At 45.9% G+C, this 57671-nt stretch carries 54 protein-coding genes (1 of these 54 running past the window's edge); 25 read left to right on the plus strand and 29 right to left on the minus strand.

The features are described from left to right. The coding region (locus LZZ85_RS21450; protein ID WP_237875414.1) for an LTA synthase family protein at positions 1-2061 on the plus strand (2061 nt) is incomplete at its 5' end. 106 nt (positions 2062-2167) lie between these two features. Here the strand turns inward: LZZ85_RS21450 and LZZ85_RS21455 are convergent. Further along, the gene (locus LZZ85_RS21455) at positions 2168-2911 is read right to left on the minus strand and encodes a class I SAM-dependent methyltransferase (protein ID WP_237875415.1); all 744 of its coding nucleotides are present in this window, start codon (positions 2909-2911) and stop codon (positions 2168-2170) included. A gap of 331 nt (positions 2912-3242) precedes the next feature. Here LZZ85_RS21455 and glmM point away from each other — a divergent pair, with 331 nt between their 5' ends. The 8 genes from glmM (at position 3243) to cls (ending at position 14184) form a co-directional block, all read left to right on the plus strand. Then, positions 3243-4619, plus strand: a complete 1377-nt coding sequence (gene glmM, locus LZZ85_RS21460) for a phosphoglucosamine mutase (RefSeq protein WP_237875416.1) — start codon at positions 3243-3245, stop codon at positions 4617-4619. 227 nt (positions 4620-4846) lie between these two features. Further along, positions 4847-5896, plus strand: a complete 1050-nt coding sequence (locus tag LZZ85_RS21465; RefSeq protein WP_237875417.1) for an NAD(P)-dependent alcohol dehydrogenase — start codon at positions 4847-4849, stop codon at positions 5894-5896. A 140-nt stretch (positions 5897-6036) separates the two neighbouring features. Continuing rightward, a complete protein-coding gene (locus LZZ85_RS21470; RefSeq protein ID WP_237875418.1) occupies positions 6037-6489 on the plus strand; it encodes a hypothetical protein in 453 nt (150 codons plus the stop codon). Positions 6490-6590: 101 nt separating this feature from the next. Beyond that, positions 6591-7721, plus strand: coding sequence for a cysteine desulfurase family protein (locus tag LZZ85_RS21475; protein ID WP_237875419.1), 1131 nt, complete (start codon positions 6591-6593; stop codon positions 7719-7721). 68 nt (positions 7722-7789) lie between these two features. After that, on the plus strand, positions 7790-9514 hold the full coding sequence (locus LZZ85_RS21480) for a S41 family peptidase (protein WP_237875420.1): 1725 nt from the start codon (positions 7790-7792) through the stop codon (positions 9512-9514). A gap of 107 nt (positions 9515-9621) precedes the next feature. Further along, entirely contained in the window at positions 9622-10671 is a 1050-nt protein-coding gene (locus tag LZZ85_RS21485) for a S41 family peptidase (RefSeq protein ID WP_237875421.1), read from the plus strand. A 278-nt stretch (positions 10672-10949) separates the two neighbouring features. Next, complete coding sequence (locus LZZ85_RS21490; protein WP_237875422.1) at positions 10950-12491, plus strand: hypothetical protein; 1542 nt, start codon at positions 10950-10952, stop codon at positions 12489-12491. Between the two features lie 244 nt (positions 12492-12735). Beyond that, on the plus strand, positions 12736-14184 hold the full coding sequence (cls, locus tag LZZ85_RS21495) for a cardiolipin synthase (RefSeq protein WP_237875423.1): 1449 nt from the start codon (positions 12736-12738) through the stop codon (positions 14182-14184). A 119-nt stretch (positions 14185-14303) separates the two neighbouring features. Here cls and LZZ85_RS21500 read toward each other — a convergent pair whose 3' ends face one another. Next, the gene (locus LZZ85_RS21500) at positions 14304-14501 is read right to left on the minus strand and encodes a KTSC domain-containing protein (protein WP_237875424.1); all 198 of its coding nucleotides are present in this window, start codon (positions 14499-14501) and stop codon (positions 14304-14306) included. A 23-nt stretch (positions 14502-14524) separates the two neighbouring features. After that, complete coding sequence (locus tag LZZ85_RS21505; protein ID WP_237875425.1) at positions 14525-15055, minus strand: hypothetical protein; 531 nt, start codon at positions 15053-15055, stop codon at positions 14525-14527. Between the two features lie 212 nt (positions 15056-15267). Between LZZ85_RS21505 and LZZ85_RS21510 the strand changes: the two genes are divergently transcribed. The 4 genes from LZZ85_RS21510 to LZZ85_RS21525 all read left to right on the plus strand — a co-directional run bounded on the left by LZZ85_RS21510 (position 15268) and on the right by LZZ85_RS21525 (position 19369). Beyond that, complete coding sequence (locus LZZ85_RS21510; protein ID WP_237875426.1) at positions 15268-15474, plus strand: hypothetical protein; 207 nt, start codon at positions 15268-15270, stop codon at positions 15472-15474. Positions 15475-15499: 25 nt separating this feature from the next. Further along, positions 15500-15949, plus strand: coding sequence for a hypothetical protein (locus tag LZZ85_RS21515; protein WP_237875427.1), 450 nt, complete (start codon positions 15500-15502; stop codon positions 15947-15949). Between the two features lie 50 nt (positions 15950-15999). After that, entirely contained in the window at positions 16000-17733 is a 1734-nt protein-coding gene (locus LZZ85_RS21520; protein ID WP_237875428.1) for an N-acetylmuramoyl-L-alanine amidase, read from the plus strand. Positions 17734-18097: 364 nt separating this feature from the next. Beyond that, a complete protein-coding gene (locus tag LZZ85_RS21525; protein WP_237875429.1) occupies positions 18098-19369 on the plus strand; it encodes a peptidoglycan DD-metalloendopeptidase family protein in 1272 nt (423 codons plus the stop codon). On the opposite strand, the gene ytxJ is transcribed toward LZZ85_RS21525, so the two are convergent. Beyond that, entirely contained in the window at positions 19356-19691 is a 336-nt protein-coding gene (gene ytxJ, locus LZZ85_RS21530) for a bacillithiol system redox-active protein YtxJ (RefSeq protein ID WP_237875430.1), read from the minus strand. The two genes, LZZ85_RS21525 and ytxJ, sit on opposite strands and share 14 nt — an antisense overlap. Positions 19692-19808: 117 nt before the next feature. Between ytxJ and LZZ85_RS21535 the strand changes: the two genes are divergently transcribed. Beyond that, positions 19809-20681: a hypothetical protein gene (locus tag LZZ85_RS21535; protein ID WP_237875431.1), complete on the plus strand. Its 873-nt coding sequence runs from the start codon at positions 19809-19811 to the stop codon at positions 20679-20681. A gap of 96 nt (positions 20682-20777) precedes the next feature. Continuing rightward, positions 20778-21479 carry a hypothetical protein gene (locus LZZ85_RS21540; protein ID WP_237875432.1) on the plus strand — a complete coding sequence of 234 codons (702 nt, stop codon included), beginning with the start codon at positions 20778-20780 and terminating at the stop codon, positions 21477-21479. Here LZZ85_RS21540 and LZZ85_RS21545 read toward each other — a convergent pair. The 4 genes from LZZ85_RS21545 to LZZ85_RS21560 all read right to left on the minus strand — a co-directional run bounded on the left by LZZ85_RS21545 (position 21469) and on the right by LZZ85_RS21560 (position 23996). Beyond that, the gene (locus LZZ85_RS21545; protein WP_237875433.1) at positions 21469-22113 is read right to left on the minus strand and encodes a class I SAM-dependent methyltransferase; all 645 of its coding nucleotides are present in this window, start codon (positions 22111-22113) and stop codon (positions 21469-21471) included. The genes LZZ85_RS21540 and LZZ85_RS21545 overlap by 11 nt on opposite strands. Before the next feature lie 100 nt (positions 22114-22213). Continuing rightward, entirely contained in the window at positions 22214-23020 is an 807-nt protein-coding gene (locus LZZ85_RS21550; RefSeq protein ID WP_237875434.1) for a hypothetical protein, read from the minus strand. Between the two features lie 168 nt (positions 23021-23188). Beyond that, on the minus strand, positions 23189-23377 hold the full coding sequence (locus tag LZZ85_RS21555; protein ID WP_237875435.1) for a hypothetical protein: 189 nt from the start codon (positions 23375-23377) through the stop codon (positions 23189-23191). A gap of 118 nt (positions 23378-23495) precedes the next feature. Next, positions 23496-23996 carry a pyridoxamine 5'-phosphate oxidase family protein gene (locus tag LZZ85_RS21560; protein WP_237875436.1) on the minus strand — a complete coding sequence of 167 codons (501 nt, stop codon included), beginning with the start codon at positions 23994-23996 and terminating at the stop codon, positions 23496-23498. Between the two features lie 161 nt (positions 23997-24157). Between LZZ85_RS21560 and LZZ85_RS21565 the strand changes: the two genes are divergently transcribed. Continuing rightward, on the plus strand, positions 24158-24421 hold the full coding sequence (locus LZZ85_RS21565; protein WP_237875437.1) for a hypothetical protein: 264 nt from the start codon (positions 24158-24160) through the stop codon (positions 24419-24421). Positions 24422-24514: 93 nt separating this feature from the next. Here LZZ85_RS21565 and LZZ85_RS21570 read toward each other — a convergent pair whose 3' ends face one another. After that, entirely contained in the window at positions 24515-24961 is a 447-nt protein-coding gene (locus LZZ85_RS21570) for a hypothetical protein (RefSeq protein ID WP_237875438.1), read from the minus strand. 183 nt (positions 24962-25144) lie between these two features. On the opposite strand from LZZ85_RS21570, the gene LZZ85_RS21575 reads away from it, so the two are divergent. Further along, entirely contained in the window at positions 25145-25579 is a 435-nt protein-coding gene (locus LZZ85_RS21575; protein WP_237875439.1) for a nuclear transport factor 2 family protein, read from the plus strand. Between the two features lie 3 nt (positions 25580-25582). On the opposite strand, the gene LZZ85_RS21580 is transcribed toward LZZ85_RS21575, so the two are convergent. After that, complete coding sequence (locus LZZ85_RS21580; protein ID WP_237875440.1) at positions 25583-26371, minus strand: M90 family metallopeptidase; 789 nt, start codon at positions 26369-26371, stop codon at positions 25583-25585. Between the two features lie 101 nt (positions 26372-26472). Between LZZ85_RS21580 and LZZ85_RS21585 the strand changes: the two genes are divergently transcribed. Both LZZ85_RS21585 and LZZ85_RS21590 read left to right on the plus strand, forming a co-directional pair. Then, entirely contained in the window at positions 26473-27426 is a 954-nt protein-coding gene (locus LZZ85_RS21585; RefSeq protein WP_237875441.1) for a glycoside hydrolase family 5 protein, read from the plus strand. Between the two features lie 191 nt (positions 27427-27617). Continuing rightward, positions 27618-28727, plus strand: a complete 1110-nt coding sequence (locus LZZ85_RS21590; RefSeq protein ID WP_237875442.1) for a glycoside hydrolase family 18 protein — start codon at positions 27618-27620, stop codon at positions 28725-28727. Here the strand turns inward: LZZ85_RS21590 and LZZ85_RS21595 are convergent. The 4 genes from LZZ85_RS21595 to queA all read right to left on the minus strand — a co-directional run bounded on the left by LZZ85_RS21595 (position 28721) and on the right by queA (position 33857). After that, entirely contained in the window at positions 28721-29284 is a 564-nt protein-coding gene (locus LZZ85_RS21595) for a UbiX family flavin prenyltransferase (protein WP_237875443.1), read from the minus strand. The two genes, LZZ85_RS21590 and LZZ85_RS21595, sit on opposite strands and share 7 nt — an antisense overlap. A 348-nt stretch (positions 29285-29632) precedes the next feature. Further along, positions 29633-31150, minus strand: coding sequence for an alpha,alpha-trehalase TreF (gene treF, locus LZZ85_RS21600; protein WP_237875444.1), 1518 nt, complete (start codon positions 31148-31150; stop codon positions 29633-29635). A 150-nt stretch (positions 31151-31300) separates the two neighbouring features. Further along, positions 31301-32602 carry an aminotransferase class I/II-fold pyridoxal phosphate-dependent enzyme gene (locus LZZ85_RS21605; RefSeq protein ID WP_237875445.1) on the minus strand — a complete coding sequence of 434 codons (1302 nt, stop codon included), beginning with the start codon at positions 32600-32602 and terminating at the stop codon, positions 31301-31303. Between the two features lie 205 nt (positions 32603-32807). After that, a complete protein-coding gene (queA, locus tag LZZ85_RS21610) occupies positions 32808-33857 on the minus strand; it encodes a tRNA preQ1(34) S-adenosylmethionine ribosyltransferase-isomerase QueA (RefSeq protein ID WP_237875446.1) in 1050 nt (349 codons plus the stop codon). 499 nt (positions 33858-34356) lie between these two features. On the opposite strand from queA, the gene LZZ85_RS21615 reads away from it, so the two are divergent. Beyond that, on the plus strand, positions 34357-38154 hold the full coding sequence (locus tag LZZ85_RS21615; protein ID WP_237875447.1) for a TraB/GumN family protein: 3798 nt from the start codon (positions 34357-34359) through the stop codon (positions 38152-38154). A 144-nt stretch (positions 38155-38298) separates the two neighbouring features. Here the strand turns inward: LZZ85_RS21615 and LZZ85_RS21620 are convergent, their stop codons facing one another. The 3 genes from LZZ85_RS21620 to LZZ85_RS21630 are packed head-to-tail and all read right to left on the minus strand — an operon-like array spanning position 38299 to position 41195. Continuing rightward, positions 38299-40017, minus strand: a complete 1719-nt coding sequence (locus tag LZZ85_RS21620; RefSeq protein WP_237875448.1) for an ABC transporter ATP-binding protein — start codon at positions 40015-40017, stop codon at positions 38299-38301. Then, positions 40018-40395 (minus strand): hypothetical protein, encoded by a 378-nt coding sequence (locus LZZ85_RS21625; protein WP_237875449.1) that lies wholly within the window; start codon positions 40393-40395, stop codon positions 40018-40020. A gap of 29 nt (positions 40396-40424) precedes the next feature. Continuing rightward, positions 40425-41195: an AMP nucleosidase gene (locus LZZ85_RS21630; protein ID WP_237875450.1), complete on the minus strand. Its 771-nt coding sequence runs from the start codon at positions 41193-41195 to the stop codon at positions 40425-40427. A gap of 194 nt (positions 41196-41389) precedes the next feature. On the opposite strand from LZZ85_RS21630, the gene LZZ85_RS21635 reads away from it, so the two are divergent. Beyond that, positions 41390-41827: a type I restriction enzyme HsdR N-terminal domain-containing protein gene (locus LZZ85_RS21635; RefSeq protein ID WP_237875451.1), complete on the plus strand. Its 438-nt coding sequence runs from the start codon at positions 41390-41392 to the stop codon at positions 41825-41827. A 132-nt stretch (positions 41828-41959) separates the two neighbouring features. Here LZZ85_RS21635 and LZZ85_RS21640 read toward each other — a convergent pair whose 3' ends face one another. Together LZZ85_RS21640 and LZZ85_RS21645 are read right to left on the minus strand one after the other, a co-directional pair. Next, positions 41960-43045 carry a Gfo/Idh/MocA family protein gene (locus tag LZZ85_RS21640; protein WP_237875452.1) on the minus strand — a complete coding sequence of 362 codons (1086 nt, stop codon included), beginning with the start codon at positions 43043-43045 and terminating at the stop codon, positions 41960-41962. A 104-nt stretch (positions 43046-43149) separates the two neighbouring features. Then, positions 43150-43866 (minus strand): pyridoxine 5'-phosphate synthase, encoded by a 717-nt coding sequence (locus LZZ85_RS21645; protein WP_237875453.1) that lies wholly within the window; start codon positions 43864-43866, stop codon positions 43150-43152. Between the two features lie 96 nt (positions 43867-43962). Between LZZ85_RS21645 and LZZ85_RS21650 the strand changes: the two genes are divergently transcribed. Beyond that, a complete protein-coding gene (locus LZZ85_RS21650; protein ID WP_237875454.1) occupies positions 43963-44382 on the plus strand; it encodes an SET domain-containing protein in 420 nt (139 codons plus the stop codon). A gap of 26 nt (positions 44383-44408) precedes the next feature. Here LZZ85_RS21650 and LZZ85_RS21655 read toward each other — a convergent pair whose 3' ends face one another. The 5 genes from LZZ85_RS21655 to LZZ85_RS21675 all read right to left on the minus strand — a co-directional run bounded on the left by LZZ85_RS21655 (position 44409) and on the right by LZZ85_RS21675 (position 47940). Next, the gene (locus LZZ85_RS21655) at positions 44409-45197 is read right to left on the minus strand and encodes a DUF2452 domain-containing protein (protein WP_237875455.1); all 789 of its coding nucleotides are present in this window, start codon (positions 45195-45197) and stop codon (positions 44409-44411) included. A 179-nt stretch (positions 45198-45376) separates the two neighbouring features. Then, positions 45377-46180 carry a 5'-nucleotidase, lipoprotein e(P4) family gene (locus LZZ85_RS21660; protein ID WP_237875456.1) on the minus strand — a complete coding sequence of 268 codons (804 nt, stop codon included), beginning with the start codon at positions 46178-46180 and terminating at the stop codon, positions 45377-45379. 48 nt (positions 46181-46228) lie between these two features. Then, complete coding sequence (locus LZZ85_RS21665) at positions 46229-46504, minus strand: hypothetical protein (RefSeq protein WP_237875457.1); 276 nt, start codon at positions 46502-46504, stop codon at positions 46229-46231. Positions 46505-46642: 138 nt separating this feature from the next. Then, positions 46643-47416, minus strand: a complete 774-nt coding sequence (locus LZZ85_RS21670; RefSeq protein WP_237875458.1) for a UbiA prenyltransferase family protein — start codon at positions 47414-47416, stop codon at positions 46643-46645. A 74-nt stretch (positions 47417-47490) separates the two neighbouring features. Beyond that, the gene (locus tag LZZ85_RS21675; RefSeq protein ID WP_237875459.1) at positions 47491-47940 is read right to left on the minus strand and encodes a hypothetical protein; all 450 of its coding nucleotides are present in this window, start codon (positions 47938-47940) and stop codon (positions 47491-47493) included. A 50-nt stretch (positions 47941-47990) separates the two neighbouring features. On the opposite strand from LZZ85_RS21675, the gene LZZ85_RS21680 reads away from it, so the two are divergent. Next, positions 47991-48989, plus strand: a complete 999-nt coding sequence (locus LZZ85_RS21680) for a LuxE/PaaK family acyltransferase (RefSeq protein ID WP_237875460.1) — start codon at positions 47991-47993, stop codon at positions 48987-48989. Positions 48990-49046: 57 nt separating this feature from the next. Here LZZ85_RS21680 and LZZ85_RS21685 read toward each other — a convergent pair whose 3' ends face one another. The 4 genes from LZZ85_RS21685 to LZZ85_RS21700 form a co-directional block, all read right to left on the minus strand. Then, positions 49047-49805 carry a LytR/AlgR family response regulator transcription factor gene (locus LZZ85_RS21685; RefSeq protein WP_237875461.1) on the minus strand — a complete coding sequence of 253 codons (759 nt, stop codon included), beginning with the start codon at positions 49803-49805 and terminating at the stop codon, positions 49047-49049. A 43-nt stretch (positions 49806-49848) separates the two neighbouring features. Then, the gene (locus LZZ85_RS21690; protein ID WP_237875462.1) at positions 49849-50856 is read right to left on the minus strand and encodes a sensor histidine kinase; all 1008 of its coding nucleotides are present in this window, start codon (positions 50854-50856) and stop codon (positions 49849-49851) included. 881 nt (positions 50857-51737) lie between these two features. After that, positions 51738-52847, minus strand: a complete 1110-nt coding sequence (locus LZZ85_RS21695) for a carboxylate-amine ligase (RefSeq protein WP_237875463.1) — start codon at positions 52845-52847, stop codon at positions 51738-51740. A 157-nt stretch (positions 52848-53004) separates the two neighbouring features. Further along, the gene (locus LZZ85_RS21700) at positions 53005-53958 is read right to left on the minus strand and encodes an ATP-grasp domain-containing protein (protein WP_237875464.1); all 954 of its coding nucleotides are present in this window, start codon (positions 53956-53958) and stop codon (positions 53005-53007) included. 249 nt (positions 53959-54207) lie between these two features. On the opposite strand from LZZ85_RS21700, the gene LZZ85_RS21705 reads away from it, so the two are divergent. Beyond that, positions 54208-55032, plus strand: a complete 825-nt coding sequence (locus LZZ85_RS21705) for an alpha/beta hydrolase (RefSeq protein ID WP_237875465.1) — start codon at positions 54208-54210, stop codon at positions 55030-55032. Positions 55033-55692: 660 nt separating this feature from the next. Here the strand turns inward: LZZ85_RS21705 and LZZ85_RS21710 are convergent. Further along, positions 55693-56562 carry a sigma-70 family RNA polymerase sigma factor gene (locus LZZ85_RS21710; RefSeq protein WP_237875466.1) on the minus strand — a complete coding sequence of 290 codons (870 nt, stop codon included), beginning with the start codon at positions 56560-56562 and terminating at the stop codon, positions 55693-55695. A gap of 546 nt (positions 56563-57108) precedes the next feature. Here LZZ85_RS21710 and LZZ85_RS21715 point away from each other — a divergent pair. Next, positions 57109-57671, plus strand: the start of a protein-coding gene (locus LZZ85_RS21715; RefSeq protein ID WP_237875467.1) for a TonB-dependent receptor. Its footprint extends 1864 nt past the window's final position; the window shows 563 of its 2427 coding nt (coding positions 1-563); the start codon lies at positions 57109-57111; its stop codon lies beyond the right edge, outside the window.

Consider the following 57671-nt stretch of genomic DNA (forward strand, 5'->3'; position numbering starts at 1 on the left):
AAAAACGACCAGCGGTCAACTGACAACGGTCAACGGTCAACGAACCCTTGCGCATTTCACCCAAATACTCTTGCTTTGCACTCTCCCATGCTTAAGCGTTATAAGGTACCCAAGACGATTCTTTGGGTTATTAATTTGTTTCTCATCTTCTTCCTGATATTCACCATTTTCAGGCTGGCGACCTATTTTGCATTCAAACCGGATGGATTGGTATTTCCTGATCTGGTGCCTTCTTTCCTGATGGGGGTGCAGTACGACCTGCGCTGGATCGCCATTATTCTTTTACCGGTTGTATTGCTGAGTCTGTGGCCGAAGTTCTCTCCGTTCTTTTCGGCGGTGAACAAGAAATGGTGGACATGGTACCTGGTTGTGGTGACCTTTATCGTGTTCTTTTTCTTCGCGGCTGATTTCGGCAGCTTCTCTTATAACATGACCCGGCTGGATGCGGGTGCAATGAACTTTGTAGAGGATCCAGGGATCTCATTGAAGATGATGTGGCAAACCTACCCGCTGTTCTGGATGGTGCTCGGGTTGCTGGTGGCAGTGTTGCTGTTCCGCTGGATGTATCATCAGAGTCATTGGAGAGTGATCGCGCAGACGGATGGATTGAAGATCCCGTATAACCGCAAGTTCTTTGTGGCAAGCCTGATTGTACTGACGATGTTCATCTATGGGCGGTTTGCCGCCACTCCATTGACCTGGAAGCAAAGCTTTGTGTTCCAGGATAACTTCAAATCCTACCTGGCACTTAACCCGCTGCAGAATTTTTTTACCACGCTCCGGTTGCGTCGCCCGGAATTCAACGAACAAAAAGCCAGGGAGGTGTACCCGCTTGTTGCGGAATGGATGCCGTTACCGGATAAGAACGGGTTCAGCTATCGACGGGTCGTATCACCCGGAAGCAATGCACTGGAAAGTCGTCCGAATGTAGTGCTGGTCATCTGCGAATCTTTCAGCATGTATAAAAGCACGATGAGTGGCAATCCCCTTAATACAACGCCGTTCTTCGATTCGATTAGCCGGAAAGGGATCTTCTTTGAGAAATGTTTTTCACCGCACTTTTCTACGGCGAGAGGTTTGTTTGCCGTCATTACCGGCACGCCGGATGCGCAGCTATTCAAATTCTCTACGCGCAATCCGCTGGCAATAAAACAGCATACGATCATTGATAATTTTGAAGGATATAATAAACATTACTTCCTGGGAGGCAGTCCGGGGTTCAACAACTTTGAAGGGCTTGTTCAGAATATTGATGGCATTAAAATGCATACGGAGGGAAGTTTCCAGGCACCAAAAGTAAATGTATGGGGGATCAGCGATAAAGACCTTTTCCTTGAAGCAAACGAGGTGTTCAAACAGGAGAAGGCTCCGTTCTTTTCGATCATACAGACATCGGATAATCACCGTCCGTATATGATCCCGCCGGGTGACACTGATTTTGTTCAGGTTCAGGTTCCCGATGAAGAGTTGGCAAAATATGGATTTGAGTCGGTGCAGGAGTTCAACACGTTCCGTTATTCCGATTACTGTTTCCGGAAATTTATGGAAGCGGCAGAGAAAGAGGCGTATTTCCACAACACGATCTTTGTCTTCATAGGAGATCATGGTGTGGCGGGCAATGCGGATGCGATCTATCCCGCCGCGTGGACGGATCAGCGGTTGACGGATGAACATGTGCCATTGTTATTTTATGCTCCGTATTTACTGAAGCCGCAGCGCAGGCCGGAAGTTGTGTCACAGGTGGATGTGCTGCCCACTGTTGCAGGTATGATACAACAGCCGTATGTCAATACAACGCTGGGACGCGACCTGCTGGATCCTGCCAAGAAAAACAACTTTGCGTTCATCACCAATACTGCGGGTAAGATCGGTGTTGTAACCGACGAATTCTATTTTATCAAGAACCTGAACTTCCAGGATGAACAGCTGGTGCCGGTTGTTTACAACGGGAAAGCTTATACAAAAGCGGAACGTGATTCCATCCAAAACAGGCTGTCCGCATTTACGTCGGCATTTTTCGAAACGGCCAGGTATATGATCATGAATAATCAACGGGATTGACAGGCAGATGAAGACCGATGACCGAAACAACTCCGTGATTTGAATTTGCCTCTCAGGCCGGGTCAGACTTCATGAAGAAGATCCTTCGGCCATCGCCTCTTATCCCTTACTGCTTTTCTGCCACCACTACCAGCCTCGGGGTTTCCGAAAGATGATATTCCCCCAGTGAGTAGTCACCGAAAACTTCCTTTACCTGTAATTTTTGAAATGCGAGCATTTCGGTAAAGTCGCCCACCGACAGTTTTGCTCTTTCGAATGCGAAGGCGACGGGCTCGTTTGTCCCGGGTGAGGTGATTGTGATCGTGTGCAGGAAATGAGTTTCATTCTGCGACAGATCGAACTGGTAGAGAATTTCGTTGTGTTTGTGGGTAAAGGATTGTTCTGCCAGCCGGTTTTCCAGGTGGTGCGTGTTGGGGTAGTCGATGACGAACTTTCCGCCCGGCTGCAGGCTTGAGGCGATGGTGCGGAAAGCGGCTTCGTGTTCACGGCGGGTGCGGTAAAACCCAAATCCTTCTGAGAGATTCAGAACCGTATGAAAATAATTTCCCCAGAAAGGCAGGCGAAGATCATGCTGATAAAACTCGGGATTGTTCTGTTCCCGGGTTAACGCCCAATCGATATTACTGGTAGACATGTCTACACCGGTAACGTCAAAACCCAGGGAGGTGAGGTGTATGCTGTTGATGCCCTGACCGCAGGCACTATCGAGTATCCGAGAGCCCCGCTTCGGGTGTATGTGTTTAATTAATTGATCTATAAAAGATTGTGATTCTTTTTCCTTGCTATCACTCCAGAAATTATGGAACAGCGGAGAGCTGAACCAATCCATATATGCCAGATTCTTTTCCATGCTATTGTTTAAACAAATGTAAGGAGGGAACAGTAAGCCGTGCGTTCGAAAACCTTATTTTTGCGGTGTTCTGACGTAATGCGTCGGTCAACACCATCCGCCGAAGCTTTAGCGCAGGCGGTCTGTCACACTAAAGCTTTGCAAAATTTCTGCAATAGCAAAGTAGGCAGAGGAAGTCTTTCGCTTGTCGAAGGCTGCCAGTACTAAAGCTTATGCTGTAGCTTCAGCGAAGGAATGTAAGACCTGGGCAGTCCGCTTGTGCGAAGCAAGGGCGGACGCAGACGGAAAGACCAAAGCATTAAACCTTAAAAAACAATCTCAACATTACACTGTGGCATTGATCAAAAGTATATCCGGGATAAGAGGAACGATCGGAGGAAGGCCCGGAGAGAATCTCACTCCTTTAGACATCGTGAAGTTTACAGCTGCTTTCGGTACTATTATTTCCGGTCAGAAGCCTGCAAAAGTGGTGATCGGGCGTGATGGCCGTATCAGCGGGGGCATGGTGCGTGACCTGGTGGTGAGCACACTCACCGGATTAGGAATAGATGTGATCGACCTCGGTCTTTCCACGACGCCGACAGTTGAGATTGCGGTTAAAATGGAAAAAGCTGACGGAGGGATCATCCTCACGGCAAGCCATAATCCCAAAGAATGGAATGCGCTTAAGCTGTTGAATAAGGACGGAGAATTTATCTCCGCCGAAACCGGTGCGAAAGTGCTGGAGCTGGCGGCTGCGGATGATTACAATTTTTCCGCAGTAGAAAAACTGGGTACCGTTTCGCAAAACGAAGAGTACCTCCAGAAACATATCGACGCTATTCTTGCATATCCACTGGTAAACGCGGAACTGGTGGCGAAAAAGAACCTGAAGGTCGTAGTGGATGCTGTCAATTCCACCGGCGCAATCTATGTGCCCGCCTTACTGAAAGCTCTTGGCGTGGAGAATGTCATCCTGTTGAATGGAGAAGTGACCGGACGATTCGCACATAATCCCGAACCCTTACCTGAACACCTGAGCCAGCTCAGCAATGAAGTGGTTAAGCAAAAGGCAGATCTCGGCATCGCTGTTGACCCTGATGTAGACCGTCTTGCATTTGTTTGTGAAGATGGCAGTATGTTCGGCGAAGAATATACGCTTGTGGCGGTGGCCGATTATATACTTACGCACCGCAAGGGAAATACTGTGAGCAATATGAGCAGCACAAAAGCGCTGAAGGAAATTACCCTGAAACATGGTGGCGAATATTTTCCTTCTGCCGTGGGAGAAGTGAACGTGGTGAATAAGATGAAAGAACAGGAAGCTGTGATAGGAGGGGAAGGCAATGGTGGAATTATTGTTCCTGACTTTCATTATGGCCGTGATGCACTGATCGGCATTGCATTGTTTTTGACGCATCTTGCCGGACATAAAAATGGTCTCCGTTCCCTTCGATCTCATTACCCTGACTATTTTATCTCAAAAAATAAGATCGAGCTTGAAAAAGGGATCGACGTTCAGTCCATTTTTGAAAAGATCCGTAAGAAGTATCAGCGTAATCCTGTCAATACAGATGACGGATTGAAGATCGAATTTGACAATGACTGGGTTCACCTGCGGACATCCAATACAGAGCCGATCATCCGCATTTATGCAGAAAGTGATTTTGAATCAAAGGCGAATAATATTGCGACTAGGTTGATGCAGGATATTAAGGAGTTCGCATAAATGACCGCGGACCGCAGACGACCGTTTAAAGAAACCGGATTTTCCTTGCAATCGGAAATTCCGGTTTCTTTTTTACCGTATTGCGATCTCAAGCAAGCACCAGGATTTAAAGTACAGTCATTCATAAACGACTGTCTGCGGTCCGTCGTCCACTTCTTACTTTATTAGTCCGCCTCACTCCAAACCTCTTTCCTACTTTTGCATTCTCACCTCTAAAAAATAGTTATATGATTGCAGCAAAAGGATATGCAGTGCATTCGCAAACGGATACGCTGGCTCCATGGGATTTTGAGCGCCGTGATGTTGGTCCGCATGATGTGTTGATCGAGATCCTGTACAGTGGTATCTGCCACTCGGATATTCACCAGGTAAGAAGCGAATGGGGCCCAGCTATCTATCCGATGGTGCCAGGTCATGAGATCGTTGGCCGTGTGATTGAAGTTGGCACACACGTTAAAAAAGTAAAGGCCGGAGATCTTGCGGGGATCGGCTGCATGGTTGATTCATGTAAAGAATGCGCAAGCTGTACCGGAGGTCAAGAACAATTTTGTGATAATGACAAAACCGTTTTTACCTACAACTCTCTCGAGCTGGACGGAAAAACGCCAACATATGGCGGTTATTCCAACAAGATCGTATGCCGCGAAGAATTCGTGTTGAGCGTTTCGGAGAAACTTCCGCTGGAAGGTGTTGCGCCTTTGCTTTGCGCAGGTATTACTACTTATTCACCGCTCCGTCACTGGAAAGTTGGAAAAGGTCATAAAGTAGGAGTGCTTGGTCTTGGTGGTTTAGGGCACATGGCAGTAAAATTTGCTGCATCCTTTGGCGCAGAAGTGACCATGCTCAGTACATCGCCCTCGAAAGAAGCAGATGCACGCAAACTTGGCGCGCATAATTTCTGCTTTACGAAAGATGAAGCGCAGGTCAAGAAATATGGCAAGTATTTCGACTTTATTATCGACACCGTTTCTGCTCCTCATAATTATGATATGTACCTCGGAATGCTGAAAACCGATGGCGTGCATATCTGTGTGGGTATTCCGCCAGAGCCCATCAAGTTCAACGGGTTTTCTATACTAGGGCGAAACAGGACTATCACTGGTTCCATGATCGGTGGAATTCCTGAAACCCAGGAGATGCTCGACTACTGCGCAGAACATGGCATCGTCTCAGAAGTAGAAGTTGTTCCGATCGATTACGTGAATGAAGCCTATGAGCGTGTGATCAAAAGTGATGTGAAATACCGGTTCGTGATTGATATGGCAACCTTGAAGTGATTGTGAAGTAAAAATTCAAAAGTAAAAAGTAAAACAACTTTCTCCGGGAAGGCGTGATCTGATATCATGGTAACATTTTTACTTTTTACTTTTGAATTTTTACTTATCCTGACTTTTGAGAAAAAATCGTAAATTGATGAATGCGCCTTATCCGGTCATTAAATGTCAATATTCTGTTGATTTTTTCCTGCAGCCTGCTCGCCCTGGCAACCAGCTGCAGCAGCTTAAATCAGAAACAGCTGATCTATACCACGCCTGAACGTCGTGAGTTACTAATAAATCTTCCATATGGTCAGGGAGAAGAGGATTACAAAACCAACCTTGACGGAGCTTCCGAGCAGCTATTTTCTTACAAAGACGGATCTGTTGTTTACGTGTCGCGAAACACTACCTGGCCAACGCCTAACGGGGAACGTGTCAAACAATCAGGAATAAGTGCTTCTTCCAACCAGGGCAGTAGTGGCACAGATGAAAAAGGGCTCTGCTGGAAAGAAATTCATATTGAAGGATTTATAGTGGGCTACACCGCTGTTCCTCCTTCCCGGTTACGCCGTTTTGACCGGTCCCTTAACTCCATCCGGCTCAAAGATTAGCCTTCAGGACTCTCTTTTTTCCCGTTTTTTCTACTCCCCCTCTTAGCTTATCTTTGCGGTTCCAAAAATAATCCCTTACAAGGGCTCTGAACTTTCTCTTTATGGACCGTATATATTTTGATAATGCTGCTACAACAGCGCTTGATAAAGAAGTGCTTGACGCAATGCTACCTTATATGACCACGCATTTTGGAAACCCTTCTTCCATTTATTCTTATGGTAGGGAGACCAGGCTGGCGATAGAAACCGCACGTAAATCAGTTGCGAAGCTCCTGAATGCACATCCGGGTGAGATCTTTTTCACCAGCGGAGGTACGGAAAGTAATAATACAGCGATCCTTTCTGCCGTGCGTGATCTCGGATGCACTCATCTGATCACCTCGCCGATAGAGCACCACGCGGTACTGCATACCGTAGAGCATTATGGATGCGGCGATGAAGTCTCCCATAGCTTTGTGAAACTCCTTGCTGACGGGCATGTTGACCTGGAAGACCTGGAAGCTCAGCTTGCCGAGCATAAAGATGTACGCTGCCTTGTATCGCTGATGCACGCGAATAATGAAGTCGGCAACCTGCTGGATATCGATGCGGTGGGCGAACTCTGCAAAAAATATAACGCGATATTCCATTCAGATTGTGTACAGACTGTAGGGCACTATCCACTGGATCTTCGCAAAACACCTGTTCATTTTATTTCAGGAGCGGGCCATAAATTTCACGGACCAAAAGGGGTAGGTCTTTTATATGTGAATGATAATGTTAAGATCAAACCATTCATTTTTGGCGGTGCGCAGGAAAGGAATATGCGTGCGGGCACGGAGAATCTCTACGGGATCGTTGGTTTTGCCAAAGCACTTGAACTGGCAATGAGCGGTTACGAAAAAGACAGCGCTTATATCCAATCGTTGAGAACCTATATGATGGAGCAATTGCAGCAGCATATCCCGGGCGTTCAATTCAATGGTGACCCGAAAGGCCGCAGCCTCTACACGGTGTTAAGCGCGGCATTCCCGAAAACGGAGAAATCGGAAATGATCCTCTTTAATCTTGATATCAACAATGTTTGTGTATCCGGCGGAAGTGCCTGTACAAGTGGCGCTGACGTGGGCAGTCACGTGATCCGCGCGATCAATAACAACCCTAATCTTGTTACGGTCCGTTTCTCTTTTTGCAAGCATAATACGAAAGAAGAAGTAGACAGGGTGATCAATAAAGTAAAAGAATTGATTTGATCTGTAAGCAAATATCTTTAAAAGGCCGGCACTGCCGGCTTTTGTGTATACATACCAATCTCCGTACGATGTTAAAACGAGTATTAACCTCTCTGGTCTGCTTTTGTTGTCTGACTGCGATCGCGCAGAACCGTTCCCATAAGTACACAGTTGATTTTGTAAAAGTCTGGGGCTTTCTGAAGTACTATCACCCGTCGTTGGGTAGCGGGAAAATAAACCCGGATGATCTGTTCCTTACCTGGATAGACCGCGTGGGAAATGCGGGTTCCGATAAGGAATATGCCGCGGTGCTGGAAGAAATTTATCAGTCTGTTGGAGGCGTAACTGCAGCAAAGATTGGAAAGGAGGGCAGCAAGCTGTTCACTCGCAATGATAAAACTGTATGGGTTGAGCAAGATAAATTGCTGTCGCCACTGGTAAGAAAATCGTTCGCGCGTTGGCGTAAACAAGGTTATACAGATTCTGTTCATCAGTACATGCCCTCACATTTTTATGCTACGGAAATACCGGCAGAACGCCTGTATGACAGTATTATTTATCCGAATGTGAAATTTCAGTTGCTTGCGCTTGCGCGATACTGGAATGCAATCGAATATCTGTTTGCCTACAAATACATGGCACCTGACTGGGATAAGATGCTGATAAGGCAGGTCCCTTTTTTCAGTAAACCTATGTCTGCAGCTGATTTTGAATTGCATCTGTTGCAACTGAATTCAGGAATTGAAGATACCCATGGTGGTATTGTCAGGATCAAGCAGTCGTCTCAGGTATATGGACAATTTTTTCCCCCGTTCACCTTCCAGTTTGTTGATGAGAAGAATATTGTCGTTATGGACTTTGTCGATAGTGTCAGTTGTGCAAAACAGGATATCCGTAAAGGCGATATTATTACCGGGATTGGAAACCGCAGGGTTGATCAGGCCGTTGCGGATCGCAAGCATCTTGTGTCCGCTTCCAATGCCCCGCAACTACGGCATTTGCTGGCCTCGATTCCATTAATGCTGCCCCTCAGGAGTAAAGACAGTATCATTCAGATCACTACACTTCGTAAAGGTGTTTCACTACTTTCGCTTCATCAGCTGACGGAAACTGTATTTGCGTCAAACCTGCAGAAGCTGTATGAGAAGCAAAGAGGGAATGGCACTACAACACAGAACAGATTTGTCCTTCGTTCGATCAACAAAGACGTGGCCCAGGTTGATGCGGCAAATCTGTCAATACTGTATAACAATTCAGCGGATGATCGGGAAGTAGATTCTGTTCTTGCCTTAATGAGAACACATCAGAAAGCAATCATACTGGATCTGCGTTGTTATGCGACCCAGGCGGTGTTTTACAATAAATTCATTGCAGCGATGGGTGGGAGATTACAGAAGTTTTCGACCTTGCTGGCTCATTCAAAACGTTATCCGGGTAAATATTACGAGGAGGATATCCTGTCTCCGGTGAAACCGGGAACACCACAATTTGAAAAATACACAAGCCCGCTTATCCTGCTGGTTAACGAACAAACAAAAAGTCAATCTGAGCTGATCACCATGATCATGCAGGCGACCGGTTTAAACACAATAGTTGTCGGAACCCAAACTGCAGGCTGCGACGGTGATCTGATCTATTATCCTGTACCGGGAGGGTATACGTTGACTTTTTCCGGAAGGCATGTCGAGTATCCTGATGGAACTGTCACGCAAAAAGCAGGGATCAGGATCGATAAGCGCGTAACAATCACAGCGGCAGCGCTTGCCGGTGGAAGGGATGAAATACTTGAAGCTGCATTGAAGCTGGTTGACTAAGACCTGGCAATAAAAATCGCAAGTCAATCTGCAGTTTAGCCAGTTCATCACCTACGTGAATGAAAGATAAAATAAGGATGCGGAAATTTGTCGTACAAACCACTTGTATGAGAATTCGCAACCTAATTCCTGCCCTTTTTTTTACAGGTCTTATATCAAATGCCAGTGCTCAACTGGCAGACCCTGCGGTGATGAATGATCAACTGGCAGACTCGACGAAGTCGTATGTTTGGGACTGCGTTAACCTCATGCAGAAGCAATCCCTGTATTCCAGCCGGGTCAACTGGGAGGAGGCCCGTGATTCTGTCGCGCGGATGCTTAATAGCTCATCAACACTAAGCGAAGCGGAGAATATCGTGATCTGGGTATTTAAAAAACTGGAAGATCATCATGGGATGTATGGTGGCATAGACACTTCTTATCGTTATCCCGCTCCCGGTGCCGCGCGTAAAATGAGTGCATCCATTCTTGCTGAATACAAAAAGCCCCGTGCTGTAAAGATCCAGATGCTCAGCGATAATATCGCGTATTACAAAATGCCTGCGGTGCTGGTAGGGAGCAATACGGAGAAAATGAAAGAGTGGGCTAACCTGATGATGGATTCGTTATGCAGTATCGCTTCCAATCATCCCCGCGGATTTATCATTGACCTGCGGATGAACAATGGCGGTAATTCGGAACCGATGTGGCAAACACTTCGCCACCTGATTGGCGAGAAGAACCGGGTGCGTTTGGCTGGTGCTGATGGAAAGCTCTTGAAAGACGAGATGGATGCAGCAATGATCCAGTACAGACAGGCCGGAATGCCGGACCGTCTTTGCACACTCAACGAGAAACTGCCGGTTGCCGTCCTGATAGGCGCGGGAACAGCCAGCTCCGGGGAGATCATGGCGCTTTCTTTTTCCACCCGCAAAAACACCCGCTTATTTGGCGAACCGACCTATGGCGTAGCCAATGCCACTAACGGGTTTGTTGTACAGAATAAAGGATATCTTTTGCTCACAGTATCCTATTTATCAGACGGAAAGAAAAAATTACTGAAACAAATGGCCATTCAGCCGGATGTATTGGTGCAAAATGATGGTGATAATTTCGCCGATCCAGCGCGGGATACTGCGGTGATCGAAGCAATGGGGTGGCTGAGAAAAAAGATGTGAGAGAGCCCATGATCGATGGTCGGTATTCAAAGGACAAGGCCACGAGGTAGGAAGCATTCATTCAGTCTAAAAGGTCTCGTGACCGGATTGGTGAATACTGTTGAAGTCGAGGTGGGTCATCGACATCTGCCATCAATTCCTCCAGCCCCTTTTTCATCTAAAAGAGGTAGATTTACGTGCCTGGCAGCGTTCTATCCCGCGATTTGGTGTATCCGTTACATTTTATGCGCAATATTCCGGTCGCCTGTGCTGTTTAAGGAACCTAGCGCTAACTTTTTATGAGCACCAAAACACCCAAACTGACTTATCAGCTATTTCCGTTTTTGGGAATGCTGCTGACAGCAATGCTGCTGGATCTATCCTCATCGGCACAATCCAGTACTGCCGACACGCGTGGCTTTGTGAATAATGTCGTGGAGGTAGGAGTTAGTGAATTTGGATTTGTTACAGCTGAAGACTCCGCCAGTATTTATTTCGTGATCATCCGTCATACAGGAAACGAGCGAAATTACCCCGCGGAATTTACTCCGCAGACCTTCCGGAATGCAAAGTTTTATAACGGGAGCTATCGTGCAAAAGCAACAAAGGTGCGTGAAGCTAAAATGGACGTGTTCTCCCTCGCACTATATTCAGCGCCAAAACCTGCTGAAACAAAATGGAAGGCCAACTATTATTATACACTCGATGATAAAAAGGGGAAGCTGTCTACATTCCGTGATAAATGGGTAAGTGATGAGATCTGGTTCATGCATAATGCTAAGATCGAAGTGCAGAAAAAAGCAAAGAGCGGGATCTATTCATTGAAGGTGACGAAGGACGCAGGCCTTGCACGTGGTATGCCGCTGATCAATGACCAGGGGTATATCGCCGGGATCATCGCTGAATCAAGTTTGGGAGCATCCAATGTCCGGGCGATCAGTATGGATGATGTCACTGAAATGCTTTACCTGCTGGGCAATAATGATTGCCGTTATATGCATATGGTACAGATGGGGCAGAATGCCACGCGTTGCGTTCTTGAGGAAATAGCAAGAAAAGAAGCAGAAGAAAAAGCAGCAGCAGAAGCCGCGGAGAAGGAGAGACTGGCAAAACTTAAAGAAGACAAAAATCAGCAGCCAAAGGCACCTGAAAAAAAACCTGCGAAAGATACTGCGATAGCTGTTGCCGTTGCAAAAGATACTATTAAACGACACCTGATTGATTTTGGCATCAGCGCCAGTCTGCTCGGTGGGCCAAAACAGGTGGATATGCCAGGAGAGATCAGTTACTTTAAGACAAAAACCTTCCATGCCGGTATTGATCTTTATCTGAATCTCGATCGTAAAAAAGGACGTTACCGTGTCACCCTGAAACCAGGCTTCGGAAGTTTCTCTGAAGAAAATACTCCTTCACTGTGGTCATCCGGTGGACAGGATGTGAAGATCTATAAGAGCGGATATAAATTCATCGAAATGCCGGTGTTGCTGGAGCGGCAGTTATTCGGCAACAAAAAATTCTCTACAGCATTGGGAGTGGGGTATGCTCCGGGCTACGTATTCGGAAAGCAGTATACGTGGACAGATAAAGATGCAGCGCAGGGATTTCAAACGAAGGTTTCCGGCTCAGCGATCCAGCACCGGTTACTGGCGGAGTTTTATTTCTACCAGTGCAAGATCGGCAGGTTAGGTTTGTTGTATGCAAAGGATATGACGGCATATCCGTTCAAAGAATACAGCCTGGAAGTGAATGGCGACAGCTATCAGCCTTTTGCGGACAGAAAAAAAGGTTGGTATCTCGGCCTGGAGTTAGCCATCCGGTTGCGGGGAATTTGGGGTAAGTAAACTTAAGCTTCATATAAATTGGATATTCCGAGGTGCGGTTTCTACCGCGCCTTTTTTTGTGCGGTTTGAGGGAAGAAGGTTTCGATGTTGTACAAATTTGATCGATCTCAAGGTTCTCTCAGTTTTAATCGAATGACTTACGTAGAACAATTCATTTCCCCTCGACCTTTGGGGCACGGGCTTCGTCCTGATCCATATTTGTATGCTCAAATCGCGTATCTTACCTGCATCCCAAATTGGAATCATGAATTGGCTTCTCATCGGCGAGATCGTATATGTCACTATCCTTGCGGCAACCTGTATCAGGATCATTTATGATACGCGCAGTACGACCAAAACTATGGCATACCTGTTATTCGCCATTTTTTTTCCTATCGCAGGTATTATCTTTTATTTTTCCTTCGGGATCAATTACCGCAAGCGGAAAATCTATGGGAGAAAGGAGATCACTGATACAGGAGTGCTTGAAGAGCTTAAACGTGCTACAACCGCTTATACGAATGATGCGTTGAAGCATGCGGGGACGATCGTGCAGGAATATAAAGAGCTTGCCCGTTTGCTTGTGAAAGACCAGCAAAGCCCTTTTACAAGGCACAATAAGGTAAAACTGTTGCTGAACGGAGAAGAAAAATTTCCTGAAGTGATCAACGCTATCCGTTCGGCAAAGGATCATATCCATATTGAATATTACATCGTCGAGGAAGGCGGGATCGCCAAACAGTTGGAAGAAGTATTGTTACAGAAAGTCGCGGAAGGAGTGGAAGTGCGTTTTATCTATGATGATTTCGGCAGCCGGTCCATCCGCCGCAAAACAATCAGCAGATTGCGGGAGGCGGGAATTAAGACCGCACCATTCTACAAGGTGCGTTTCCTGTTGCTGGCAAACCGGTTGAATTACCGGAACCACCGCAAGATCATTGTCATTGACGGCCATACGGCATTTACCGGAGGGATTAATATCAGCGACAAATACATCAATAATAAAAAAGGCCAGCTCTACTGGCGCGATACGCACTTGCGTATTGATGGCCCTGGTGTTTATTACCTGCAATATCTTTTTCTGAACGACTGGAATTTTTGCTCCGGAGAATCACTTCAGCCAGCTTCTTTTCTTTTCCCTTCGCCACAAGTACATAAAGAGGAGGATGTACTGGTACAGATCGCCGCGAGCGGCCCGGATTCAACACAGCCAACGATACTGTTTTCCCTGTTGCAGGCAGTCTATCTCGCCCAGGAAGAAATACTGATCACGACACCCTATTTTATTCCGGGAGAAAGTTTGCTGGAAGCACTATCGATCGCTGCGCTCAGCGGTTTGTCGGTAAAGCTGCTGGTTCCCGGCGTTTCCGATATAGGTCTTGTTAATGCTGCGGCGAGATCTTACTATGATGAATTGCTGAGTGCGGGCGTCGAGATTTACCAGTATCAGAAGGGATTTATTCACGCGAAGACATTGGTGGCCGACGGGAAACTCTCCGTTGTGGGTACTGCTAACATGGACTATCGTTCCTTCGACCTGAATTTTGAAGTGAACGCGCTTGTCTATGACTGCGATTTTTCCGCAAAACTCCGCGATGTTTTTTATGATGATCTGAAAGATGCGGAGCGGATCGATCCTGAGGTATGGGCAGACCGTCCGATATACAAACAGATGGCGGAGAAAGTGGCGAGATTGCTTTCACCTTTGTTATAGAAATAAATCCATGTCGTTTAGTTAAGGATTTTCCCGAAAGTTCATTCGATGGTCATCGGTCATCGAACTAGTGTAGGAACATCTCTTAACTAAAGGACATTGGAAATAAATAGTGCAGATCATCGCATTTTCCTGAAAGAATAAAATCCCTTGATCTTATTATTCAAAAACGTGCCTTTGGATTTTGCTGATATCATGGCGCGATAAAGATCTGCGGGAACTTTCAGATAATCATACACACTTCCTGAAACGAATACGATTCTCAGGATCTCTTTCGGCTCATTATATTTTATTGCGGCTATTACTGTAGAAGGCATAACCTGCTATTATACGATTATCATTATTCCACTCCGTGCTGATGTAAGGGAGCTGGATCCTTTTGATCTTTCTTCTGATTTCTTTTTGCGGCAAACGTTACGATGATCGCACTGAATGATCCAACGCTGAAATTTATAAATGTAGCGGCAAGAAAGATCTGAAAACTCAGGCCGTTTGTTTTGTCAATGTCCACCGGGGATGGTTCGCCGGTAAGAACCTTTCCAGGATTAGGACTGGTCAGATAACCCGGAACCATCGCATTCAAAAGAAGGAAGCTCCCGATACAGGCTGTAACTATACCAACCAATGTTGCCATATGTGATGCAAAAATGAGTGCAACAGTGCTTTCATTGTGCGCGCGTTTGCGACTGTCGATGAGGGTGTGCGTCCAGATTGTTATGAAGAATAGAAAACTGCCAAGATAGACCAGCCACGAATTCCGATACGTTGCATCGTAGATAAAGAAGAATACGGGAATGCAGAACAGTATTCCTGCAAGTAAGCCAGCGATCAATGTGGCCTTTTTGTTCACTTTTCTTAAAAGATTTGCCATGATAGAGAAAGTGTTAAAACAATGCCAGAATCGTAGTCCGTTGACCGCTGTCCATGATCCGGGATCCGCGCCGGTTATGTTTGGTTTCCAGCCTATAGCATTCTAATTATATTTTAATTAAGATGCTTCGCTGAACGCACAACGTTGAATGATCAATGAGCGTCTCAATGGTATGCTTTTTGTCTACATTTCAACGGTTTAAAACAAGCGACATGAAAAAAACGAACAAATTTATACTAGGGGTAGCCGCAGCAGCAGCCATTGGGTTAATATTCTACACATTGAGGAATCGCCGGCAGTCTGAACTTCGTCATGCAAGAGTGGCCGATGAGGGGTATGAAACCGCACATGATGTATTATTTCCCAATCAGAAAGGACGCGGGCGGAAGTTGCATTTCGGTCCTGTATTGCCGGAATAGCGAAGGCCGCTATTTTTGCTGCTTGATGACATTCAAAGAAAAAGTATACCTCCGTTTCCGGGAACTGCTGCAAAACAAGATCGATCTGTTGCAGCAGAACCTCGACAGTCTGTTTCAAAGTGCGCAAAATGAAACCAAGCGTACGGCAGGTGATAAGCATGAAACGGCACTTGCAATGCTTCAGATCGAGCAGGAAAATCTTCGCCGGCAGATGCATGAGGCGAAAATTCAACAAACATTATTGCAGAAAATAAATCCTGCAGCGGCTTTTAATAAAATTGCTCCTGGCGCTTTGGTGAAAACCAGCCAGGGGCATTTTTTTATTTCGCTGGCGCTGGGAAAAATCAGCGAAGAAGACATCGAGGTGGTTTCCCTGTCTGTACAATCCCCATTGGGCAGCAAATTGAACGGACTGCAAGCGGGGGATGAGTTGCTGCTAAATGGCAGAAAATACCTGGTTGAAACCATCTGCTGACCGGTAGATCTCCTCTTTCTCGGCCGTTCGGAAATCGGTAATTTTATCGGATGAATAGAATGATACTGGCGGCCCTTGTATTTGCTACATCCCTGGTTCAGGCGCAGCAGGCTGAGAAACCCGTTATCCGCCTGGTGGATCCGTTAAGAGAAAATAACAGTACGCGCTCATCAAAAGTATTTGTGTCCGGCAGCACCTGTAAAAGTTGCGCATTAACTATTAATGGCACCGATGTGAAAGTTTATTCAACAGGAGGTTTTGCCCATGAACTGAAGTTGATCCCGGGATATAATAATGTAGAACTTGTTGCAACACAGGGAAAGCAGCAGGCTGTAAAAAAGCTGAGCTTTCAGTACGTACTGCCGTCGCCTCCTGATACAGTGAAGACGCTTGATATTGTACAGATCCAAACATTTCCCGAAGGGAACCTTGTTTTGCAACCGGGAGATAAGATCCGGTTCAGGGTGAAAGGGCTGACGGGTTGCGTTGTGATGGTTAATAATAAATTGCAATTGTTTGAAATGCCGGCCAACCCAATGCCCGGCATTTACCAGGGTGAGTATACGGTGAGTGCTGCCGATAGCTTTGTCACCACAAAAATCCCGGTAACTATTAAAGACTCATCAGGGAAGGCCGTCACTAAATTGACCCAGGCGCAGGTTTCTCTTGCCGCGGAAGCGTCTCCCGATTTGCTGGTTACCAGGGGGAGGCTGGCTCATCTTCTTTTTGGATTGGGGGATGACAGGTTAGGTGGTGCAAAGATCGGTTATATCGATTCGCTGATCCCTTTGCAGATGACTGGTAAGATCGGATCATTGTACCGCATCAAACTTTCCAAATACAGAACAGCTTATATCCCGGACGATGTGGTTGATTTTCTGCCCAAAGGAACATTTCCTCCTTCATCATTGACTGGTAACTGGCGCGTGTACGGCGATTCCGTCTACGATTATGTGCAGGTGGCATTAACGGCAAGATTGCCTTATCAGTCATTCCAGGAAGTTGGACCGTCAAGAATAGTAGTTGATGTGTTTGGCGCCACCAGTAATACAAACTGGATCACACAGCTGGAGAATACAAAAGCGATAAAGAATGTCTGGTATGAGCAAAGGGAAGACGAGGTATTGAGGATCACTATCGAACTTCAGCATTCGCAACATTGGGGGCATACGATTTACTATAATGGAAGTATGCTTGTGATCCGGGTGAAGCAGCAGCCTCAGCAATTATCATTGAACAGATTGAAGATCGCTGTAGACGCTGGTCATGGGGGCGGCAATACCGGTGCCGGGGGACCGGCAAATTCTTCCGAGAAAATGCTTGCATTGGCGGTGTCACTGAAACTTCAACGCACATTGCAGCAGCAGGGTGCGTTTGTGACAATGACCAGGACAACTGAAAGATTTGTCGATAACAAAGAGCGGATCCTATTTTACCGGGATAGTTTGCCGGATCTGCTGATCAGTATTCACTTGAATTCTTCCGCAGATCCTGTCAATGTTGGTGGCACCGGGGTTTTTTACAGGTATGTAGGTTTTCGTCCGCTCAGCAGGTTTATCTATCAACGGATGCTGGAACTTGGTTTAAGGGAATATGGGAATACAGGCAGTTTTAATTTTATGTTGAACAGCCCTACGGAATATCCAAATGCACTGGTGGAAATGTTGTTTATCAGTAATCCCGCGGAGGAGGAATTGATAATGGACGAAAAATTTCAACAGCAGATCGCAGACAAGATCGTTGCGGGGATCAGGGATTTTCTGGAAAGTTGTAAGGAAGGATGATAGCGTGTTGATCGTTGGCCGTTTATCGTTGACCGTTGTCCGTTGACCGTTGTCCGGAGTTCAAGGGAGGTGGAATAGAATTGCATCTTCGTATACAAATTAAAAGCGTGGGGCTATCGTTGATAAACGATAGCCCCACGCTTTTAATTTGTGTCGGACAACGGACAACGGACAACGGACAACGGACAACGGACAACGGACAACGGACAACGGACAACGGACAACGGACAACGGACAACGGACAACGGACAACGGACAACGGACAACGGACAACGGACAACGATCAAGTCGGCGCGGCATTTGATTTCTTTTTTTAAAAGATATGTTCTATCGTGCAATATGGTTTGTCTGGATTTGTTCAACGATGCTTCTCTTCGCCTGCAGTACACCTCAGGGTGGATTCTCGGGCAGGCGTTTACATGAAAAATATGCGGAGGGTATTGAAAAAGCCGGGTTGCAGCAAACAGCAATGGGAGCGCAGTGGCTGGCCGCAGCGGCCCGGAGTTTACAACAGCCTGTAGCTGTTACGCTTCCCTATAAGGAGGAAGGGTATTTTGCCCCGGAGAAGCCGATGGCGGCCGCATACAGGTTTGCTGTTCAAAGGGGGGAGAAAGTGATCGTGAAACTTGCCACAGTCCCTGCCACCGGGTTTTCATTATTTGCTGACTTGTGGCAACCCCGGCCAGATCGGGAACCGGAATGGCTGGCAGCTATTGATACGATCAATAAAGCACTGGAGTTTGAAGCAAAGAATGACGGACATTTTATTCTGCGGGTGCAACCTGAATTGTTAAGGGGAATTGAATACACACTGACTGTTACCACCGCACCTTCCCTTGCGTTTCCTGTCAGGCCCGCTGATAATCCTAAAGTCAGCAGCTTCTGGGGTGCGGCAAGGGATGCAGGTGCAAGAAGTCACGAGGGCATTGACATCTTCGCCAAATTTCGTACGCCTGTGGTTGCTTCCGCCGATGGAACAGTTACACGTGTGAACGAAAACAATCTTGGCGGAAAAGTTGTCTTTCTGCGGCCAGCCGGGAAGGATCTTAGCCTGTATTACGCTCATCTTGATACGCAACTGGTAACACCGGGGCAATCAGTGAAAGCAGGCGAACCATTGGGACTGATGGGGAATACTGGCAATGCACGTACCACACCGCCGCATCTTCATTTTGGAATATACGCAAGCGGCGGAGCGATCGATCCTTATCCGTTTGTAAACGTAAACCGCCCTGCGGCAAAGCCCGTAAATGCGAATACTGACCGGCTTAATTCCTTCGTGCGAAGCAAGGCACCGGCAAATATATACGCCTCTCCTTCGGCTTCGTCCTCAATACTTGCAAAGCCGGCTTCAGGCACCATCATGAAGGTTGCAGGAGCATCTGAAAACTGGTATCGTGTGTTATTGCCGGATGGATTAGAGGGATATGTAAACAGCACACTTGTCACCACTGATGTAATGCGCAGGCAAAGTCTGAAAAGAGCAGAGCGCATGCTCGATCAGCCCGATAGTACAGCCGCAGCAAGACTTACCGTGGAATCAGGCATTACGGTTGATGTGCTCGGCCAGTTCAGTGGTTATTACCTGGTGGACTATAATAACACCCGCGGCTGGATTTCTGTCAGGCAGCTTTGACTTTGTCCAGGATATCGTCCATGTTGATCGCCATATGACTATCGTCATAAATACATTCACCTTTCCAGATCACCAGCACTTGTGGAGATTCATGCGTGATTTTAAACTGTTCAGCGATAGCGTTGGAAAGCGGCCGGTATGTGATCAGATCCAGGTAATGAAAATCAGCAGTATCAGGAGCCTGTTCTTTATCCAGCCTGTTTTTGATCACAGAGCTGATAGAACAACGGATGGAATGTTTGAAAATGACCTGCGGTTTTTCCGCTGATCGTATGACAAGTTCCTTTAATTGTTCCATAGTGGTAAGCGGATGCCAGTTCATGAGATTGAGTTTTATTTAATTCTATAACAAAAATAAAGCCTCCCGGTTGAAATGCCCGCAATCCGCCCGATGTTGTATATTTCCGGCAGCAATGTGTTAAGTCTCAAATCATTTGTTATGCCCGTATCAATCGTGAAAGCCATTTTTGTTTCGTTATCTTTCTTCACCGCGGTAAACCTGGCTCCGGCTGCGATTTTTGAAAGCACGCCTGTATCGCATGCCGTCAAACCGGGTAAGGTCGATGAAGCTTCCGGTATTGCGGATAGCAAAACACATCCGGGATATTTATGGGTGGAAGAGGATAGCGGAAATCCGGCAGAGATCTACCTGCTCTCACATACCGGGGAGTATCACAAAAAGATAAAGATCAAGGGCGCTACCAACCGTGATTGGGAAGACATAGTGCTTTCTGCTGGTCCGGATCCAGGTAAAAACTATCTCTATCTCGGAGATATCGGCAACAATAAACAAACCGCATCGAAATACTTTATTTACCGCTTCCCTGAGCCCGCATTGAATACGGATACGGTACACCGGTTTGATAAGATCACCTACGAGTATCCCGATGGAGGGCATGATGCGGAAGCTTTCCTTGTGGACCATCAGACAAAGGATATTTATATTATTACCAAGCGGGACAAGCCTTCGGCTATCTACAAACTTCCTTATCCGCAAAGTACAACTGCTGTTAATACGGCCCAGTTGGTCGGACGGTTGGGTTTCAATGGTGTGGTCAGCGCCGCTCTTTCTCCGGATGGAAAAGAACTATTGCTAAAAACGTACACCGGTGTATTCTATTGGAAAAGAAAAGCCGGCCAAACCATCGGGCAGGTGCTCGCAACAGAACCTGCACAGATCTCCTATCAACTCGAGCCTCAGGGTGAAGCGATCTGCTTCAAGAGCGATAACTCCGGCTTTTTTACGCTCAGCGAAAAACCGAAGTTCATGAAAAGGGTAAATTTGAATTTTTACAAGCGGGTGGGACGGTGAGAAAGGATCGCAGATGATGGACCCTGGACAGTCATCCGTGTTCCTTCCTCTGCGGCCAACACTCTTTAGCCTCGCATAAACTTCCTATATTAGCCCATGCATTTACAATTCAAGCCAGTTCCACTTATCGCATTTTTTATTCTTGTGCTGGTATTGCACGAAGCACATGAATCTGCACATTATTTTGCGGCGTGGCTTTTTTGTGGTTGCCCGGGCGACAGAGATTTCCTGGTATGGCGGGTTTGCCGGACCTGCACGGAGAAAAGCCCTTATCTGCTGGCGAGTTTTGCCGGACCGTTGGTTACGAATCTTTTTATGTGGATCGGGTTCTATCTGATGCGGCCCAGTGCTGCTCTGAAGCAAAAGACCATCGGATTTGCATTGGCTATTGCGGCATTGCCTCTGCCGCGTTGGTTGGCAGCAATAGATAAAGGAGGCGATGAGATATTTACGCTGCGGCAAGTATTTACCACCCATCAATATATCGCCGTGCTGGTGGGAGGGTTTCTTGTTCTGGCATTCACGATCCCGCCGGTTTGGCGCGCAATGAAACTGATCAGGAATAAATACTCCCTGTTAATACTCGCTGCGTTCCTTGCAATTCCCTGGGTTCTTGACAGGCTCCTGATCGAAAAATATTTTAATGGTAAGCTCGCAGCCTCCGGTTTATGGATGGAACCTGTTTACGCAGGAGTGCCAACTATCGTTGTAGGATGGCAGATCATTATTTTAGCAGCATTGATAATGAGCTGCAGATATCTGAAGGATTTATCCGTCAATACAGCATTTAATCGATAGAAATCTGGTCTGATGTTAACACAAGCAGAGTGATTGGAATAAGTTCATTATTGCTATGAACAATGATCTCCTCCTGTAATTTGCAATACACAAGCAGTCGTTCGATAAATGGTTTGGCCATAAGCCGCTGTGGCGTACTTAAAATGATTGTCGCGCCATCGCTGATGAACCGCCGGATCACCGTGAATACAGTTTCGAATACTTCCGGCTCGTAATTGATATCGCTTAACAATACTACTTCCGCCCCGATCGTTTCCGGCAGGTCATTCCAGTTCAGGATAGACGCTTTTGCATTGCTGAGCTGATTAAGAATGATGGAAGATCTCATCAGCTCAACAGGTTCCGGCAGATAATCGCTCATGGTGACAGACCTGCAATAACCAGCAGCGAGAAGTGACGGCAGTCCAAGACCCGCGGCCAGTTCGAGTACGGTCTTATTTTGCAATAATCCTGTATGCTTCTCAAGAAACGTACACAAACCAAGAGCTGCCGGCCAGATCTGTGACCAGTAAGGAAAAGTACGCTGATCTTGTTTGTAAAGGTTTTTCACAGAGACAGGATCCGGCACATAAAGGCGGATAGATCGGCTTTCCGTGATGGCGATGTTTTTTATGGAAGCGGTGGGTGTATGCATAGCAACGCAAAGATCAGTTATCCCGGCAAATTATTGCCTATAGAACGACAAACCCCGGATCTCTCCGGGGCGCGTAAACTAAACTTTATGTAATGATGGGTTACTTATAAGTGTATTTCACTTCTACTTCTGACTGCTCTCCACCTGGCAGGCCTTGCTTTACTTTAGCTTTTTCCGGTCTGCCTTTCCCATTGTAGGTATAGGTGTACTGAAATTTGTCTTCAGGTTGCTGGTCAGCGTCAAAATGGTCTTCCACAGTGGTATTCTCCTTTGAGATATTATACCAGAACAGGGTGAGGAGTTGTCTGTGCTCGTAAAGTGGATTGGTCTTGCCATCGTACTGATAAGTAATATAACCTGATGGCTCGAATTGTTCGTTCTCAATTGACATGGAGGTAGCCACTTTTGTCAGATGTCCCTGGCCGTTATAAGTCATATCATATTTGAGAAATGGCACAAGTTGATCTCCTTCTCCCGCATAGGAAAGAATGCTGCTCTTGAGATTGTCATTTACAAATTGATATTCTGTTTCGGCGAATATGGTTCCAAACTGTTTGATAGTTGATTTGCTCATCACATTATTCTCATACTCTACTTCCACTTGCTGCCACTGGTTTTCCAATGCAACTATTCTTTTTTGTGCATCATATTTTACAGTGAAATCGAGTTCTTCTCCACCAGTGTTCAGGTCAGTTTTTACAAGTATTTTTTTTACTGAGCCATCCGTATTGTATTCGAACTTCATGTACTCATCGCCCTGGCTGAACATTGCGATCTTTGTTCCGTTCGGATTGTCCGGTCCACCCGGGTTATCGTTTTTATCTTTTTTACAGGCTACCAGTGATGCTACCAGTCCAATGCCTAACAGGATACGGGAAACAGTTCTTTTGATAAATGTTGCTTGCATAATGAATCTTTATTTCAGGATTAAGTTTGTAGCACAAAACAAACGAATATTTATGCGACAGCTGAGCCAACTGTGAATGAACTGTATTTTATATTGATGAAATGCGGGAAAGGAGGGTTGATGGTTTGAATGTCAGATGGCCGATGGCCGGATCCCGGATCCGGCATCTTATCTTTTCCTGTCAAGCTGATCCTCCCACAGCAGCTTTCCTGTCGAATCAAAATATTGAATACCCGCAAAATGGCCTTTGCTTTCAAACAGATCTCCGTTCGCTTTACCTAAACCAATTCTTATCGATTCTTTTCCTCTCGCGATAATGATCCCTTTGCTTCCATCCTCCAGACAGATCAAATGCATTGCTTCGCTTACTCCTGAAAATAAAAGATCGTCGTCTGATGAACCCGTCTTTAATGCCGCACAAAAAAAACAGCATCCGGCTACGAATGCTGTTCAATTATAGTCTCGAGCGGAATCTTTATACCGTAATATCGCCTTCCACGCCTCCATCCATCTGTTTTCCTGAAACGGCAGCAACGGCGATCTTTAACATCGATACAAGTTTTCCATTTTTTGTATCCCAGTAATGGCCTTCTTCCGGCGCTACGGAGATCAGGCTGATCTCGGGGTCATCCTTCCCTTTTTCAAACCATGCTTTTGCAATAGGGTTCCAAAGCTCCTCAACTTTCGACTGGTCAATAACGATCCTCGCATGGCCTGTCAGAGAAAGGTAGTGGTGTTTGCTGGTGTCACTGTACATAAGATGGACACTGCTGTTTTCATCGATCTGTTCATTTTTTGAACTGTCTTTCCGGCTCAGGAACCAAAGGGTGCCATCCTCATCCACCTGTTGTGTACTCATTGGCCGGGAAACGATCTGTCCGTTTTCGTATGTACAGAAAAGGCAGATCTTTTCTTCAGCCATTTCTCTGATCTTTTCTATTGCGGCATCGTTCCGCAGGTCTTTATGTTGTCCCATATTATTGTTTTCTTAATATAGATCACAAAACATACCAGTTCGGTCGGTCCAGGATTGCTATGTATCAGCCGGAACAAATGTTTAAGAAAATGATTCCATAAACCTGTGAGGGTTAAGCGGAAACTGGTGGCATAATATTTATTCTATAGAAATAAAAGAATATGGCAACGAAAAGGAAAGCGGTTAAAAAAGCACCGGCAAAAAAATCAGCAAAAAAAGGATCTACCGCAAAAAAGGCGATAAAGAAAGCTTCGCCTAAGAAAGCAGCGAAAAAAGCAAAAAAGAATAAGTTAGGAGTTAAGAATTCATTGGTGAATAATATAAATGCACGAAAGAAGAAAGGTGTATCCCGATCAAAGAAGAAATCAACGGTTGATAAGGAACAGTATACTGACATGCAGGATAACTGGGGTAAGAAAAAGTAACATGTGAGAACATGCTTTTATGCTGTGTTTCCTGATCTTCACCTCTTGAGAAAAAAGTGATCCCGGTAGCCCAGTAATATTCCTGTAAGACGGTCAGCTTTTGAACTGAAGTGTGATCAGGAGTCGCTCTTTTGGGATTTCCGTGGATGTATAGAAGACGTTTACTTTGTGGTCTTTCGTCCCGTTTTTAATTATTTCTGCAGGAGGAAAGGTCATGCCTTTATCTCCTGTAGAGATATTGGCAAACTGCCAGTTCTTTAATTCGGTATTGCCTGTACTCCGGATGATGATATGCCTGTTCTTTCCAACCTGGCCACAATGAGAGTACTTAATGGTCAGCATGTCTGTTGACCGTATATCGTCAAGCTGAAGTGTTTTTACATTTTTCATATCGCTCCCGAACTGTTGAAGTACAAGCTTATTGTTTTTATATACTTCAAATCCTTCACCACCGGGAGCGGGAGTAAATGAATAAGACATAATTGAAATAGCTGCCACGGATATCACCAGCAGCAGGCGTAATTGAACGGAACGTTTCATGATGTTTGTTTTTAAGGATCAATAATAGAATGTCATAACAAAGAAACGATCATGCTGCAGCAGGGAACCACTATACTTGATCAAGTGCGGATCCTGCTTGACAAAGTGCCGGAATCGATGCCGGTGATTAAAATGGAAAAAAGGCCGGATTGATCTATCTTCAGTGGAAGAATGTTTGTATATATGAGAAATGTATTTCCTCTTATTGTCTTTTTTATACTGATCAATACGTTGACTGTATCTGCTCAGCGGGATAGCCTTGATCTGGTTGAACTAAATCAACGGATAGATGATCTGGTAGTTAAACAGGACGTTAAGAGTCTTGAAGATCTGTACGCTGATGATTTTGTATTCAGTCATGGAAGTGGAAAGGTAGAGGGTAAAGAGTCCTGGTTGAAAACGGTGGGACGCGCGGTCTATCCGTCGCGTCAGCACGATTCCGTGAAAGTAGAATTGCATCCCGGTGTTGCTGTGGTAAAAGGCAAGATGGATATCAGGCGGAATGATAAGGATAAAGTTGCGATCTATCATCTTCGTTATATACGTGTCTATGCATTGCGGGGTAAGCAATGGCAAATGATCTCGCACAGTACGACGGAGGAGAAGCATGATAATTGAGCCTTAGGTCCGGGGCTCCTGCCGGAAGATCAATGCCAGCAGTTCATAAAGTTTTGGATGTTTTTCTTTGAGCAGTTCCGGCCGCTCGAAAAAATATTCAGACACCACGGCAAAGAATTCTCCCTGATCGGTTGCACCATATGGGTTGATGTCTGATTTATCAGCCTGGATGCGTTTGATCTCTTTATGCATCAGTTCAAGCCAGGGGAGCACATATTTCCTGTTCAGTATGATCTCCGGTATGCCATCGACACTGCCATCAGTTTTGTCTACGAGGTGAACAAATTCGTGAATGGCCGTGTTGCCTTTGCCGGATTTATTCAGAAAATCCTGGCGCAGCTGATGCTGGGAAAGGATCATTACATTCTGATAGGGACCTGAACCTACCATGCCAAGTGTATCGCGGTCGTGTCCTTCCTGGGCAAATTCCTTGTTGAATGAGTCCGGGTAAAGCAGCACCTCATTCAGCTGCATGTATTCCCATTCCGCAAATCCGAAAATAGGAATGATAGCACTGGCAGCGATCAATACGCGATCGATCTCCCCGACTGTTGTATTTACGCCGGTGATCCTTACACGGGCAAGAAATCCCTGCATCCGTTGTTCGAACGTGCTTCTTTTTTCCAAAGACAATTCTTCATAGAACGGAACATTCTGCAGCAGGATCTGCCGGGATGATTCCGGAAGCGGTATTACGGAGAGTACAGGTACCGTTTTTTTCTTACGAAAGAAAACTGCCGCAGCGATCATGATCAGGGCCAGCACCGAGAGGCAGGCGAGAAAAATATCCATCCTGCAAATGTAGGAAGTGTACTTTTTTATCCATCTATATTAAAAAATTAACCGGCTGTTTTTATTTTGGCTAAATGAACGAGCTTTAACCAAAGATCCATATGAAAAGATTTCTATTGCTGGTTTGCATAGCTCAACTGACTCTCAGCTCTTTTGCACAGACGGTCACCGCACACGGAAGACTGAAAGTGTCGGGTACACAACTGGTGGATGAGAAAGGGGCGCCTCTTATATTGCGGGGAATGAGCTATGGATGGCACTGCCTGTGGCCAAGATTCTACAATGCGGGGTCTGTGAAGTGGCTGAAGAAAGACTGGAAAGTAAATGTGATCAGGGCGGCGCTTGGCGTGGAGTTGGGCGACAGCAGTTATTTAAAACGACCAGATTGGTCAAAGCAAAAGATCAAAGCTGTTGTTGATGCGGCTATCAAAGAAGATCTGTATGTGATCATCGACTGGCACAGTCATAATATAAACCTGGGGGAAGCGAAGGCCTTCTTTGCAGAAATGGCAGAGACTTACGGGCAGAATCCTCATGTGATCTACGAGATCTTTAACGAGCCAGATGAAGAGAGCTGGGAAGAAGTTAAGAAATACTCTACAGAGATCATTAATGTCATACGCGAGAAGGATCCGGATAATATCATCCTGGTCGGCTCTCCTCACTGGGATCAGGATGTTCATATTGTTGCAGATGATCCTTTAAAAGGGTTTTCCAATATCATGTACACCCTGCATTTTTATGCGGCAACGCATAAGCAGGGATTGCGTGATCGTGGCAGCTATGCATTAAAAAAAGGTATTCCACTCTTTATTTCAGAATCTGCGGGCATGACGGCGTCGGGGGATGGAGCGCTTGATCTGGCGGAATGGCAACGATGGATCGACTGGGCGGAGGAGAACGGGATCAGCTGGATCACCTGGTCTGTTTCCGATAAGAATGAAACCTGCTCCGTATTGCTTCCTTCTGCGCCTTCAGGCGGGAAGTGGAAAGACCGTGATCTTAAAGAGTCGGGCAAACGAACGCGCGAGCTACTGAAAAAATACAATAAGTAATATCGGATAAAAGATTGCTCGTTGCTATTGCAATTTGCATGTCGTCTATGGCGTAGCTTTTTGCAAGGTTGATGGAGGGGTTAAGAATAAGTAATTTTACTGTAAGAAAAAGCAGCGCAGGATTTCGGGCAGTGCCATCATTTTCCATTACATTCATAGATCATCAGACACTCCCGTAGAAAATGATCTCTATGCAACGAATATTTTATTGTACGCTATTCGTCCTGGCTTCCCTGTTGATAAATGCGCAAACTTCGGACAGATCAAAAAATAGCCAGTTACAGGTCATTGCCTATTACTCGGGCAATGCTTCTCAGCTTGCTCAATATCCTGTTGAAAAGCTGACGCATATCATATACAGTTTTTGCCACCTGAAGGGCAGCAGGCTGAATGTAGACAACGCCAATGATACGCTAACTATCAGGACACTGATCAAGGCCCGGCAACGAAATCCTTCATTGAAAGTAATGTTGTCTTTGGGTGGATGGGGTGGCTGTGAACAATGCTCACCCGTATTCGCATCGGAGCTGAACCGGAAAGAATTTGCGTCATCCGTGAAGGAGCTTTGTGATTATTTCGGGGCAGATGGAATTGATCTGGACTGGGAGTATCCTGCGATCAAAGGACATCCCGGGCATCCTTACAGCAAAGATGACAGGCAAAATTTTACGTCATTGATCCAGTCATTGCGTGACTCCCTTGGGTCAAAGCGTGAGATCAGCTTTGCCGCTGGCGGACTGGATAATTTCCTGCAGGAATCTGTAGAGTGGTTGAAAGTAACTCCATTGGTGGACCGGATCAACCTGATGAGTTATGACCTGGTGGGAGGGTTTGATACCGTTACCGGGCATCATACACCACTGTATTCGAATAAGAGCCAAATTTCTTCAGCTGATCATGCCATCAGGTACCTGATCAAAACAGGTGTGCCGGCTGATAAGATCGTGATCGGTGCGGCATTCTATGCGCGAACCTGGATCAATGTAGCTTCTACTAACAATGGTTTGTATCAGGCAGGACGGTTTAAAAGTTTTATACCTTATCATTCATTTGAAGAACAATTGTCAAAGAAAAAGGGGTTTGTTTTTTATTACGATAATGCTGCAAAGGCTTCTTATGCATATAATGCAAAAGATAAAGTGTTTGCAACGTTTGATGACGAGCGTTCTATTGGTTTGAAAACGTCGTATGCTATTAAGAATAAATTGAATGGTATTATGTTTTGGGAGCTTACATTAGATAAGCCATCTAAAGGATATGTTGATTTAATAGATTCTATCAAATCAACTTCATCTTACTGATCACCGCCCCAGCGATAGGTAGAAATATCAAAACCTGCGAGATCCAGCACGCGGTCTACCACAGTGGCAGCTACTTCCTCAAGGGTTTTAGGTTTGCTGTAAAAGGATGGCGTAGCCGGACAAATAATACCTCCCGCAAGCGTGAGTGTTTCCATATTCCTGATATGAACGAGGTTATATGGAGTGTCGCGTACAACACAAATGAGTTTTCTTCTTTCCTTCAGGATCACATCTGCCGCACGGGTGATCAGATCATTTGAAATGCCTGATGCGATCCGGCCAAGTACTCCCATAGAGCAGGGCACTATGATCATATTCTCGTATTTCCCCGAGCCTGACGCAAAAGGAGCCATGAAGTCTGTAGTGCTGAAGAACTTCGCGGGCAACTGTTCATAAGAGTTGTCTTCCAACTCTGTTTGCCAAACCTGTTTAGCGTTCTCCGTCATTACGACTGCAAGATTTGAACACTGTTCGGGTATCGCTGCAAGTTTCTGCAACAATTGGCGGGCATAGATTGATCCGCTGGCTCCTGTTATGGCGACGACTGTTTTTTTCATATTATATGTCATGCAAATGTCCGCATTCGAATGTAGATAACAGCATTTTTGCGCAAACGTTTGCATTTTTTCAAAAGTTAATATACGGTCAAAATTCAACGTTTCGACATTGAGATGAATCAATAAAACATGTATTTACTACCGTGAGGTAAAAAAAATGATCAAAAAGTTTTTGTGTTAATTTATTAATAACGATATTGCCCATGAATTTTCATAGGATAAGGTTTAATGGTTAATGGTTTTTGATTAGGGCCCTCCCGGATTTATTCGGGAGGTCTTTTTTTTTGAGGTACGTTACCGGAATTTAACGAAATGTAGGCATATTTTAACCCTAACGCTCCGCTGCCTCTATCGGCTGACAGTCATCCCCACCAATTTTTTCAGCTTTACATATACGCCATTGGTCCACCCGAAACCGTCCTGGTTTTTATATTCTCCGCCACCCGCCAGCAATTCAGTATCCACTACGTTATATTTTTCCATCAGTTTTCCCGTGCGTTTGAACACATTCTCGACATTGACTGTCCAGTTAAGTGCGATCTTATTGCTCAGAGTAGTACGATCATACCTGATGGCAGCTTTATATCCGATCCATTGCAAAGGTGCCCATCCGTTTGGCGCATCCCATTGCTGGCCTGTTTGATTCGGTGTGGTGATGAGGCCGCCATCCTTCAGGAAATCCTGTTCAAGTTTATCCAGCACTTTTGCGGCTTGCTCTTTTGACGCTATTCCGCAGAAAAGAGGATAGGCCATTGCCATCGTAAGTTTGCCTGATGATCTTTGTTCAATGAAATTATAATCGCAATAGGTTTGAAGGTCATCGTTCCAGCAAAAGGATTCGATTGCTTTCTGACGGGTCAACGCTTTCATTTGATACTCGGCGGCGGTTTCAGGCTTTCCATCAAGTATATAAGCTTCCGCCATCATCTTTTCAAGATGCCATAACAGGCAATTCAGATCTACAGGGATGTATTCGCAGGTATTAATCGTGGTGATCTTTTTTCCATCGCGAAACCATCTTCCTGAAAAATCCCAGCCGGATTCACAGGCACCGCGAACATGGCGGTAATGATCGGAAGGGTCTGCTATGGCATGTTCATGTGTTTTAAGATCGGCGGCATAACCTTCAAGCCTTGGCGTATTCATCTCATCCCAATAGCGATTGAGTATGGTTCCGTCAGGCATAAGCACTGTTCGGGCTGCTGCATTATTTTCCGGTGTTAAAAGGTGTGCGTCATGCATCCAGAAATTATATTCAGCGGTGAGCTGTGGCAAATATTTCAATGCAACATGATCACCCCGTTCTTCCTGCAACAGATCGATCATGTGTGAAAAGAAAGGCGGTTGCGAGCGCGTGAGAAAGTAAGTGCGATTGCCGTTTGGGATCAATCCGAATGTATCGATCAGCCAGGCAAAGTTGTCCACCATGTCTTCGATCTTCTGCGTTAGGCCGGCCACCTGTAATCCCAGCATGGTAAAATAGGTATCCCAGTAAAAGATCTCGCGGAATCTTCCTCCGGGAACGATCGATGACTTAGGTAAGGGGATCAGTGTGCCGCCGCCTTCCTGCGGGTGGCGGGAAAGAATTTCCCACAGGCGGCTGATATGTTCATCGATGGGGAAATTCCACTGTTCTTCAGGTTGTGGAATGGGCTGCGGCAAACGGAAATGAGTAACGATGAATGACATCAGCTCTCCGTCTCCTGCGCGTTTGAATGCCTTATATCGCTCCAGTATTTCTGCCACGGGAAATAGTGGCGTGCAATCAGCGAAGGTCTTCTGGTCGGGGAAAATGCGCTGTAATTGCACATCCGTGAAGAGCTCCTGGAGGTCATCGAGATAAAAGAGTTCGGGATGCTTGAGCATTGTTGCGTTTTCAGAAGCGCTGCAACAAATGAGCCACGCCAATGGCAGATTGGCGGCCAGTGGTAATATCGAAGTAGAAAAGTAAAAAGTCAAAAGTTAAACCTCGTGTTTGACTTTTGACTTTCTACTTTTCTACTTACGTATATGTGACTATTTATTCTTAGGTCGCTGCGTAAGGTAGTCAAAACGTTTTCCCGTTACTTCAGCCATATCAGGAATCGCTTCCACTTTATATGCTCCCGCATCCAGTTTTTTCTTTGTTTCAGAGAACGCATTCAGTGTAGCTTCGATATCTGCGTCAGTGTGAACGGCAGTAGGGATCAGGCGATAGATGATATGTCCTTTCGGGATCACAGGATATACGACAATAGAGCAGAAGATGTGGTAGTTTTCCCTGATATCCATTACCATAGCAGTAGCTTCTTCCACACCGCCTTTCATGTATACGGGTGTGACAACAGAGTCTGTTTTACCGATATCGAATCCTCTTTCTTTTAATCCTTTCTGCAGTTTGAGTGCATTTTCCCACAGCTTGTCTTTCAGCTCAGGTTGAGTGCGCAGGAGTTCAAGGCGTTTCAGGTTGCCGATCACCAATGGCATCGGTAAGCTTTTTGCGAAGATCTGGCTGCGGATATTATAGCGGATGAAATCGATGATCTTACGATCGCCGGCAATGAATGCACCGATAGATGCCATTGATTTGGCGAAGGTAGAGAAGTAAAGATCGATCTGGTCCTGTACGCCCTGTTCTTCGCCCGCGCCTGCGCCGGTTTTGCCAAGCGTGCCGAATCCGTGTGCGTCGTCCACCAGGAGGCGGAACTCGTATTTTTCTTTCAGTGCCGCAATTTCTTTCAGTTTGCCCTGGTCCCCGGCCATGCCGAATACGCCTTCTGTGATCACGAGGATCCCGCCGGCTTTTTGCTTCTCGATCAGTGCTGTAGCGCGCTGCAGTTGTTTTTCGAAATCTTCGAGGTCATTATGCTTGAATACATAACGATGTCCCGGATGAAGGCGGAGGCCATCGATAATGCAGGCGTGGCTTTCGGCATCATAGATGATGATATCATGGCGGTTGCACAGCGCATCGATCAGGCTGACCATACCCTGGTATCCGAAGTTAACAAGGATGGCGTCTTCCTTGCTTTCAAATGCAGCAAGTTCCGCTTCGAGTTGTTCGTGATAATCACTGTTTCCGCTCATCATCCTTGCACCCATTGGAAGAGCCAGTCCAAAATCACGACCCGCATCACCATCGGCTTTTCTTACTTCCGGATGGTTCGCCAGACCGAGATAGTTATTCAGGCTCCATACGATCATTTCTTTTCCACGGAATTTCATCCGGCTGCTGATCTCTCCTTCCAGTTTGGGAAATGCGAAGTATCCATGCGCTCTCTCACGATGCTGGCCGATCGGCCCGTAATTCTTTAATAAACGCTCGAAAATATCTGCCATATTAAGAAATTGTTACAGGTTTTTTAACTGCGCAAAGGTAAGGGATTCGGGGGTTTGGTGAGGCAGGTCGTTTGAGGGAGACCGTTGTCCGTTGTCCGTTGCCCGTTGTCCGGCTTTCAGAACGAAAAAACCTTCCCGGAAGGAAGGCTTTTTCAACATTTATTCTATTTATCCGGACAACGGTGAACGGACAACGGTCAACGATCTAGATGACCAGCAACGCATCTCCATAACTGAAGAACCGGTACTTATCCTTGATCGCTTTTTTATATGCTTCCATTGTCAATTCATAGCCGGCAAATGCGCAGGTCATGATGAGCAGGCTGGTTTTTGGGAGATGAAAGTTGGTTACCAGGGAATCTGCGATGTTGAACTCATAAGGAGGGTGGATGAACATATTGGTCCAGCCTTCAGATGGTTTCAGCAATTTTTGCGCGGTAAAGGATGATTCCAGCGCACGCATTGTAGTGGTGCCAACGGAGCAGATGCGGTGACCGTATTCTTTAGCACGGTTTACGATCTTGCAGGCATTTTCGTCGATGTTGTAATATTCAGCATCCATTTTATGTTTGCTGAGGTCTTCCACTTCGATCGGGCGGAAAGTGCCAAGGCCGGTATGAAGGGTAACTTCCGCAAAGCGGACACCCTTGATCTCAAGGCGTTTGATCAGCTCACGGCTGAAATGCAGGCCGGCAGTAGGGGCAGCAACCGCACCTTCATGCTTTGCATAAACGGTTTGATAGCGCTCTTTATCCTCTTCGTCTGGCTTACGCTTGATGTATTTTGGCAGTGGTGTTTCACCCAGTTTCTCCAGCTGTTCCCGGAAACCTTCTTCGGTACCTTCCCAAAGGAAACGGATGGTACGGCCGCGGCTGGTGGTGTTATCGATCACTTCTGCTACCAGGTCTTCCTGTTCGCCGAAATAAAGTTTATTACCGACACGGATCTTACGGGCAGGATCAACGATCACATCCCAGAGACGGTTAGGCTTGTTCAGCTCGCGCAGCAGGAACACCTCGATCTTTGCACCGGTTTTTTCCTTTCTGCCATACATACGGGCAGGAAATACTTTGGTGTTGTTTACGGCAAAAACGTCTTTATCGTCGAAATAATCCAGAATGTCGCGGAAATGCTTGTTCTCAATCTGGCCTGTGTGACGGTGAACGACCATCATACGGGCATCTTCACGTTTTTTTGCAGGATTTTGGGCGATAAGGTTCAAAGGGAGGTCGAATCGGAACTGCGAAAGCTTCATGTGTTTTGAGTCTTTTTTTCTTTAATGTGCTTTGTCTCCTGATCCCACCAACAGGGTGGAAGCAACTCTTATGAGACAAATTTCAGCTTCATGACGCAAACCGGTATCTGAATACCTGAGGAGGGAACGCCAATCCCCGGTCTTACGGCACCGGGCCTGGTCATGCGGATAGCTTAAGGCGGGCAAAGGTACGAATAAAACGGCCGAAACCCTGTTTTTCGTGCCCCGGATTTTTCGCCAGCTTAAATCTATTGATTTCCAGCCGGATATTTTAGTTTTTTGCTAAAATTTTCCCGCCCGGCAAAACAGATTTGGCCGCAGGCCGTTTCAATAAAGTAGTAACTTGGGAAAAAAGTAAAAGTCAAAATTAAAAAGTAAGAAGATACTCCTCCGGTAGAACGGAAAATCATTCACTGCCGGTAGTGTTTTTTACTTTTAAATTTTGACTTTTTACTTAGCGCGGGATTGATTTTAAGCCTCTTAAAGCGAGCTTTCGACTATGAAAAGATTTGTTTTCCTCCTTTTGTTTACGCTGCCTCTTCTTGCCGATGCCCAGTCCAGAACCCGTACCCGCAATTACCCCAGCCTCTTGTGGGAGATCAGCGGAAACGGAATGAAAAAGCCATCTTATCTCTTCGGCACCATGCACGTGAGCAGCAAACTGGCCTTTCATCTCGCAGATTCGTTCTATATCGGGATCCGTAACGCGGATGTTGTAGCCCTGGAAACCAATCCTGAATCATGGCAGGAAGATATGAGCAAGTATGATCTGGATGATGGCTACAGCGCCTACCGGGGTAAGTATGCTGCCGCTCTGGCCCCGTCAGATTACCTGCGGATGCGGACACTTAGCTTCGGCAAATATGATGACAAGATAGAACGTGCATTGCATAGCAATCCTTCCACTATCAATAATCTCCTGTACCGTAGCTATGGAAATGCTTCCAGCGATTTTGAAGAAGACACTTACCTTGACATGTACATTTATCAATGCGGTAAAAAATGGGGAAAGAAAGTCGCCGGTGTTGAACGCTACGGTGAGAGTATGAGACTAATGGCAGAAGCTTACAGAGATGCAGCAAAAGACAAGAATAAACGTGAACGCAGCTATGATCAGGACGATAACTTCTCTTCCGGTAAATTACAGGAAGCTTATCGAAGCGGCAATCTGGACTGGCTTGATTCGATCAACAAGTTCAATAGTTTTTCCCGGGCATTTGATGAAAAATTTCTCTATAAACGTAATGAGATACAGGCTGGCTCGATCGATTCGATCCTGAAGTCCGGCCTGTCATTATTTGTAGGAGTGGGTGCCGCTCACCTGCCTGGCGGAAGAGGCGTAATTGAAATGCTTCGGGAAAAAGGTTACCGTCTTCGCCCGGTGAAAATGGGAGCAAGGGATAGTCAGCATAAAGGGCAGGTTGAAAAGATCAGGGTACCTGTTCAATTCGCCACGCAAACATCCGATGATGGTTTTTTCAAAGTTGATATGCCCGGCAAACTTTATCAGCTGGGAGAAGATCCTGCAATAGATCAACGCCAGTACGCAGATATGGCCAACGGCTCGTATTACATGGTGTCCCGCATTATTACAAATGCGTGGATGTGGGGTCAGTCCGCTGATCGCGTACAACGTGTAGTAGATAGTTTACTCTATGAGAATATCCCGGGAAAGATCATCAGCAAAACTTCCGTGGTGCGCAATGGCTACCCAGGTATTGATATAATCAATAAAACCAGGCGTGGCGATATTCAGCGTTATAACATTTTTGTTACGCCCTCTGAAATCCTGATCTTCAAAATAAGCGGTACGGGTGATTATGTAACACAGGGACTGGAAGCGCAACGTTTCTTTTCCAGTATACAGTTAAAAGAGCGTCATCTGGCCACAGGTGTTGCTGGCTGGAAAAAGTATTCCCCGGCCTACGGCGGATTTTCAATAGACATGCCGCATGAACCCTTCACTGGCAATAACGGTAACCGGATCTTTGACGCAGAAGATAAAAGCACCAATACGCAGTACAGGGTTTTGAGAACAGATATCCATAATTATCGTTTCGTGGAGGAAGATACTTTTGATCTCGGCCTGATGGAAGAAAGCTTTGCCGCATCTGACTTTATCGATAAGCAACTCAGCAGACAGCATACAACCGCGAACGGTTATCCTGCACTGGACCTGAAATATAAAGACAAACAAGGCGCTGTTTATCTTGTCAGATTTTTGATACAGGGCACGCATTACTATACGCTGATTGCACACGGTCAGCGGGAAGTGCCGGCGATGATAAATTTTATCAATTCATTTGTTATAAAACCATTGATCTATCCTTCGCCTGTTCTGCGGACTGATACTTCTCTTTTTTTCCAGGTCAGAACACCCGTATTCCCGGACGATAAAAAAGAAAAGATCGATCTGCCTGCGATCAGTATGTATAATTACCCGGCAGATGATGATGCAGATGAAATTGCCTCGGGTGTGTTCCGCAGTAATACGATCAGTAACGATACGACAGGTGAAAAGATCTTTGTCAGTTTCTTCCGTTCTCCACGGTACACTTACCTGGAAGATAGTACCATTCTGGAAAAAGAGCATCTTTTTGGAGACTCCTCATGGATCGTCAGAAAGAAGATCAGTACGGTGTTGCCTAATAAAATGAAAGCATGGGAGGTTATTCTTAGTGACTCGGGCAGCAGCCGGATGCTGTGGGAGAAAACTTTTTATAAAGACGGGATCGGGTTTTCTATAATGACCCAGGGCGATACACTTACAGCTCCAAGCTCATTTGTGAAATCGTTCTTTGAAACATTCACCCCTGCCGATACCCTGCAGGGTAGCGATATGTTCGTCAAGAAATCAAACCTTTTTTTTGAAGATTTTCTGAGTAAAGACAGTGCCATACACAGAAGAGCCGTAAAAGGGATCTATTTGGTAAAACTGGATTCTTCCGATATAGGTGGATTGAAAAAAGTGATGTCTACGATCGGATGGTCTGAAAAAGATTATCTCGGTGTGAAGAAGCAACTGATCCGCAAACTGGTTGTGATGAAGGACCCGGCCGCGACAAACTATCTTAAAGAGCTTTATCAGGCCGCGGGCGATACGCTGGAGCTGCAGTATGCAATACTGGGTTCAATGGTTGATCAGCAGACTTCTTATTCTTATAAGACATTCCGTGATATCGTAATGGCGGAACCGCCCGTATTGAGCCTTCGTAATGATCTTAATGGAAATCAGTCATTGCGATATGCAGGTGTGAATAGTGAAGTGCGTTTGATCGAGGGGCTTGGGGATTCGCTGAAGCTTGCCAAAGCAATACTGCCGGATATCCTGCCGCTGATCAACCTGGATGATTATAAATATCCGATGATGACATTGCTCAGCCAGATGATCGATAGCGGATGGGTGAAGCCCGATGATTATAAGGCATACTACCAGCGCTTTCTACTGGAGGCAAAGCAGGAGTGGAAAAGACAGGTGATCAGTGAAAAACAGAAGTCGATAGATAAGGCGAAAGAAGCACAGGATGATGAACTGGTGATGTCACCTTACTACAGCGGTACTGACGAAGAGGCGGAATCAGGAAATGATAATCTGAATCTGTACGCCAATCTGCTGATGCCGTACTGGAACAAAGATAAACAAGTGCCTGCATTGGTAAATCAGCTGCTGGCTTCGTCCGATAAGAAGCTGAAGTATTCTATACTGATCTCATTGATCCGTCTGAAAAAACCTTATCCTGATACACTGGTCAATTATTTTGCGGGGCTGGATGAATACCGGTATTCATTGTATCAAGATCTTGAAGAGCTTGAAAAAAGCGCGCTATTCCCGGCTGCGGAAAATAATCAGCTCGCACTTTCGCGGAGTAAACTTCTTTCTGATAATGTAAGGAAACCGGATTCATTATTATTTATTGATAAGATCAAAGCAACCGTAAAAGGTCGTGAAGGCTGGGTATATTTCTTCAAATACAAGATCAAAAAGGATGATGCACGCTGGGGGATTGCATCTGTCGGACTTATTTCACTTGATTCTGCAAAGTATGAATGGGAGGTTGGTCCGGGCGGCGAAAAATTTGATGAGGAGATTGATGAATATGGCAGTGAATATGATTTCACCGCATTTTCTGAAACAAAGCTGAAAGAAGATGAACCCGAATTCCCACAGTTGCAGCAGGAATTAAAAAAGATGCTGTATTCCAAAAGAAAAAGTGCGAAAGAATTTTATGGCCAGTATGACCGGGCGAATTATGGTTCTGACGAACTAAACATTACCATTGACGAAGAACCCGAATAACACAAGCCAATGATGGAAGAAGTATTTAGGAATGGAGCCTGGGTTGAATCTGCCCGGGGGACGCCACACTGATTCATAAGATATACTGGCACAAAAGAGAATCGCCTGCGAGGAGAGGGAGTCAAAAGCAGGTGCGGGAAGTGCTTAAAATCCTTTGGGAATTGCGGTGATCAGCCGTTGCGTATATGCTGACTGAGGATGATTGTAAATGTCTTCAGCTTCTCCGATCTCTTCGATCCGGCCTTTATTCATGACCATGATCCTGTCGCTGATATATCTTACTACAGAAAGGTCGTGTGAGATAAAGACGACTGTAAAGCCAAATTCTTTTTTCAGATCATTGAGCAGGTTGAGCACCTGTGCCTGAACGCTTACATCCAGCGCGGAAACAGATTCATCGCAAACGATGAATGAAGGATTGAGTGCAAGTGCGCGTGCGATCACGATGCGTTGTCTTTGCCCTCCAGAAAATTCATGCGGGTAACGATTATAATGTTCCGGTTTGAGACCTACTTTCTCCAACAGTTCCTTTACCCGCTCTCTGCGTTTATTATCCGCAGCAAGAATGCTGTGAACTTTCAACGGTTCAGCAATGGCGGAGCCGACAGTGAGCCTGGGATTCAGGGACGAGTAAGGGTCCTGGAACACGATCTGAAGGTCTTTGCGCATTGCCCGGAGATCGGGTTTGCTTACAGTAGTGAGATCCCGCCCTTCATAAAAGATCTTCCCCGAGCTAGGTGCTATTAGCCGGAGAATGGTTCTTCCCAGCGTTGTTTTGCCGCAGCCGCTTTCTCCCACCAATCCCAATGTTTCGCCTTTAAATACGTCAAAGCTTACATCATCCACGGCTTTTATATACTCAGTAGTTTTCCCGAGAAACGTTTTTTTTCCCGGGAACCAAACACTCAGATCTTCTGCACGCAATAGCACTTCATTCTTTCTGCCTCCATTCGTGTCCATTTGCGGCGATTCTTGTTCACTCGTGGACGGCGGCCATTCGCGGTCACTCGTGTTTGCATTCAGGAAATCAGTGACAATTGGCAGTCGCTCTCCCTTCCGGTGAAGCACCGGGCGACAGGCGAGCAAGCCTTTTGTATAAGGATGTGCAGGTTGTGTGAAAAGAGTTTTTACGGAGTTCTGTTCAACGATCTCTCCTTTATACAGCACAAGGGTTCTGTCGGCTATTTCGGCCACCACCCCAAGGTCATGCGTAATGAAGATCACACCCATTCCCGTTTGTTGCTGAAGTTCCCTGATCAGTTGCAGAACGGTTTTTTGAACTGTTACGTCAAGGGCCGTAGTAGGTTCATCACAGATCAGCAGTGAAGGTTCACAGCACATGGCCATAGCGATCATCACGCGCTGTTTCTGTCCGCCACTTAATTGATGAGGGTATCGTTTGAAAAGGAGATCAGGGTTTGGCAACTTTACTTTTTCCATCCATTGCAGCGCCAGCTGATGTGCGGTGTTCTTTGAGACCTTCTTATGTGAAAGAACGGCTTCTGTTATTTGTTCGCCGCAGGTAAGAACCGGGTTCAGGGATGTCATTGGCTCCTGGAAGATCATTGCGATCTTGTTGCCCCTGATATTTTGCAACAGTGCAGGAGAAGCTTTCAGAAGATCAATAGTTGTTTGCCCGTCTTCGCTGTATTCGATCGTTCCTGAAGTGTAGATGGCAGGTGGTGATGGGAGCAGTTGAAGGATAGCCAGTGAGGTAACAGATTTTCCTGAACCGGATTCTCCAACGATCGCAACGATCTCACCTTTATTTACTGTAAGGGAAATACCTTTTAGCGCGCGGGAGTTTCCGGCTGCGGATATGAAGTCGATACACAGATCCTGTATACGAAGAAGTGGCTGCATTTATTTCGGCACGACTTTGATGGTCAGTTTGCGTGGCGGAGTCGGGTAATACGCCATGCAAACGGCACAGTCTTTATTTTTTGCGGTATCAATTGTGAAAAAGAACTCGTCTCCTTCATTGATGGTTGAAGGAAAATCGCAGGGGTTTGCCAACCCGAATGCATTCGCAAAGGTTTTTCCTTTTGATTCATCTGTCCAGCTGGAATTGATCAGTGCTGTATCAATATTGCCTTCCACAAGCGTAAGTGTATAATTCATACACAGCGCTTTTGTTTCCAGCTTTGCTTTGTATGTATTGCTTTCGCTTTTTTTGCTGCCGCACTTGTTAGCGGACGCGGATAATACAACAAGACCGGAAGCCAGCAGGAACAGTTTCATAAAAGGACGTTTAAGTTTACAATAAATGGTTAGAATTTCAGGTGTCTTACCGTCAGACCATCATTGAGTAATTGTTTCAACGAATCAATGCCGATCTTCAGGTGTCTCTCCACGAATTGTGCCGTAATTGACTTATCGCTTTCTTCTGTTTTCACTCCTTCCGGGATCATCGGCTGATCACTGACGAGTAAAAGCGCTCCCGTCGGGATCTTATTGAAGAATCCGACCGTAAAAATAGTGGCCGTCTCCATATCGATGGCATATGCCCGTACTTTCTGCAGGTACTCTTTGAATACTTCGTCATGCTCCCAAACGCGGCGGTTGGTGGTGTATACGGTTCCTGTCCAGTAATCCACTGCATAATCCCTGATGGTGGTTGATACAGCTTTTTGCAGGGCAAAGGCTGGCAATGCAGGTACTTCTGCCGGGAAGTAATCGTTCGAGGTACCTTCTCCCCGGATAGCAGCGATAGGCAATATCAGGTCTCCGAGTTTGTTCCTTTTTTTCAATCCTCCGCATTTTCCCAAAAACAATACAGCTTTCGGAGATATGGCGCTTAGCAGATCCATGACGGTTGCTGCCGTCGGACTACCCATTCCGAAATTGATGATCGTTATATTTTCAGCCGTTGCACATTGCATCGGCCGGCCTTCACCGATCACCGGCACATTGTTCCATGATGCAAACATGTACACATAATTACTGAAGTTGGTCAGAAGGATGTATTCTCCAAAATTCTCCAGTTTTTCTCCCGTGTATCTCGGAAGCCAGTTATTGACGATTTCTTCTTTCGACTTCATACTAAGAGTTAAAAAGAGGTAAAAGAGGGTTCGATAAGAGGTTAAAAAGGAAGTTGGTATATCCTTTTAATCTCAACCCTTGTACAGGGCGAATTTAATGATTTACCGGTGAACATCCTTTTTTCCTCTTTCGCCTCTTTTCCGAAAATATTTTCTCCTTTTGCACTCTTCTCCTCTTGACCTAGATTTGAGGGATGCTTGAAGTTGATTATCCAGAGCCGTCTTTCAGGATGAAGAAACAGGGGGAGAATAACTTTCTTTTTGACCCTATCAGGAAGAAGTGGCTTTTATTGACACCGGAAGAGTGGGTGCGTCAGAATTTTGTACAATATCTCGTGCAGGTGAAGAAATATCCCGTTACGCTGATCGCCATGGAGAAAGTGATCATGCTGGGTGAGTTGAGAAAGCGGTTTGATATACTGGTGTATGACCGGGAACATCGCCCGTGGCTGATGGTGGAGTGTAAATCGCCGGAGGTTGAACTAGGTGATCCAGTGTTGCATCAGTTATTACGATATCATATTTCTGTCCCGGTAGGAGTGCTCGTGATCACAAACGGGACGCATAGTTATGCGTGGGTAAAAAAAGAAGGACAGCTGCATGAGCTGGAACAATTACCCGAATGGGCGTAGGATTCTTCGTTTAGCCGCCTGACAGCTTGCCAGATCCTGAAAATTTCTCTGCGGATCCGGGCATCAATCTGCGTTCATCTGCGGGAACCGAACGCCATCTATTTAGCCTACTGAATTATGAAGGATCGATCTTTAAACCGGCTCCTTTTTCCCGGAAGCAATGCTCCGGTAGATCGCTTCAACTACTTTCATATCTTTTAAGCCCATTTCCCCGGGAACGCGCGTCGGCTTGCCATTCTTTACACAAAGGGCGAAATCGTCCATCTGCGCTGCCTGTTGGTTGATCTGTGGGAAGTTCATTTGCCCGGCCGGTGTTTTGCCCGCCATCCCTCCATAACGGTATGCTTCGGATAATTCAAAATCACCTTTCGCCGCTTTTACTTTCAGATGATTGATGTTCATGTTATAACTTGAAATGCCCTGAGCAATACAACCGGAAGGGAATTCAAGGGTAAAGTAAATTGTTTCGTCTACTTCCTTGAAAAGCTCCGGCCGTTTCTTTTCCTCTCTTGCGGTAACAAAAACAGGTTCTTCGCCGGTTACGTACCGGGCGCCCTGTATGGCATAAACACCCATGTCCATCAGGCCGCCGCCACCGGCAAGGTTCTTCTTCAATCTCCAGGCAGTTGTATTATTCCCCCAGGTATAGCCGTTGGCGCAGTCTATTTCTTTTAGCGCGCCATAGACCTTTTGCTGGCCAAGTCTCATCATCTCCTGATTATATGGCTCGAAATGCAGCCTGTAGCCGATCGAAAGGAGCTTATCAGCCTGTTTGCAGGCGGAGATCATCTCCTGGCAATCGGCGACGGAAACCGCCATCGGTTTCTCGCAGATCACATGCTTGCCTGCTTTAGCTGCGCGGATGGTGAATTCTTTATGCAAGGCAACAGGCAGAACAATGTAAATGATGTCGATGTCGGGGTTTGAGCTGATCTTGTCGAAAGTATCGTAGTTGTAAATGTTCTTTTTGGGGATGCTGTATTTATCTGCCCAGATTTTTTCTTTAGCTGGTGTGCCGGTAACAATGCCCGAGAGATAACAATGCTTTGTTTCCAGCAATGCCGGCGCAAGCTGCCCGGATGCATATCCGCCGAGGCCTACGAGTGCAATGCCAAGCTTATCTTTTTTGCCGGAAGAGCAGGAGGCAAGTGCTGATGCCGCAGGGGAAATGGCTGCGGCCGTAAGGGACATGTTTCTGATAAATTGTCTGCGGAGCATATTGTGGAAGTTTTATTGATCGGATCATTGGTTCGAATCGCCGTTCACTTCACAAAAGCTACGGCTACGCAAGGGACCGTTGCGTAGCCGAACTAAAACAAGATTCAAGCCAGTTGTCGCTTATACATCTGTATGGTATTTTCCAGTCCGTAATACAACGCATCGCTGATCAGCGCATGTCCAATGCTTACTTCGTCCAGCCAGGAGATCTGTTGTTTGAAATATTGCAGGTTCTGCAGATCAAGGTCATGCCCTGCATTCAATCCCAATCCCAGCTCTTTTGCTGCTTTCGCCGCTTCCACATAATCTTTTACAGCAGCGGTCTTATCGCCGGCATAGTGCCGGGCATATCCTTCTGTATATAGTTCAATCCGGTCTGTGCCTGTTTCTGCGGCACCTTTTACCATTTCCACAACCGGATCCACAAAAATAGAAACACGAATCCCTTCTTTTTGAAATACGGCAATGATCTCCCTGAGATAATCTTTGTGGGCAATCGTATCCCAACCATGATCGGACGTTAACTGGCCGAGTACATCGGGAACCAGTGTTACCTGGTCTGGTTTGGTTTCAAGTACCAGGTCGACAAATTTCTGCTCGTGTGAATTACCTTCTATATTGAACTCAGTGGTGATGATCTTTTTGATCTTTCTGACGTCATCATAGCGGATATGACGTTCATCCGGTCTTGGGTGAACCGTAATACCGTCAGCGCCGAATGATTGTATGTCGATGGCCGACTTTACTACGTCAGGATTATTACCGCCACGGGAATTGCGGAGCGTGGCAATTTTGTTGATGTTAACGGAGAGTTTTGTCATGAGGCAAAGGTAGGAAATAGAGCGCGAGAGAAAACTACGGATGACGTACCGCGGAAGACAGGGCCTGTTGTCTGCGGTCTTCTCTTATATTTGCTGATGGACAAAAACCTTCGTTATCCGCTGACTACAGGAAAAAGCAGGATTGCCGGAACCGGTGCATTTGCAGGCAAAGCTATTGGAGCAAAGTGTAAGCTTGGCAATATGGGGGGAGAGATCATTACGTACCGGGAGGCGCAGAGACGGGTAAAAAAACAGCCGGGTGGTGTATTGTTCATGGTGGAATTTGATCATGAGCCGATTGCGCTGGATGCCAGTGTGAATGTTAATGCGCTTCGGTTTATTAATCATTCCTGTGATCCGAATACATATATGCGCCGGGCTTACCGTAAAGTGGAATTTTATACGTTAAGACCGATCAGAAAAGGAGAGGAACTGACCTGTGATTATGGAGAAACACATCACGAAGGAACCCTGCCGTGTAAATGCGGCGCGAAGAACTGCAGGAAATTCATTTAGTGATGATGATCTATGGTCGATCATCATCACAGTTCCATCCACGTATGATCTGCCAGCAATTTTACGGCGGCAATGAATTTCTGAAACGGACCGGAAGCTCCCCATTCTTTCGGAGAAACGAGCGATAATAAATGGCTGCCGTCCTTGCGTTCGTAGACGTAATAGGTCTGGCCGATATTTGGTTTGAATGAAAGCTTTGCTTCATAGATCATCATCGAAAGCTCTTTACGCTTCTGGATCTCCTGTGCCTGCAATGCAAGTAGCTCGATCTGCTGGCGGATCTGCTGTAACTGCATATTGGTCTGTTCTTCCATCGCGGTAAGCGCCTTGTGCTTTATGATCCCTTCTTCATTTGCTTTGATCACCGCCCCCGCAACAGAAGCGGCATAAGGAAGTACGCTTAATTGCTTGTGATAGATCTCGGTGTTGGTATAATTACTTCCATCTTCTTTGAAACCCTGTTGCGTGATCTTAAGATAACCATTAGGCAGGATCTCATGCACGACATGCAGAGAAACTTCACCCTTACGGTAGAAATGAATTTCAAACTGGATACTGTCTGTAAAGATCACCTGCGCCTTATCTGCCAGGTCATGCTGAGAGAACTCACCGATGTCTCCATCTGCAATAACCGTATATTCCGACGTGAATGCCTGGTTTTCGAGCGTGACCCAGTTGTGAGAGATCACAAGGCTTTTGCTGCCTTCAACCGCTTCAACTTTATAAATGCCGCTCTTTGGGCGCTCACCCGATTCATATTGACATTTCTCTGGAAATAATTGCCACGAAGCAAGGAAATTGTATGCCTGGATCACAACAGCGTGTTTTAAGTGAAAGGTTGAAAGGTTGAAAGGTTGACAGTTTAAACGTTCAATAGGGTTAGCGGGTAAGCGGTTAATATTGTGCGCCGGCTTATTCAAATTGAAACGGCTATCGGTCTTCGCGGGTATTAACTATCAGATGTTTGAACTGCTGACATATTAAACGTGTCTTTTTATCTGCTCAGAGCGTTTCTGATGAGTGAATCTTTTTGGGACGGAGTCCAATCCCGTTTGTTAAGATAGATCGCATCCTCCCAGCCACCGTAGTTGGCATTAGGAAGAATAATGAAGCGACTACCAAATTCAGCAGCAAGCTGTTGGACGCCGGCGCTTCTTTCGCTGGTCGATTTTTTGTCAAACACCTGGCTGAAATCGGCAAGGTTATCGCCCAGCAGCAAAATGATCTCATACCCCCCGGCAATTTTCTGACGGCGGGTCTCTTTGCTTGACTCGGATTGACGCATAATAAGATGTCTGTCATCAGAAAACGGGAAGCTGAAACGCTTCAGGTTGGCCATAGTACCCGGACGTTCTTTTTCGTCGCGGTTGGTGAGATAAAAAACTTCGATCCCTTTTGAAGCGGCATAATTAAAAAAGCTCAGGCCTCCGTAAAGAGTATCGGCTATCCCTTTAGAAGTCCACTCATTCCAGGCATCAGCTTCATAGTCTTTACCTTTAAAAGCCTGACTGACAGCGAAAGGGCTGTTATCCAGGAATGTTTCATCAATATCTGTAACGATCGCTTTGGGTCTTGCCGAAGGTTTTAGCAGGGATTGATCAACCCGGAGACGGGCGATATTGAAAGCCTGGAGACATAATGCCTGGTATTCGGCAGCCTTCTGCTGAAAAAGGGAGGACCAGATCTTGCCGTCAACAACCAGCTCGCTGGTCGTGGGCAAAGGCCTGCCTGTTTGTTGAGGTCCCTTGCAGGCAAATAATACCGGAACAAATAACAAAAGGGATAGATGCTTCTTCATGGTCAATGCAGGGAATAGGCCTGCAATATAACAAATGCCGGAAAAAGCTTAGTTGAAATGCTGCAGCTCATCTTCAATCTCTTCTGTGAGCTTAGACTCATTTTCAGTGATCCAAACGGGCAATACCTGCTGATTGATAGTCCAGTGTGCGTTAGTGCCTTTATGCATATAAAACACGATCCTGTTCCCACGGTCATCCACTGTGTCAACCGAAAACACCTCTTCCTCTCCCTGTCTCAGCTTTCTGAAATTGAATTCGCGGAGACGGCCACCAGCTTTGATCAGTCTGGTGAAATGAACCACTTTAGTGAAATGTATCTGCATAATCTATCATTAAGGACTCAGATAACATCAATTATTATGCTAGTGTTCGGTAAAGAACTTGTCGGTTGTGTAAAAAGTTGTTAACAAAACCGGGAGTGAAAAAGAGTGGCCTGGATGTCTGGCATCAGATGGATGATGCTATGGAAAAAGGTAGTAAAGGATGGAGGAAAGGCACATGAGGCCGTCGAGAATAAAGTAATAGAGCATATCAGATGTATGCTTTTTTGAATAGGAATAGAGAAGGGTGGTGATGAGGCCCGGGATTATAATTGATATGATAGAGGAGAATGGCAGATCGTAGTAATGCAGGGTGATGGAGGCGGCCAGGAAGATGATAACAGATATAAAAAAAAGCCGGTCTATGCTTTTTTCGTTCATCCAGGTGATCAGACTACGGATACCGAGAGTGATGTCGTGCTCGCGATCCCGGTAGTCAAATAGTATGCAGATCGCGTATATCAGGAAGAACCGGCTGATGCAGAACAGGGTAAAGACCGGTTGCCATTTTTCACCGGAGATGCCGAGGGGCAGAATGGTGGTGACGAACATCCAGACGCCTGCGAGAAAGATGGTTTTTCCGATGGCGATGCGGCGCAGCAATCTGAACCAGGGATGCGGGATCTTGGGAGCTGAATATAAAAAGGTGATTGCCGCGGCAAAAAGAAGCCAGGGCCAGTGTTCGAGTAACTGAATTCCGTAAATAGCCGCTCCTGCAGTTCCTGAAATGAACAGCCAGAGATGCGTCGATCTGTGGCGTAACAGCCACCGGGCGCGGTCTGTTTTGTCCTCTGCAAGTACAGGTGTGAGATACCAGTGAAAGCTATAACTGGATATGGTGGCGAATCCTACAAATGCAAGTACAGTAATGGACGCGGGACTGCCAAGCAACATACTGTTTGTCTGCGCCAGCATTAGTATGGCGCAGCAAGCAATAAAAAGGTTGCTGTAAATAAAGGATCGGAAAATATTCCGTAGAAGGGTCATCGCTACTGAGCGCGGACGATGATCGGTTCACTATCCAGGGTATCACTTGCGTTGCCGGCTCTGTCTACCACTGCAAAACGAAAGATCATAGAATCATTGATCAGCGGGCTGATGCTTTCTCGAAGGAAGTCGTAGGGCATACGGAAAGTGATCTCTCCATTATCCTTGTCCGGGAATTCCGGGAGCGGATAACGGAAAGTGTCTGCTTTTTCCTGGGTCGGCGGCAGAGAAAGTGCATTTGTTCTTACGCGAATGGCGGTAAAGGCAGCCTGGCCAAGATCGCCTTCTTTGTCAAAATAATTAAGGCGGATCACCAGCTCGCCACCAGACGAGATATCGCGGGTATTATAATCTTTTATTTCGAGACGGGGTTTCGTTTCAAACTTATCTTTGCTACACGCAAACAACACCACTATTGCAGAAGAAACGAGTATAGCTGGGACGGCTTTCATTTACTATTGATTTAAACAAATATAAACATTTTTAGAGGACGCAATTGCCCATGAAAAGCGAATGGAACGATAAAATTTTCAGCACAGAGCATCGTACCCGGGGCCAACTGGCGCTCGAGGTATTTCGATTCCAGTACCAGCACACGCAGGTTTACCGCGATTATGTGGATGCGCTAAGGATCCGGCCGGAGAATGTGCTGTCTATCGATCAGATCCCTTTCTTGCCTATTCGTTTCTTTAAATCCCATGCTGTAAAAGCCGGAGATTTTGAGCCCGCACTTTTATTTGAAAGCAGCGGCACCACAGGAAGTATCAATAGTCGCCATCTGGTGAAAGACGCTTCCATATATGAAAAAAGCTTTACAAAGGGGTTTGAATTGTTCTATGGACCGGCGTCCAGGTGGTGTGTGATCGGCTTGTTACCATCCTACCTGGAGCGTCAGCATTCCTCCCTTGTGTATATGGTGAATGACCTTGTCCGGCAAAGCGGCCACCCCGACAGTGGCTTTTACCTCAATGAGTATGACCGGCTGGCGGAAGTATTGATGCGGCTGGAAAAGGCGGGGCAGCGTACAATATTGATCGGTGTGACGTTTGGCCTGCTTGATTTCGCGGAAAGTATGGGTTTGCCGGCATTGAAAAACGCGATCGTAATGGAGACCGGCGGCATGAAAGGGCGCAGAAAGGAAATGATACGCCAGGAAGTACACGATATCCTTTCAGCTGCATTTCATCTGGGCGAGATCCATTCGGAGTACGGCATGACGGAATTGCTTTCGCAGGCCTATTCCCCCGGGGACGGGATCTTTACCTGTCCGCCCTGGATGGAGATCCGGCTTCGCGACGAGTCGGATCCTTTAAGCTCTTATGGTCCCTCTCCGGAAGGAGCCTATACCGGCGCAGTCAATATAATCGATCTTGCCAATATCCATTCCTGCAGTTTTATTGCTACTGACGATGCCGCCCGTCTTCATCCTGATGGCACTTTTGAGATTTTGGGAAGATTGGATAATAGTGATGTGAGGGGGTGTAGTTTGATGGCGGTGTAGAGAGGATGGACGATGTTCGATAGCCAGCTATCGACCATCGTCCATCGACCATTCCCTCTACGCACTATGCATCCACTCCCTGAATTGCGGGGCCATTTCCTGGCTGACAATGATGTAGTGGTTGAGCTCCGGTACCGTCAGATCTATCTGCACTTTTACTTTTTCGTAGGTTTTGAAACTGCGGATGTAATTGATGTTAACGATGTACTGGCGATTAGCACGAAAGAAATTCGCTGTATCAAGCGTAAGTTCGAGCTCAGCGAGGTTATGATCCGCCAGGTATTTCTTACCGTCATTATCCAGGGCGTATACGACCTTGTTTTCTGTATAGAATAACACAATGTCTTCCAGCCGCAGTGCAATATGCTCAGTGCCTTTGCGAACGATCAGTCTTTGCTTCTTATGATCACGCACGAAACGGGTAAGATTAGCGTAGGATTGCTGGCCGGAAAAATGGCGCTCAAGCATTCTGTATTTGGACAGCGATTTATTGAGCTCGATCTTGTCAACAGGCTTCAGCAGATAGTCAATCCCGTTATGTTCAAACGCATTCATCAGAAAATCTTCATAACAGGTGATAAAGATCACGGGTGTATGAACGGATACATGATTAAAGATCTCAAAAGAAAGCCCGTCTCCTAATTGGACATCACAGAAAATAAGATCTATGGACGGATGTGCCGACAGATAGCTGATGCTCTCCTTTACAGTTGCGAGTCTTGTTACAACCTGTACATCAGTTGCGATATCTGCAAGTGAACTGACGAGGTTTTCATAAGCGGGTTTTTCGTCTTCGATGATAACAGTGTTCAACATGGTTAAGGGTTTTATCCAATGCTGGTTCCAGGGGGCAAACAGCTCAGGTGATTAATGGTAATTTGACGGTGAAGTTTTCCCGGGTACGTTCAATACGGATGTCTTTCTGGAACAGGATACGGTATCTTGAGTTTAGGTTCTTCAGGCCTATCCCTGTTGAATTAACAACATAGGGCTTGGGCTTAAAGTTGTTGCTGACATAAAGAAAATTTTCATTGGCTGATACTTTTATATGCAAAGGATTTTCTTCTGTGAATTCGTTATGCTTGATGGCATTTTCCACCAGTATCTGTAAAGAACACGGGGGGATCATTACTTTTTGCGTTTGACTGGTGAGAACTGTATGCAGGTGAAGTTTATCATCATGCCTGATCCGCAACAGGTATACATAGCTTTCAATGAATTCAAGTTCATCGTGCAGGGGAATGAGTTCTTTATTCCTGTTGATCAGAAAGTATTTATATACCTGGGCCAGCTTGTTGTTGAAAGCGTAAGCAAGGGACGGTTCATTTACGATCAGGTGGTTGAGTGCATTCAGCGAGTTAAAAAGAAAGTGGGGGTCCATTTCGTTGGTAAGAGCCTGTAACTCTGCCTGCGAGCGTTCTTTATCAAGCTGATCCACAATCTTTGTGTCCAGTTCTCTTTCCTTGCTCAGAAAAAGGATCTCATATAACAGCGTAAAAAGTATGGCGGCGGCAATGCAGGCTGCGACGAAGCGATACATACCAGCTTCGGGAAAGCTTTCGTTCGCGATCTTTTGCCAGGTGATCACTGACAAGCTTCCCGTACATGCCGCATATAAAGCGGATACAACACAAACGGTCAGGATCTTCGAGAATGGATTGGATATTGGTCTATATAAGGGTCTGAGCTTACGGTGGATCCAGGTGCATCCCATCCAGATCAGAAAAGACGTAACAATAAAGAACGCAGCGATCAGTATCATTTGTACTGATGAGTGACGTTCATAGGAAACAATACCTGCAATAATTGGCAGGCTGATTCCAAGCACGGGAATAAATATTGCTTTCAGCAGCAGGTCCTTGATCATAAAAGCGACGGTTATGGTTTCGGCTGTTTGGTTGTAGGCCGCGCTTTCTCATGTGTGTGGTTATAACGTATGCGGGTATAAAACTATCTGTATGAAATGTTAAGTAAGTACGAAAATATTCGGTTTGAAGGTTTTTGAGTACAAGTGGTAAAAGAAAAGGAGGGAGGACAGAAGTGCAGCGGGCTACAGGCTGAGAGGTTCCGGCGGTTGAAGAGGCTTGAAATATTGGGGCGGTTTGAGAAAGTTTTATCGATGAATAAAAGTTTCGTAGGTGGTTTCTTGCGATTGGTGCGCATCATTGTTTCATAGATCCATCGATAATCGTCATTCGTCCGTATGAAAAGATCGTTCATCATCGGTTAACGATGAGTTAATGATATCATCACCTCAATGTTATAATCGCTTGCATAATGAACTTTAAACCTCGAAGTGTTCCAAATTTCAAAGCATTCAAACCGATGAAAAGTAAAGAACGTATTGTCTTGCTCAACCCTCTATCTGCCTATTGAACCCTTCATCCGTTCATATTCACGGTTCGGTAAAAATGATAATTGGTAAACAGCACACAGGTGTAACTTGTGCTTCAAATGAAGAGGGCCCCGTAGAGGCCCTGTCATTAAGCTTTTCTCATGTGAACGGTCGTAAGACCAACCGCAGGTGGTTTTCTAACCGGCCTGCTTTTTTTTGCCCTGTCAAGTTACGGCTTTACCATTTGTAAAATGTAGCGCAACTTTTTGAAAATCCGTTAGCTGGATCATTTTTAGGAAAATCGATCGGGTTCACGAACTACACTGTAAACTATTCAACCTTTATGGTCGGTTTTGAGACGTTTAGTAGAATTGATGCTCAATTTTTCGAAATCCTCTAATTTCTTTCTAATATTAAACGCCGGCAAGGAACTGTGACTGAATGTATTCGACCACCGATGCCAGGTTCTTGCTTTGCTCAAATACGGCCAGCTGACGGTCGGCGCCTGTACCTCCTTCCAGAATTTTATGTACATGTGCCAGTCGGTGTCGGCTACCCAGGTGATCCAGCACAGGGTCCACAAAATCGAGCAGTTCATAGATCAAGGCCCTCGTATTCACCTCCTGTTCTTTACCGAAGTCGATCAGATGACCATCTACTCCATAACGGCTTGCTCTCCATTTATTTTCATTCAGTAGTGCTCTTGAATACTGAATAAAGTTCAGGTTCTTGGAGCGGAGGTTATAGATCCTTGCGCAGATAGCCTGGAACAAAGCAGCAATGGTTATTGTTTCGTCTACGGTCATTGGCACATCGCAGATCCGGAATTCCACTGTATTAAAGAAGGGGTGCACGCGCAGGTCCCACCAGATCTTTTTTGCGTTATCAATGCAGTTGGTTTTGATCAACAGTTTTACATAATTGTCGTATGCTTCGATGCTTTCGAATGCTTCGGGGATGCCTGTACGCGGGAACTTATCAAAAACTTTTGTGCGAAAGGATTTGTATCCGGTCATCCGTCCTTCCCAGAACGGTGAGTTTGTACTCAAGGCATAAATGTGCGGAAGAAAATAACGGGTTGAATTGGCAATATGATTGGCCATTTCACGGCTTTCCATTCCGACATGCACGTGCAGGCCAAAAATAAGATTGCTTCTTGCGGCTTCCTGCAATTCGTTGACGATCTCATTGTAACGTACATGGTCGGTGATCAGCTGGCTTTCCCAATGGCTGAATGGGTGTGTGCCCGCGGCGCCCATGGCAAATCCAAGATCCTGTGCAATTCCTGAAATCGTTTTACGTAATGTGGATACATCCGTATAAGCTTCATCCACATCAGCGCAGATGTCGGTCCCCACTTCCACGACCGCCTGGTGCATTTCAGCCTTCACTTTGTCTTTGATCACTTTCTGGCCCTCATGCACGATCTTTTGCTCATGGCTTTTCAACTCATGGGTTACCGGGTCAAGCACCATATACTCCTCTTCAACGCCGAGGGTAAAGCTTTTGTAATTTAATGTCATAAGCAAGTCTGGGGTGTGTAGTTAGTTTGTTAGATGCTTCAGTCCGAACGATGGCCGATGGCAGATGGCCGTTGGCCGAAAACGATGTCCGGTGTTCTGAAAAATATTCAATTACTTAGTAGCCCTCGGCCAACGGCCATCTGCCATCGGCCATCTTCTATATTAGTTGCATTTTCGTACTACTCCTCTTCACATACTCGCCCCATGTCAGATGATCTCCATGGCCATCATTTTCCAGTGCGCGTTCGATGGCGTAGCTGGCTGCGGTTTCTACCACCCATTCGAAGTTTTCTTCGCCAACGCTGGTGCGTTCAGCGTCCGGAGCGGGATTGCAGAAATCGATCGCGTAGGGGATATTATTTCTTACGGCCAGTTCGACCGTGTTGAAGTCGTAGCCAAGATATTTATTAATGCGGAGTACGATATCGGTCATTTCCTGCAGCCGTTGTGGTGATGGGGAGAAATCAGCCACATAGCGAAGGTGATGAGGATTCCTTGGTTCGTATGGCATGATGCGGACGTGTTTACCGCCTATGCAATAGCAACGGTAATATTCTTCGAACACGATCTCTTCCTGTAATAACATCACCAGTTGACCGGTCTCATTGTGTTTCTGGAAAAATTCTTCAGCACTGCCAAGCCTGTAAACGTGTTTCCAGCCGCCACCGGCGAACGGTTTCATATATGCCGGGAAACCTACATATTGAAAGATCGAATCCCAGTCGAGCGGAAACCCAAGGTTTGCAAACGATTCATCGCTGGTATCATCGGGAAGATCACGCGAAGGGAGGATGGCTGTTTTGGGAACAGGAACACCCACCTGCGTCATAAGGCAGTTATTGAAATATTTATCATCCGCACTCCACCAGAATGGATTATTGATCACAGCCGTACCCATTACAGCGGCATTTTTGAGCCAGGTCCGGTAAAACGGAACGTCCTGCGAAATACGGTCGATGATCACGGAATACCCGCTGGGCACACCCTGCATGGCCTTATCGATGCGGACGGGTTCAGCGATAATTCCAGGGACGTTCTTGCTGTTCACTCTTGCCACAAAGGCTTCGGGAAAGGATCGTTCTTTGCCGTGCAGTATTCCGATTTTCTTCATAACGTATTTTTCTGTTAATGGTTAAAATAGCTCTTTCCAAATCTATTTTTTAAAAGCCAAATGACCAAATCGGAATTGGCCTTTATCGTTGTCCGTTGACCGTTGTCCGCAGATCGTTCATCGTAGACTGTTCCCGGTTGTTCCTACCGAACCATGGACCCTGCATCACAGTGAACGGACAACGGACAACGGTCAACAGTCAACAAAGAAGGATCTTCTGCGGATGGAAATTTCTTACATTTGACGCCTATGGAACTGCTTAATGTACCCGGAATAATTATAGAGAACCAGACGATCCGGTCGCTTTACCTGGAGAGAGAAGTGGTAGTGGATTTTTTTCTGCCAGCGAATGTGCCCGACCCGTCTTTGATGCACCTGCTGATCTTGAACGACGGGCAGAACATGGATGAAATGAATTTCGGGGAGATACTGGGGACACTGACGGCTGATGGAGAGATCAAACCGCTTTTATGTGCTGCTGTGCATGCGGGTGAGGACCGTAAAATGGAATATGGGATCGCCTCTACGCCGGATTACCTGGGGCGTGGAGCAAAAGCCGGCGCGTATACCTCTTTTCTGCTGGAAGAATTGCTTCCTTTTATACATGCTACTTATGCAGTGCGCGCGTTTGCCGGAAAGGCGATCGCGGGTTTTTCACTGGGTGGCTTAATGGCGCTGGACCTTGCGTGGAATCATCCGGCAACATTCCCAACAGCGGGTGTTTTTTCCGGATCCCTGTGGTGGAGGAGTGTTGACCAGGATGATGAATGCTACAATGATGATCAGCACCGGCTGATGCACCAGGAGATCAGGAAGGGAAAGTTTTATGCCGGAATGAAGTTCTTTTTCCAGAGCGGAAATATGGATGAAACGAATGACCGCAATAATAACGGCATTATTGATTCAATAGACGACACACTTGATCTCATGAAAGAACTTTGTGCAAAAGGATATGACAGGGAAAAAGATCTTTTTTACCTGGAAATGCCGGAAGGAAGACATGATATTGCGACCTGGGGGAAGGCGATGCCGGAGTTTTTGAAATGGGGCTGGTCCCGGGTCTCCGTCGCTTAAGTTTGTTATTGTTGAAAGGCTGACGCCCGTGATGACAGCGAGCATTCTTTTACGATCTTATTATATTTTTTAAGACAGATAATAAAAGAAGGTCTTCAGCTTAGAATTATTCTATGCCAAAGACCCTACACTTGGACGGCGGTATATCGGTAATCAGTTTGCTAATGTTTTGAAGTGTATCAGCTGCGGTATCTGTGTTCAATTTCTCCCTTCATCTTCACTTACAGATACCGCATTGATACGACACAACCAAAAACCAAAACATCAAACATTAAGCATCAAAATCTTTTTATTATTACAGCTTCTCTAACAACGGTTCTTGCCGATTGAAAAGCCATTGGAATGTATACGGTATAGATAACGTATAAAAAAGGTAACAGTACGGCAAACATAGGATAGGGTTTAAGTAAAAAGTAAAAAGTAAAAAGTAAAAAGTAAAAAGTAAAAAGTAAAAAGTAAAAAGTAAAAAGTAAAAAGTAAAAAGTAAAAAGTAAAAAGTAAAAAGTAAAAAGTAAAAAGTAAAAAGTAAAAAGTATTTTCTATTATAAACTTCTGTGTGAATGGATCATTTTTTTACTTTTTAATTTTGACTTTTTACTTAAAAAAAGGATGGTGGCCGGGAGCCGATCGTTTTGGTTAAAAAAAGGCTCCGGCATGAACTTAGGCGTTCAGATAGGGCTTGAGTAACTCTGCATTTTTGTTGCTGCGCAGCTTGGTGATAGCTTTTTCCTTGATCTGACGAACCCTTTCAGGGGTCAGGTCATAGCGGCGTGCAATTTCATCGAGGCTTAACGGGTGGTCGATCCCGATGCCAAAGAAATAGCAGAGCATTTGTTGCTGGCGTTTGTCGAGCGTTTGCATGGAGCGGTGGAGCTCAGCACGCAGCGACTCACGGTGGTCCATCTTCTTGTCAGACAATTCAGCGTTCTCGTCAGCGGTGGTGTCGAGTAAACTTGATTCATCTTCGCTTGTAAAAGGGGCATCTAAACTTACGTGATCTGCCTGCCAACCCATGGCTTCATCGACTTCGGTGGTGTCTATTCCAAGGTGGCCGGCGATTTCTTCAGTAGACGCGCTGCGGCCGAGCTCCTGCTCCAGTTTATTCTGCGCGTTGCGGATGGTGCGCGTCATTACTGTTTTGTTCTGTGGCAATCTCACCAGGCGGGATTGTTCGTTGATCGCCTGTAACATCTGCTGGCGAACATGCCATACCGCAAATGATACAAACTTGAACCCACGCGTCGCATCAAAACGTTCCGCCGCTCTCACTAACCCGATGTTTCCTTCATTGATCAGGTCCGGCAGGGAAAGACCCTGGCCCTGGAACTGTTTCGCTACCGAGACCACGAAACGCAGGTTCGCTTTGATCAGCGCATCCTTCGCTTGTTTGTCTCCTTTAGAGATCAGGCTCGCCAGGCGGAATTCTTCATCTCCTGAAATGAGGTCCATCTTGTTAATTTCCTGCAGGTACTTATTCACACTTAAATACTCCCTACTGGTAATTGAAGCGGAAATTTTTAACTGTCGCATAACTGGTTGTTGATTGTGATACAAAGGAACGAAGTCGCAGAGCCGCAAAAAATAGAGCAGATTGTTGTTCTCCTGTCATTGAAACGGACTTCGGTTTTGTAGTGTTTATTCGACACGCGCAGAATGTTGTGAATTAACTTGTTGGATATTATCTGCTACTATGTAACATGTTGACGCGACAGGCAAAACACTGCCTGAGACACAATATTTTACATTTTATGCCCCCGTTGGAATACTTCCGGGGAAATCCCTGTCATCAGATGCCTGGCAGGTGATCGCATTTGGCGGCAAAATGTGCTGAAAGCGATACATTTTAAGCCTGCGAAGTGCATCATCAATTCAAAATGACTTCCTCCGCCCTTTTTTCATTAGTGAGATTCAAACGAAGAGAATGGGACCATCGCGAAACTTCTGCTGATTTTTAGGGTATCATATGTATAAAATGTATCCGCTTATCAAAATACGAATCACTTCGTATGGCTTTTTTGACAGTTCATCACAATTCGGATTTCCCTGTGGCTGCGCCAACGCAATATTTGTATCGTCATGAAGAAACTCTACACCCTTATCCTCCTGGTTTTTGTTGTAATGCTGGCAAATGCACAGGATTCCCTGATTGTAAAAGGAATTATCCGTGATAACAATGACAAAGCACTCACTGCCGTCACTGTTTCACTTATCAAAGCGACTGACTCCTCACTAGTGAAACTTGCTCTTACCACACCGGACGGACGGTATGAATTCAGAGGAGTAAAAGCCGGCAGCTATCATATTCTTGCCAGCTTTGTGGGTTTTGGTCAGCTCTATTCTCCGGTATTTCATCTGAGTGATAACACGGAGCTTGCCGCTTTGAAGATGGAACCGCAGGCCCGCTCGCTTGCCGGCGTAACTGTACAGGCAAAGCGTCCAATGGTTGAAGCCAAACTGGATAAGATGGTCGTAAATGTAGACGCCTCCCCATCCAATGCATCTAATAACGTGCTTGAACTGCTGGAAAAGTCACCGGGGATCTCCGTTGACCGGGATGGCAACATCAGTTTGAAGGGAAAACAGGGAGTGACTGTTCTGCTGGACGGAAAACAAACTTATCTCAGCGGCCAGGAACTGGC

It is taken from the genome of Terrimonas ginsenosidimutans, from assembly GCF_022012415.1.
GTDB classification, from domain to species: Bacteria; Bacteroidota; Bacteroidia; order Chitinophagales; family Chitinophagaceae; genus Terrimonas_A; species Terrimonas_A ginsenosidimutans.

What these genes read in the sequence shown, in the direction of transcription:
- LZZ85_RS21500 (WP_237875424.1), bottom strand. Translation starts at nt 14,501, where the DNA reads ATGCCTTCTACAGTAATAGCCGCAATAAAATATAATGAGCCGAAAGAG.
- LZZ85_RS21455 (WP_237875415.1), bottom strand. Translation starts at nt 2,911, where the DNA reads ATGGAAAAGAATCTGGCATATATGGATTGGTTCAGCTCTCCGCTGTTC.
- LZZ85_RS21490 (WP_237875422.1), top strand. Translation starts at nt 10,950, where the DNA reads ATGAGCACCAAAACACCCAAACTGACTTATCAGCTATTTCCGTTTTTG.
- LZZ85_RS21640 (WP_237875452.1), bottom strand. Translation starts at nt 43,045, where the DNA reads ATGCTCCGCAGACAATTTATCAGAAACATGTCCCTTACGGCCGCAGCC.
- LZZ85_RS21625 (WP_237875449.1), bottom strand. Translation starts at nt 40,395, where the DNA reads ATGAAACTGTTCCTGCTGGCTTCCGGTCTTGTTGTATTATCCGCGTCC.
- LZZ85_RS21650 (WP_237875454.1), top strand. Translation starts at nt 43,963, where the DNA reads ATGGACAAAAACCTTCGTTATCCGCTGACTACAGGAAAAAGCAGGATT.
- LZZ85_RS21480 (WP_237875420.1), top strand. Translation starts at nt 7,790, where the DNA reads ATGTTAAAACGAGTATTAACCTCTCTGGTCTGCTTTTGTTGTCTGACT.
- LZZ85_RS21535 (WP_237875431.1), top strand. Translation starts at nt 19,809, where the DNA reads ATGCCCGTATCAATCGTGAAAGCCATTTTTGTTTCGTTATCTTTCTTC.
- LZZ85_RS21560 (WP_237875436.1), bottom strand. Translation starts at nt 23,996, where the DNA reads ATGGGACAACATAAAGACCTGCGGAACGATGCCGCAATAGAAAAGATC.
- LZZ85_RS21695 (WP_237875463.1), bottom strand. Translation starts at nt 52,847, where the DNA reads ATGACATTAAATTACAAAAGCTTTACCCTCGGCGTTGAAGAGGAGTAT.
- LZZ85_RS21545 (WP_237875433.1), bottom strand. Translation starts at nt 22,113, where the DNA reads ATGCATACACCCACCGCTTCCATAAAAAACATCGCCATCACGGAAAGC.
- LZZ85_RS21515 (WP_237875427.1), top strand. Translation starts at nt 15,500, where the DNA reads ATGACATTCAAAGAAAAAGTATACCTCCGTTTCCGGGAACTGCTGCAA.
- LZZ85_RS21635 (WP_237875451.1), top strand. Translation starts at nt 41,390, where the DNA reads ATGCTTGAAGTTGATTATCCAGAGCCGTCTTTCAGGATGAAGAAACAG.
- LZZ85_RS21660 (WP_237875456.1), bottom strand. Translation starts at nt 46,180, where the DNA reads ATGAAGAAGCATCTATCCCTTTTGTTATTTGTTCCGGTATTATTTGCC.
- LZZ85_RS21615 (WP_237875447.1), top strand. Translation starts at nt 34,357, where the DNA reads ATGAAAAGATTTGTTTTCCTCCTTTTGTTTACGCTGCCTCTTCTTGCC.
- LZZ85_RS21630 (WP_237875450.1), bottom strand. Translation starts at nt 41,195, where the DNA reads ATGAAGTCGAAAGAAGAAATCGTCAATAACTGGCTTCCGAGATACACG.
- LZZ85_RS21710 (WP_237875466.1), bottom strand. Translation starts at nt 56,562, where the DNA reads ATGCGACAGTTAAAAATTTCCGCTTCAATTACCAGTAGGGAGTATTTA.
- LZZ85_RS21525 (WP_237875429.1), top strand. Translation starts at nt 18,098, where the DNA reads ATGCTTCTCTTCGCCTGCAGTACACCTCAGGGTGGATTCTCGGGCAGG.
- ytxJ (WP_237875430.1), bottom strand. Translation starts at nt 19,691, where the DNA reads ATGAACTGGCATCCGCTTACCACTATGGAACAATTAAAGGAACTTGTC.
- LZZ85_RS21575 (WP_237875439.1), top strand. Translation starts at nt 25,145, where the DNA reads ATGAGAAATGTATTTCCTCTTATTGTCTTTTTTATACTGATCAATACG.
- LZZ85_RS21470 (WP_237875418.1), top strand. Translation starts at nt 6,037, where the DNA reads ATGCGCCTTATCCGGTCATTAAATGTCAATATTCTGTTGATTTTTTCC.
- queA (WP_237875446.1), bottom strand. Translation starts at nt 33,857, where the DNA reads ATGAAGCTTTCGCAGTTCCGATTCGACCTCCCTTTGAACCTTATCGCC.
- LZZ85_RS21465 (WP_237875417.1), top strand. Translation starts at nt 4,847, where the DNA reads ATGATTGCAGCAAAAGGATATGCAGTGCATTCGCAAACGGATACGCTG.
- LZZ85_RS21580 (WP_237875440.1), bottom strand. Translation starts at nt 26,371, where the DNA reads ATGGATATTTTTCTCGCCTGCCTCTCGGTGCTGGCCCTGATCATGATC.
- LZZ85_RS21680 (WP_237875460.1), top strand. Translation starts at nt 47,991, where the DNA reads ATGAAAAGCGAATGGAACGATAAAATTTTCAGCACAGAGCATCGTACC.
- LZZ85_RS21590 (WP_237875442.1), top strand. Translation starts at nt 27,618, where the DNA reads ATGCAACGAATATTTTATTGTACGCTATTCGTCCTGGCTTCCCTGTTG.
- LZZ85_RS21550 (WP_237875434.1), bottom strand. Translation starts at nt 23,020, where the DNA reads ATGCAAGCAACATTTATCAAAAGAACTGTTTCCCGTATCCTGTTAGGC.
- LZZ85_RS21540 (WP_237875432.1), top strand. Translation starts at nt 20,778, where the DNA reads ATGCATTTACAATTCAAGCCAGTTCCACTTATCGCATTTTTTATTCTT.
- LZZ85_RS21520 (WP_237875428.1), top strand. Translation starts at nt 16,000, where the DNA reads ATGAATAGAATGATACTGGCGGCCCTTGTATTTGCTACATCCCTGGTT.
- LZZ85_RS21645 (WP_237875453.1), bottom strand. Translation starts at nt 43,866, where the DNA reads ATGACAAAACTCTCCGTTAACATCAACAAAATTGCCACGCTCCGCAAT.
- LZZ85_RS21505 (WP_237875425.1), bottom strand. Translation starts at nt 15,055, where the DNA reads ATGGCAAATCTTTTAAGAAAAGTGAACAAAAAGGCCACATTGATCGCT.
- LZZ85_RS21705 (WP_237875465.1), top strand. Translation starts at nt 54,208, where the DNA reads ATGGAACTGCTTAATGTACCCGGAATAATTATAGAGAACCAGACGATC.
- LZZ85_RS21510 (WP_237875426.1), top strand. Translation starts at nt 15,268, where the DNA reads ATGAAAAAAACGAACAAATTTATACTAGGGGTAGCCGCAGCAGCAGCC.
- LZZ85_RS21570 (WP_237875438.1), bottom strand. Translation starts at nt 24,961, where the DNA reads ATGAAACGTTCCGTTCAATTACGCCTGCTGCTGGTGATATCCGTGGCA.
- LZZ85_RS21475 (WP_237875419.1), top strand. Translation starts at nt 6,591, where the DNA reads ATGGACCGTATATATTTTGATAATGCTGCTACAACAGCGCTTGATAAA.
- LZZ85_RS21675 (WP_237875459.1), bottom strand. Translation starts at nt 47,940, where the DNA reads ATGAAAGCCGTCCCAGCTATACTCGTTTCTTCTGCAATAGTGGTGTTG.
- LZZ85_RS21620 (WP_237875448.1), bottom strand. Translation starts at nt 40,017, where the DNA reads ATGCAGCCACTTCTTCGTATACAGGATCTGTGTATCGACTTCATATCC.
- treF (WP_237875444.1), bottom strand. Translation starts at nt 31,150, where the DNA reads ATGCTCAAGCATCCCGAACTCTTTTATCTCGATGACCTCCAGGAGCTC.
- LZZ85_RS21555 (WP_237875435.1), bottom strand. Translation starts at nt 23,377, where the DNA reads ATGCATTTGATCTGTCTGGAGGATGGAAGCAAAGGGATCATTATCGCG.
- LZZ85_RS21665 (WP_237875457.1), bottom strand. Translation starts at nt 46,504, where the DNA reads ATGCAGATACATTTCACTAAAGTGGTTCATTTCACCAGACTGATCAAA.
- LZZ85_RS21565 (WP_237875437.1), top strand. Translation starts at nt 24,158, where the DNA reads ATGGCAACGAAAAGGAAAGCGGTTAAAAAAGCACCGGCAAAAAAATCA.
- LZZ85_RS21585 (WP_237875441.1), top strand. Translation starts at nt 26,473, where the DNA reads ATGAAAAGATTTCTATTGCTGGTTTGCATAGCTCAACTGACTCTCAGC.
- LZZ85_RS21700 (WP_237875464.1), bottom strand. Translation starts at nt 53,958, where the DNA reads ATGAAGAAAATCGGAATACTGCACGGCAAAGAACGATCCTTTCCCGAA.
- LZZ85_RS21690 (WP_237875462.1), bottom strand. Translation starts at nt 50,856, where the DNA reads ATGATCAAGGACCTGCTGCTGAAAGCAATATTTATTCCCGTGCTTGGA.
- LZZ85_RS21595 (WP_237875443.1), bottom strand. Translation starts at nt 29,284, where the DNA reads ATGAAAAAAACAGTCGTCGCCATAACAGGAGCCAGCGGATCAATCTAT.
- LZZ85_RS21670 (WP_237875458.1), bottom strand. Translation starts at nt 47,416, where the DNA reads ATGCTGGCGCAGACAAACAGTATGTTGCTTGGCAGTCCCGCGTCCATT.
- LZZ85_RS21485 (WP_237875421.1), top strand. Translation starts at nt 9,622, where the DNA reads ATGAGAATTCGCAACCTAATTCCTGCCCTTTTTTTTACAGGTCTTATA.
- LZZ85_RS21605 (WP_237875445.1), bottom strand. Translation starts at nt 32,602, where the DNA reads ATGGCAGATATTTTCGAGCGTTTATTAAAGAATTACGGGCCGATCGGC.
- LZZ85_RS21685 (WP_237875461.1), bottom strand. Translation starts at nt 49,805, where the DNA reads ATGTTGAACACTGTTATCATCGAAGACGAAAAACCCGCTTATGAAAAC.
- cls (WP_237875423.1), top strand. Translation starts at nt 12,736, where the DNA reads ATGAATTGGCTTCTCATCGGCGAGATCGTATATGTCACTATCCTTGCG.